Source organism: Dickeya oryzae (assembly GCF_009372235.1).
Classification (GTDB): Bacteria; Pseudomonadota; Gammaproteobacteria; order Enterobacterales; family Enterobacteriaceae; genus Dickeya; species Dickeya oryzae.
In genome coordinates this window covers 509983-567653 of record NZ_ML762920.1, presented here as the reverse complement: position 1 = coordinate 567653, position 57671 = coordinate 509983, and the positions used below count along the sequence as shown (strand labels likewise).

The window sequence follows — 57671 nt, the reverse complement described above, 5'->3', positions numbered from 1 at the left end:
ACTGGGTGGTAATAAGGCGGTTGGTAATCACCAAATTACTCGCTCTGTTGCATTTGGCAATGTAAGTAAAGGGTTTGATCAGAACAATAATGCTGGTGGTGTGACGGTAATAAATAATACGTCATATAAAAACGGCATTAACTATGGATTTGGTAACAATCTACAGTCAGGGCAGAAGCACTATTTTCGTAACAATATTTCAGTGGCTGGTTCGGTAACGGTAAGCAATGCGGATGCAAAATCCAACTCGTGGGATACAGGGCCAGCAGCCTCCGAGTCTGATTTCGTTAGCCTGGATACCTCGCTGGCTACGGTAACACGTGATACCGATGGAACATTACCGGAAACATCATTGTTTCGTCTGTCGGCTAATTCAAAGTTGATCAATGCCGGTACGAAGGAGAGCAATATTAGTTATTCAGGAAGTGCACCGGATCTTGGCGCGTTTGAACGTAATTAATCAAACGACATGTGCATCAGGGCTGCAATGCGCAGCCCTGTTTCTATATTTAAATCAATGCATTGTAACCGGTCTAGTTACAACTGCCCACCAACGCCCAGGATGCATCGCTGCCTGGAACGGATGTCGTATACCAGTTAGCGGTGTAGAGGCTGCCTTTATAAACAATCGACTGACCCGCTTCGTTATGATCAGCTTGGCCACCAGCCCAGTCTTTACTGACCCAGTTGGGGTAAATATTAACATTGGCACAATTAGTCGTAGCCGATGAATCAGGTGTGTTAGCACTGTTGCTGTCAATGTCGGTTGAGATATCGTCGGAGGATTCAGATTCAGCCATCGCTCTGGCTGCATTACTGGTTTTATAAGGCCAGCTTTGAATGATTGATTTTACTTTCTTACCTGATTCAGTCAGATTTTTAGAGTCAGGGTAATAGGTGGAAGCCCCTTCATTTTTATCATTCAATGCCCAGTTCGCGTTGCTGATATTGTTATCACGCATAAACGTGACCCAGGCATCTGTCTCTGAATAATTCACTCCGCCATTTCCATCTGCATTAACGCTACCCCACTCGGTAACAAAAAGCGCAATACCGTTATTTATCGCTTGTCGTGCCTTATTTCGCAATGACTCGCCATGCGTTCCCGCATAGAAATGCAGTGTATAAGCAATATTGTTGGCATTGATGGGATCTCGTGATGCTTCATCAACGTTTTGCGACCAACTAGGGGTGCCAACAATAATGAGATTATCTGGGTCAATAGCGCGGATCGCAGAAATGACGGCTTCCGCATACGGTTTTATGGTATAGCTCCATGATACCTGGAGTGGTTCGTTATAGATTTCATAAATCACATTGGGCTTATTACCATATTTCCTGGCCATCTCCTGAAAGAAACTTATAGCTTCACTACGATTATTTTCTGCTGAATGCGAGTGCCAGTCGATGATGACATACATGTCGTTGGCAATCGCTGCATTCACGACCTTTTCAACCCTGGCTTTGTTATTGGTCGGGTCCTGAAGATAACCACCGTACTCCTGTACACCCATTGCTGCGCGAACAATGCTGGATTTCCAGTCTTTCTTAAGCGAGGCAACCGTCTCTGCCGTATAGAATTTCTCCGCATTCCATCCGGTATTACTCCAGAATAAGCTATTACCGGAAAAACTTCTGACTTTTCCTCCTGCATAGATTTTACTTCCACTGACAGACAATGGTTCAACACTTGCCCATGTATTAGTGGACATGAAAATAAGACTTAAACCTAAACAGCCACAGGAAAAGAACATTTTTTGACGAAAGCTGTGTTCTTTTTTATTGATGGTGGCGTTGTTTTTCGAATCAAATAGAGGCATGAATGAATCTCCATTTCAGATGGTTATATTTTAGGTTGAGTGATAAATAGAATGCGCAATATTGACATCCTATCAATTGAAGTCTTTATCCATATCGGTGTATGAAATATGATGAAAGACACTATAATGTTATAGTTGGTTTCTCCAGTAGTTCCAGTTTTCTTGGCTGTGTGAATATTTTAATCTAAAATTATTTCTGCGATAGAATCTAAAGGCGTCGATGTCAGGAAGGCTTATCAAGGTGTTTTTTTTCGGTGTTTATTCATATCAGGAAATTAAAATAACTCACGGGTGATATAATACGATAAATTAAAATAAACGAGAATTTTTTTCTGAAAAAAACAGAAGTTCTGGTGATAGTCACCTGTAGAGATTAGCGTGATAATATTACTCTTCGATGATTGGATTAATGCTTTTATTTTAATTAAGCATCGGTGGGGTAGGGAAGGAAAATGCAGCAGTGATAATAAATCTCACTGCTGCAATAGAATCATGACGGGTTATACGCCCAGTTTTTTGTGGTACTCTGCGCGAGTTTTTTTCAGCTCATCAGTAGCCGCTTTCGCTTCCTGAAGTTTGCCTGCATCAACCAGTGCAATGGCGGCATCAATTTGTTTGAGCAGTTTGTCCAGCCCTTCATTGAAGACCTTGCTGTTTGGGCTATTGTTGAATTCCGGGTCTGCTTTAGCCTTGGTTGCATGTGCTTTCATATTCAGCAGATCGGCTTTCAGTGTGGCGGCATCCGCGGCACTTGAGGCCCCTTTGTAGCTCTTTGCCATCGCACCCATTTCATCTTTGACGGCAGCCTGACTGGCGAACGGCAGCGTGACTGCAGATGCCGCGATTGCCAGACTGATGGCCATAATAGTTTTTTTCATTGCTCACTCCTGTTAGTTAGCCTGATGGCGGGGTTTATACCCTTTATTAGTTTTCGGCAGTATTGACGACCACCTATGCATGGTCAAATGGATTTTACATCGCAGTGTCATGATAATGATGAAAGATAAAAGTCAGGGGATGACATCCTGACCAATGCATTGCATACCATGAAGATTTTTTCGTCGCTGGTGTCAGTGGAACATCACCGCCAGTAGTTTTTTTACTGATTGTTCCTGTTTGGGATGGTGTAGCGCCATAGCCATTTTCCACTAACCATACGGTGATAAAACAGCACGCCTCGGACAATCCAGTCAAAAAACATACCCATCCAGACGCCGACCACACCAAAACCCAACATGATGCCCAGAATATAACCTGCGATCACCCGACACCCCCACATACCAGCCAGTGCTACCCACATGGTATAACTGGCATCTTTGGCTCCCTTTAACCCGGCTGGCAGTACCCAGGATGCCGCCCATACTGGCATAAATAGCGCGTTCAACCAGAGCAGGTGTTTAACAACCTGAATCACCTCAGGTTCATTGGTATACATTGCAGCCAACAATCCGGCGGTGGGGACTGACAGCAGTGCTAACGCACACAGGCCAATATTCGAAAGCCAAAAGATATATTTCAGCTGTCGCTCCGGTTGCATGCGTTGCCCTTTGCCCAGTCTTGAACCGACAACAATGGTCGATGTTGAGCCCAGGGCATTACCCGGCAGGTTGATCAAGGCAACAATCGAAAAAGCGATAAAATTGCCGGCGATCACCTCCGTCCCCATGCCGGCGACAAAACGCTGGGTGATCAATTTACCGACATTAAACATCACCGACTCAATGCTGGCCGGGATGCCAATGCTGAGTACTTCGTAGAGGATGACTGTGGTAAACGGAGCGAAATAACTCTGAAAGGGGATACGCAGTGCACCATTGAAACCTTTTGTCAGTGCGAACACTACACAAAACGCCCCCAGGTAACGGGAGAGTGTGATCCCTAATCCCGCCCCGATAAATCCTAGCCCTTGCCATGAAGAGACACCATAGATCAACACGCCGCTAAACAGAATGTTCAGGATATTCATCCAGATATTGATAACCATCGGTAAGCGGGTATTGCCAGCGCCCCGTAATGCCCCACACCCTACCAGCGTGATCGCTAGTGCAGGGTAACCCCAGACAGTTAGGCGCAGGAATGTCAGCGCCAACGATTTGACCGCGGGTTCGGCACTACCGGCAATCAGATCGATGATGGACTGTCCCGCGATTTCAACCAGCACTACCAGTAGCAAGGAAATTAGCACCAGCAATGAGATTGATTGGCGTGCGGCTTGTCGTGCCTGTTTACGGTTACGCTGGCCGAGACTAAATGCGACAACAACCGCCGTCCCAAGCGCGACAGCGGTGAAAAAGGCAATGATCAGCATGTTGAAGCTATCCGCCAGTCCCACGGCGGCCATGGCTTCTTTACCAAGCCAGCTCACCAGAAAAGTACTGAAGATCCCCATCAGTACCACACACAATCCTTCGATGAAAATGGGGATGGCCAACGGCGTGATTTCGCGCCAGAGCAGGACTCGGTTGGAGTGACGCTTTTTGTACCAGGTGGTGTTTTTTAGTGTGTTTAACAGCTGTTTGGCTGCGTTTAAGATCATATAGCCTATCTTTTTGTCTTACTGGTGGACACGTGGTGAATGCCTCAAGTCTCTTCATCCAGTGGATTGTGACCGAATTACATGTCCGGATAACAATTCACTGATGCGATTATAAAAGCATGCTGCACAAGGTGGGGATGCTAATATCAGAAAAATAATAATTTAGATGAAACGGTGTTTTAAGCAGATGTGGCGATATATTCAACTGTCTGTAGCAATAACCCCGTGGCGATGTACCAAAACATATAGTAGTAAATAAAAGTGGGAATGTGTCTTATTCGTTTAATTCGACCATTGTACTTATGATGATCAATGGCGTGGTTGACTGGTACAACAACCGGGATATGGAATAACAGAAGGAAAAAAGATGTTCAGTCACATTATTCTTGGTGCCCGAGATATCGACATGATGATTCGGTTTTATTCGGTGATCCTGACCGAATTAGGCTTCGTTCCGGTTCAGGAGGAACCAGGTGGTCCAGCCGGGCAAGGGTGGCATATCCCCGGGCGACGTTGGCCCCAGTTTTATGTCCAGATTCCGGTCAATGGCTTGCCCGCGACCTGGGGAAATGGGACGCAAGTGAGCTTTGCAGTCAGTTCGCCACAGGCCGTGCGCCACGTGTGGGAAACGGCATTATCGTTGGGCGCTTATGAAGAGGGGGCACCGGGTCTTCGTCCATACTATGCGGCTGATTATTATGGGGCCTATTGTCGTGATCCTGAGGGGAACAAGTTGTGTTTTGTTTATACGCCTGAGTTTGACAATACTGTCGGCGGATTGGTATGAACGGCTGTACAGGCCGCAGCCTCAAGGTGAATGACGGATAAGGTGGACGTGTGAACGTAAATGATGTGGTAACCGTAAAAACGGATGGTGAAACCCGCAGAAAAGGGAGGATTATGGCGGTAGAGCCTTTCCAGGAGGGGACGATGTATCTCATCGCCCTGGAGGATTATCCCGACGGGATTTGGTTTTTCAATGAACGGGATAATCCGGAAGGGATCTTTGTCGAACCACATCAGTAAGCCGATGAATAAACAGGCCGATACGGTTATCTGTATCGGCCGGAAGAACTTAGAAGGTTTCCCAATTATTGCTGCCGGATTTAGCTCCGGAAGAGGTGCCTAACGCCGCCGTCGCTGTTGTCAGTAAAGGCTTCGATGTAAATGTCGCTCGAGTAGGGGCTGTGCTATTGATAGCGTTGGCAAGTTTGAACGCTGATACGGCACGGGTCAGTATCATTGCCTGCTCTTCGAGTGAGGCAGCGGCGGCAGAGGCCTGTTGCACCAACGCCGCATTCTGCTGTGTCACGCTATCCATCTCTGAAATTGCCTGGCCGACTTGGGTGATGCCGCGACTTTGCTCATCTGATGCAGAAGCGATTTCATTCATAATGTCAGTCACATTGGTGACGGCCTGAACAATTTCGTGCATAGTCTGGCCTGCTTTGTCCACCAGCTCCGAACCGCTGTGAACCAGTGAAACGGATTCAGAGATCAATCCTTCAATTTCCTTGGCTGCCTGGGCACTGCGCTGAGCCAGACTACGTACTTCACCGGCCACTACCGCAAACCCTCGACCTTGCTCACCCGCACGCGCCGCTTCTACCGCGGCGTTCAGCGCCAGAATGTTCGTTTGGAAAGCAATACTGTTGATCACATTCGTGATTTCAGAAATTTTCCGTGAACTGCCGGAAATACTGTTCATGGTATTAACGACATTTTCGACAATCTCACCCCCTTGCTTCGCCTTGCCAGAAGCATTAGAAGCCAGTTGGCTGGCATGGTGCGCGTTATCGGAGTTCTGTTTGACGGTGGCGGTCAACTGTTCCATGCTGGCGGCAGTTTGCTCGATTGCTGCTGCCTGCTGCTCAGTACGTGAAGACAAATCGGTATTGCCGGCGGTTATCTCAGTGGTTCCCTGATAAATGGAATCTGCGCTGTCACGGACGGTGGAAACGGTATGCACCAGCGATACCTGCATTTGCTGGATATTGTAACCCAGTATGCCGATTTCGTTCTTACCATAGACTTCGTCCGGTTGGGTCAGGTCACCTTGAGCAATACGTTGAATACGTTGCACCAGGCGATTCATCGGCTTAATCAGCGTACCACGCAAGAAGAAGAAGGTTAGCATGGTCATGACAATCGCGATGGCGAAGCTGACAGCCATCAAGGTGTAACCCATTTTGGCCTCGTACTGTGCATTACTATTGAGTGCTTTGGCTCGTTCAGTACGAAAGGCAATGGCTTTCAGTAATGGCTTGTTATAGGCATCATCGAGAAGACGAACCTCTTCTGATTCGTGTGTCAGGATTTCTTCGAAATAGCCGTCTTTAGCTGCCTTGAGCATCGGCATGATGCCTTTTTCAAGGTAGTCGTTATAGGCTTTATTCAGTTCGGGATCGATTGCCAGATCCGTATCGGTTTTGACACTTCGGTTTTGATAAGCTTTGAATGCCTCCTTCGAGGCGGCAATGCGCTGTTCTGCCTGTTTCAGGTTGTTGTTGAATACATCAGTGTCCCCAACGCGCACCGCAGCGCCAGCCTGAATAATCAACAGGCGGGCGGTTCTGAGATGGTTAGAGCTGTTTGACAGCCCAAGACGGACGTCAATTTCCTGAGTGACATAATCCAGACTTTGATTAGCTCGCACCAGAAAATAACTGGATGTACCGATAGCCAGGGCAAACAACAGCATAATGCCGCCCAGAATGATGACAAATAACGGCACCAGTCCAAGATTACCCAGTATGCCGGTTTTACCCTGTTGTTCAGACTTTGACATCATTTTCATATCCATTCGCTCATTTTCAGGAAAAATATATGTACATCAACCGTACTACTTGCAGGTGTAGTTTGGGTGCTTTTGTTTCTGGAAACAGCTGTGTGGCGATCCGTTTTCAAAATACCAACATAATCTAACATCGTCATATAATGTGGAACATTCATGAATTTCAATGCGATGTCGATCACGAATCTGCTGGCAGAAGGATATCAGGTACTGTCTCTTTTTTATTCAGCTAATCGGTAGCTATTCAACATAACGGATACCTAAAAATAGGAAAATAGCCCTCCTGGAAACACAGGTGAGCATTGTCTATCAGTTTAGCAGGAACCTGGCTAATCGCTCTGATGTAAACCCGGTGGACTGTAGCTCAATCTTTCTTCTGTTGTGCTCGCTTGAGAAGGCTGATAGAGGTAGGTGAATGGGGCTTTAATTGAACAAAATATCACCTCTTCCGAACGGCATTAGTACTTTCTTCTATTGAGTTTAGCTATGATCGTCAGTACTTTTCCGCTTTGTGTGGTGGTAACGAAGGCGCTTTTTCAGTCAGATACTGAGAGCATCAGGAATGGATGTACCTATGTACGGTCAGTCTCCATGGTGTACTGGCAACCAGATGTACCGGAACATATAGGGAACTTATAAAATAATAACCCAGGTTATAAAATTAGAAATGTTAATGTAAATCAAGATGGTCGCAGAAGTAGGACAAAAATTGTCAGTCATCGGATTTGTTTTTTTATTTTAAATATCAAATGATTATGATTTCTTGTCAAAAGGGTGGGGTGTTGTGGGGGGTTTTTTTCTTCTATTATGCGTATATTGTGTTCAGGAAAATTTCACAGCGGAGCAAAAATCAGTGAAATATTATGTTTCGCCCCTTTCATTTTTGTGATCATAGTCACATAATTATCAAAATGCCAACAGGCTTGCGTTGTATGAATCAGGCTGAAGGCGGTACAGTGGCGTAGGATTAGGATTAATCCTACGCTCTATGTTGGACGCAATACAGGGAAAGGATGAGTCTGAAGTTATGAAGAGATGGGATCTCAAATTTATTAACATTGATGCTGTATTTTTCGTCATATTAGAAGATTATAAAGTAATAAAATTGTCTGGCACCGATAGTTTTCATGCCACCTATGGAGAGTGATTGTTTAGCGGGTGAGCTGTCTATCACCTAACTTATGTTTGAAACATAGTCTGTCGGGATGGGAATATGGGTACCTCTGAACTGCTAAAACACATTTATGACATCAATTTGTCTTATTTGTTACTGGCTCAGCGATTAATAAACGACGAAAAAGCATCAGCTATGTTCCGGTTGGGTATCAATGAGGAAATGGCTGATGCATTGATGCAATTGACCTTACCGCAAATGGTCAAACTAGCCGAAACCAATCAGCTGATATGCCACTTCCGCTTCAGTGATCACAATACGATTAAGCTATTAACACAAGAATCCCGGGTCGACGATCTGCAACAGATTCATACCGGTATTTTGTTGTCGAGTCATTTATTACAAGAGCTATCTTCAAAGGAAGAAAGCTTGCCTAAGAAAAGGGCATAATGATGGCTGAGAAAAGTATTGTTCAGGAAGCTAAGGACATACAGCTGGCGATGGAGCTCATTTCGCTGGGCGCACGCCTCCAGATGCTAGAAAGCGAGACCCAATTAAGCCGTGGTCGCTTGATTAAGCTATATAAAGAATTGAGGGGCAGCCCTCCGCCTAAAGGGATGCTGCCGTTTTCCACCGACTGGTTCATGACATGGGAACAGAACATCCACTCTTCCATGTTTTATAACGCCTACCTGTTTTTGCTCAAAAATAGTCAATGCAGCGGTGTTGAAGCGGTTATCAAGGCTTATCGCCTTTACCTCGAACAATGTGCCCCTCAAAGTGATGTGCCGTTGCTAGCGTTGACCCGTGCCTGGACACTGGTACGCTTTGTCGATAGCGGGATGTTGCAGTTGTCCTCATGCAACTGCTGCAAGGGTATGTTTATCACCCATGCGCACCAGCCAAAAAACAGTTTTGTCTGCAGTTTGTGCCAGCCACCTTCCAGAGCAGTAAAAAGACGTAAACTTTCGCCGAGTGTTGCCGATATGATCCCTCAACTGCTGGATGAACAGGTTAAGCATGCAGTCTGAGCCTGATGGCGATTTTGTGGTTCTGTCATCGCGCGTTCATTGCTCGATGGCAGTATCCCCTTCAAATAAGTCGTTGGTAATACTGCATTTATAACTCTCTCAGCTACCCTTTTAATATCTATAAGGAATTCTTGTGCTGGTTATATTGGGTTATCTTGTCACTATAGGCTCCATACTTGGCGGTTATCTTATGGTTGGTGGCGAGTTGGGGGCGTTGTATCAGCCTTCAGAACTGCTGATTATCGGTGGCGCGGCAGTAGGGGCTTTTATTGTCGGTAACAATGCTAAAGCTATCAAAGCGACGATGAAGGCTTTTCCTGTGCTATTTCAGGGCTCCAAATATACCAAAGCCGTGTATATGGACCTGATGGCGGTCCTATTCCGGTTGATGGCCAAGTCTCGCCAGCAGGGTATGCTTTCTCTGGAATTTGACATTGATAACCCGAAAGAGAGTGAGATATTTTCCAATTATCCCCGGATTCTTGCTGATAACTACATTGTCGAGTTCGTCACGGATTATCTGCGTTTGATGGTTAGCGGCAATATGAATGCGTTTGAAATTGAAACGCTGATGGATGAAGAGATTGAAACCGTCGAGCATGAAGTTGAAGTACCGGCTACGAGTTTGAACCTGATGGGGGATGGTTTGCCTGCGTTTGGTATCGTCGCTGCAGTTATGGGGGTAGTGCACTCTCTGGCATTTGTTGATCGTCCTGCAGCAGAACTGGGCATGATGATTGCCCATGCGATGGTGGGGACGTTCCTGGGTATTTTGTTAGCTTACGGTTTCGTGTCGCCTTTGGCATCACTGTTGCGTCAGAAGAACTCAGAGAAGATCAAGGTGCTACAATGTATCAAGGTAACCCTATTATCCAGCCTGAATGGCTATGCGCCACAGATTGCCGTTGAGTTTGGACGTAAAACGCTTTATTCAACCGTGCGTCCTTCATTTACTGAAATGGAAGAGCATATTCGTAATGTGAAGGCTCCGGCACAGCAGGCATCGGAAAATGACGCATGAAACATCAGCATCCCATTATCCGCAAAAAACGTAAATCGGGACATGCCGCCCACCATGGTGGTTCATGGAAGATTGCTTATGCTGACTTCATGACCGCTATGATGGCACTTTTTTTGGTCATGTGGTTGATTGCCATTTCTTCGCCTTCCCAGTTGGCTCAGATTGCTGAGTATTTTCGTACACCATTAAAAATTGCCATTACATCTGGCCCTAAGATTAGTGATGCTTCCAATCCTATCCCAGGTGGCGGTTCGGATCCGACACAGCAGGAAGGGGATGTGAAGCGACAGATTGATACGATGGATGGGCGTCTTGAAGAAATTAAGCTGAATAAATTGCGCGAACGCCTCGATCAGTTGATAGAAGCGGATCCACGTCTCAGAGCATTAAGGCCGCACCTGTTGATTGAAATGGTTGATGAGGGTCTACGCATCCAGATTATCGATAGTAACAATCGCCCCATGTTTAAGACGGGTAGTGCGCAGGTAGAGCCTTACATGAGCGATATTTTGCGAGCCATCGCGCCGATTTTGAATGATATTCCCAATAAGATCAGTTTATCGGGCCATACTGATGATGCACCGTATGCGATGGGGGAGCGTGGCTATAGTAACTGGGAGCTTTCAGCTGATCGTGCCAACGCTTCCCGGCGTGAATTAATTGCGGGTGGACTTGCCGATGGCAAAGTGTTGCGCGTTGTTGGTATGGCTGACACGATGAATTTGAAGCAGGCGAAAGGCGGCAGCGATGCCATCAACCGGCGTATCAGTCTGGTTGTCCTGAATAAGCAAGCTCAGGAGAATATCGAACGTGAAAATGCTGAAAGCAGTGCAGTAAACATTGATAAAATAGAAAATTTACAAAACATGGGGATGGATAAAGCCAAGCCAGTTACCGCGCCTGCCGATAACGGTAACAGTACGGCTGCACCAAAACCCGAAACCAATGGGACGCCTGTATCTGGCTCAACTGTGGCTCCTGTTCAGGCACCCGCAACAGCGGCGCCTGCGTCGGGAGCGAGCTCATCGGCAACAAGCCGTCGGCAGCCTACGACAGCTTTGCCTGCAGCACCTGATAGTCAGGCGACACCTTCTTCAACAAGCCGCGATTCACAGCAGAGGTGACCCACGTGAGCATGGACATGAGTGCTTTTTATCAAACATTTTTTGATGAAGCAGATGAATTGTTGGCGGACATGGAGCAGCATCTATTGCAACTTGATCCGTTAGCGCCTGATACGGAACAGATGAATGCCATATTTCGTGCTGCTCACTCGATTAAAGGGGGCGCGGGAACATTTGGTTTCACTGTACTACAGGAAACTACACATATACTAGAAAACCTGTTGGATGGTGCCAGACGTGGTGAAATGCGGCTGAGCACTGACATTATCAACCTGTTTTTGGAAACCAAAGATATCATGCAGGATCAGTTGGATGCTTACAAAACCGCGCAAGAGCCCAACACAGAAAGCTTTGAGTATATCTGTCAAGCTCTGCGCCAGCTTGCTCTGGAGTCCAAAGAAAATGGCACTGCTGGAGCGGTCGCCCCTGTCAAAGCAGCAGAGGTTGAACAATCGGTTTCCCCATCCTCAGCTCCGGCGTCTGCCGGCAGCCACTCGGGATTGCGTATAGCCCTTACTAACCTGAAAGAGTCGGATATTCCTCAGTTACTTGAAGAACTGGGTAATCTCGGAACAGTGAAGGATTCCGTACAGACCAGTAATAGTGTCGAACTGACGCTCGATACATCAGCCAGCGAAGATGACATCAGTGCTGTGTTATGTTTTGTTCTGGAGCCAGATCAGATTAGCTTCAAGTCTGCTACCGGTGGCGCACCAGCCCAAGCCGAGTTTGTCGCTGCGGTTGAACCTGTCGAGCCTGCCGCTGCGGTTGCACCAGCGCAGCCTGCTGCACCGGCTGCGGCAGCGGCCCCTGTGGCCAAGCCTGCTGGTGGCAATAATGACGCCGCTAAAGGTAGACAGAAAACAGGTGATACCAGTATCCGTGTAGCGGTGGAAAAGGTTGACCAACTCATTAACTTGGTCGGTGAGTTGGTTATTACTCAGTCTATGCTGGCACAGCGTTCCAGTGCTCTTGACCCTGTTGCACATGGCGATCTGCTCAATAGCATGGGGCAACTTGAAAGAAATGCTCGTGACCTGCAAGAATCGGTGATGTCCATCCGTATGATGCCGATGGAGTATGTATTCAGCCGTTTTCCACGTCTGGTTCGCGACTTGGCGGCTAAATTGGGTAAAGAAGTTGAGCTGACCCTGCAAGGGAGCTCAACCGAACTGGATAAAAGCCTGATTGAACGCATCATTGACCCATTGACACACCTCGTGCGTAACAGCCTCGATCACGGTATTGAATCACCTGAGAAGCGTATTGAATCGGGCAAACCTGCAGTAGGGAACCTGATACTGTCCGCAGAACATCAGGGTGGCAATATTTGCATTGAAGTGATTGATGATGGTGCCGGCTTGAATCGTGAACGTATTCTGGCTAAGGCGTTGTCCCAAGGGATGGCTGTCAGTGAAAGCATGACGGATGAAGACGTCGGTATGCTGATCTTTGCTCCGGGTTTTTCTACTGCAGAGAAAGTGACCGATGTGTCAGGCCGTGGCGTTGGTATGGATGTGGTGAAACGGAATATTCAGGAAATGGGTGGGCATGTTGAAATCCATTTCGTGAAAGGTAAAGGAACGACGATTCGTATTCTGCTGCCGCTGACACTGGCCATACTTGATGGTATGTCCGTCAAGGTTAATGATGAAGTCTTTATCCTGCCGCTTAACGCCGTGATGGAATCTTTGCAGCCTCAGTCTGAGGACTTGTATCCTCTGGCGGGGGGAGAGCGAGTGTTGCAGGTTCGTGGCGAATATCTGCCACTGGTTGAGCTGTATCAGGTATTCGATGTCGCCGGAGCAAAAACGGATGCCACTCAGGGTATCGTCGTTATTCTGCAGAGCGCTGGCCGTCGTTATGCCTTGCTGGTTGACCAGTTGATTGGTCAGCATCAGGTTGTTGTGAAAAACCTGGAAAGCAACTACCGCAAGGTGCCAGGCGTTTCAGCCGCAACTATTTTGGGTGATGGTAGCGTAGCGCTGATTGTGGATGTTTCTGCGTTGCAGGCGCTTTATCGGGAAAAGCGTGTGGTTGAAACCGCAGCTTAACAGCAAATTACAGCTATAGATTAAAGGTGAGAAACATGACTGGACTTGCAAATGTCACAAAATTAGCGGGCGAGACAGTAGGTCAGGAATTTTTGATTTTCACGCTGGGTGATGAAGAATACGGCGTGGATATTTTGAAGGTTCAAGAAATTCGCGGTTACGATCAAGTTACCCGTATTGCCAATACCCCTGAGTTTATTAAAGGTGTCACCAACCTGCGTGGCGTTATCGTGCCGATTGTCGATTTGCGCATCAAATTCATGCAGCAGGAAGTCGATTATGATGACAATACCGTTGTTATCGTATTGAACCTGGGGCAGCGTGTTGTTGGCATCGTGGTCGATGGCGTTTCTGATGTTCTGTCCCTGACGGCTGAACAAATTCGCCCGGCACCGGAGTTTGCTGTCACGCTGTCAACGGAATATCTCACCGGACTGGGTTCGTTGGGGGAACGTATGCTGATTCTGGTAGATATTGAAAGGCTACTCAGCAGCGAAGAAATGGCGCTGGTTGATAGCGTCATGAAGGTTTGATAAAAAGCCATACTGGGCCACTTCGGTGGCCCATATCATTTATTACCCCCAATCTCTGGAAGTTAAAAGGTTGTAGAGATACCAAGGCATCAGGGATCGTTGCAATTAAGGTTTTAATATGCTGAATCGTATAAAAGTTGTTACTGGGCTTGTTATTATTCTTGGGTTATTTATTGCCCTACAAATCATTTCCGGCGGACTATTTTTCAATGCATTGAAGTCGGACCGAGATATCTTCACGACGACAAGAATTATTAACCAACAGAAATCAGAGCTGGAATCGACCTGGTCTTATTTATTGCAAACGCGTAACACGCTGAACCGTGCGGGAACGCGTTATGCGATGGACATATCTGGTGGGGTTTCCGGCGGGGTATCAGCAAAAGATCTGATTGAACTGGCGAAAAAGCAACTGGTTATCGCCAATACCCACTTTGCCAATTATGAAAAAATACCATATACGAATCAACAAGATCCTGCTATTGGTCAGGCGGTAAAAGATAATTATACCGCACTGAACAATGCATTAAGTGAGTTGATTGTTTTTATCTCTACCGGAAAGCTGAAGGAGTTTTTTGATCAACCTACCCAAGGTTTTCAGGATCGGTTCGAGAAAGCTTATTATTCTTACAAAGACTCCTACGATAAAGTTTATGCCAATGCGGTAGAAGAGAATAATGCTTCTTATTCGACGGCATTGTGGTTGTTGGTTTCTGTCGCGATCTTCGTTGTGCTTATGGCGTTGATCGTCTGGTTGGGTATCAACCGTTCTCTTGTTCAGCCACTGCACAACCTTATTGGGCATATTCGTCATATGGCGAAAGGTGATCTGACGACCCGGATTGATTTTCACGGCACGAATGAGATGGGCATTCTGGCTGATAGCCTGCGACATATGCAAACCGAGTTTTTTACGACGGTGAGTGCAGTTCGACAAAGTGCAGAGGCCATTTACACCGGTGCATCGGAAATCAGCGCGGGCAATACTGATCTGTCGTCAAGAACGGAACAGCAGGCTGCCGCACTTGAAGAAACCGCTGCCAGCATGGAACAACTTACTTCTACCGTGAAGCAGAATGCTGAAAACGCACGTCAGGCGAGCCAACTGGCTTTGAGCGCGTCTGAGACTGCGCAAAAAGGTGGGAAAGTGGTCGATAATGTGGTGAAAACCATGCATAACATTGCGGGAAGCTCGCAGAAGATTGCTGATATCACCAGTGTGATCGACGGTATCGCGTTCCAGACTAATATTCTGGCGCTGAACGCCGCTGTTGAAGCTGCGAGAGCAGGGGAGCAGGGACGGGGCTTTGCCGTTGTTGCTGGCGAGGTTCGTAGTCTGGCCCAGCGCAGTGCGCAGGCGGCGAAAGAAATTAAGTCTCTGATTGAAGATTCGGTAAACCGGGTTGAAGAAGGCTCAGTGCTGGTTGAAAGTGCCGGTGAAACGATGGGGGAAATAGTGGGTGCGGTGACTCGTGTGACTGACATCATGGGGGAAATCGCATCGGCTTCTGAAGAACAAAGCCGTGGTATCGATCAAGTCGGTCAGGCGGTGACAGAAATGGATCGGGTTACCCAGCAAAACTCTGCGTTGGTTGAGGAGTCTGCTTCTGCCGCTCACTCGCTCGAAGAGCAGGTTCGGGTACTGAATCAGGCGGTAGCGGTGTTCCGTTTATCAGGAAACAACGGTATGACAACCCAGTCTGCTGCGGTTGCTGCTTCAGCTCGCGTTGCCAGACCCGCCTTGCTGGCAACCTCAGTAATAACGGAGACAGAGAAAAAGGCCAGAACCAGTAAAACTGCCGATAACTGGGAAACCTTTTAATCGTTTTTAATGACTGAATCGGGTAGGTCAGGATATGGCCCACCCGATTGATACTTAGATAGTAATGGAAATTTATCCTGAGCAACGGTGTTGAGTATAAATTTTCGATTGGCTAATTTTTCGTCTTTCAGTTCTATTTCTGATGAAAGTTGCATCACAGAACAGAAAAAATAGCTGATAACATCTATATTAGTGTTGTTTACTTAAGTTTTTTTTAAGGGATTTCGTGCACTAATAGTCCCGAGGCTGTACAGAGGAACCGACGGTTTTGAGACAAATGTTGCAGTTTTAATTTTTGTTGCCGTTATGACGCCTCTTTAGTTAAAGAAAGGTTTAATACAGCCGATTTATATAACTAATGCCAATTGTATGGGCGTATTTTAGCGAGCCTTAAAGGGCGACTCTCAGTCAGCAGCGTTGGCTGGTAACGATGGTGCTACTCAGGGAGTGTGGCGACGATGAAGATTGAATTGTTTTAGTGTGAACAATCTTCATGATGAACAATGTCAAAAGCATCCATTCAAACCATTGTGTGATTACCGCTATTAATTCGTCGGAAAAAGACGGATAAAAGCAAGTTTCCCAGTGGTATGTTGATAGATAGCGTTCATCGCGTGGCGAAGCTTGAGATAAGGCATTAGACCTGTAATAGTCATAATGGGAAGTCTGATTGAAAAACAATAAAATCATCTATCCATTTTCGGGCGGTCAGATATGAATAATACACCATCGCCAAATCGTTCAGGTTCTACATCTATTTTGAGTCAGATGGTTGAACGGTTGCCGCTGTCTGATGTTCACTTTCGGAGAATCAGTCAGCTTATCTATCAACGTGCTGGTATTGTGCTGGCCGACCATAAACGCGAAATGGTCTATAACCGCCTGGTTAGACGATTGCGTTTGTTGGGAATCAATGATTTTGGTCAGTACCTTGCGCTGTTGGAGTCAGATCCTAACAGTGCTGAGTGGCAGGCATTCATCAATGCGTTAACAACGAATTTGACGGCATTTTTTCGTGAGGCTCACCATTTTCCTATCCTTGCTGAGCATGCCCGCAAACGGCAGCAGGGTGGGTACAGTATCTGGTGTACTGCAGCTTCCACCGGTGAAGAACCGTATTCTCTGGCTATGACGTTGGCGGAGGTTTATGGCGATCGTGCCAGTAACTGCCAGATAACAGCCAGTGATATTGATACACAAGTTTTAGAGAAAGCTTCTGCGGGTATTTATCGGCAGGAAGATCTCCGGTCACTTTCTCCACAGCAGATGCAGCGCTTCTTTTTGCGTGGAACCGGGCCGCACAGTGGTCTGGTTCGGGTTCGTCCGGATCTGGCGAACATGATTCATTTTCAGCAAGTGAATCTATTGGCACCAGAATGGTCTGTACCTGCGCCGTTTGATGCGATCTTTTGTCGTAATGTGATGATTTATTTCGATAAAGAGACTCAGGAACGCATTTTGCGTCGTTTTGTTCCGCTACTTAAACCAGGCGGATTATTGTTTGCCGGACACTCAGAGAACTTCAGTCAGATCAGTCGGGAATTCTACCTGCGCGGGCAGACTGTTTATGGGCTGGCTAAGGAAAGATAATGAGCAAAATAAAAGTATTATGTGTTGATGATTCTGCCCTGATGCGACAGATCATGACCGAAATTATTAATAGCCATCCCGATATGGAAGTGGTTGCTACTGCACCTGACCCATTGGTGGCACGCGATCTGATCAAGAAATTCAACCCGCAGGTGTTGACGCTTGATGTGGAAATGCCACGTATGGATGGCCTTGATTTTCTTGAGAAGTTAATGCGCCTTCGCCCAATGCCTGTGGTGATGGTGTCTTCGTTGACCGGGAAAGGTTCTGAAATTACTTTGCGGGCGCTTGAACTTGGGGCTATTGACTTTGTTACCAAGCCTCAATTGGGTATCCGCGAGGGGATGCTGGCATACAGTGAGCTGATTGCGGAAAAAATCCGCATGGCTGCCAAAGCACGCTTACCACAGCGTAGTACGGGGGTTGCACCTTCGGTATTGCTCCCCAGCATGCCGCTGCTCAGTAGTGAAAAGTTGATCGCGATTGGGGCGTCAACAGGTGGGACTGAGGCAATCCGACATGTTTTGCAGCCGCTGCCACCAACCAGCCCGGCATTACTGATTACTCAGCATATGCCGCCAGGATTTACCAAGTCTTTTGCTGAACGACTGAACAAGCTGTGTCAGATTACAGTAAAAGAAGCTGAAGATGGTGAACGTGTCCTGCCAGGGCATGCTTATATCGCACCTGGCGCTCGTCATCTTGAGCTGGCGCGTAGTGGCGCGAACTACCAGGTAAAACTGCATGATGGTCCGCCGGTCAATCGTCATCGTCCTTCTGTTGACGTACTGTTCCACTCTGTTGCACAGTACGCCGGACGAAATGCAGTAGGAGTAATCCTAACCGGCATGGGGAATGATGGCGCCGCAGGAATGCTGGAGCTTCATAAGGCGGGAGCGTATACGATCGCGCAGAATGAAGCCAGTTGTGTAGTATTCGGTATGCCTCGAGAGGCTATTGCACTCGGTGGTGTCGATGAGGTGGTGGATTTGCACCAGGTGAGTCAGCGGATGCTGGCACAAGTTTCTGCCGGACAGGCATTACGTATATAGCAGCTCCGGGGTGAGCAATAATATTAGGAGTAGGTATGGCTGATAAAGAACTCAGATTTTTAGTAGTGGATGATTTTTCGACAATGCGTCGTATTGTTCGAAATCTACTAAAAGAACTGGGCTTCAACAATGTGGAAGAAGCGGAGGATGGCGCTGATGCTTTGAACAAACTTCGTTCAGGCGGTTTCGATTTTGTCATTTCTGACTGGAACATGCCTAATATGGACGGACTGGAACTGTTACAGGCTATCCGTGCCGACGGCGCGCTTTCCAAGCTCCCAGTGTTGATGGTAACCGCTGAAGCAAAGAAAGAGAATATTATTGCTGCAGCACAGGCTGGTGCCAGCGGTTATGTTGTTAAACCGTTTACTGCCGCTACGCTTGAAGAAAAGCTGAGTAAGATTTTCGAAAAGCTTGGTATGTAAGGAGATGCCATGAATCCACATCCGATGCCCATTAACGATCATGCGTCTGCTACAGAGATTATTTCTCGTATCGGGCAATTGACACGCATGCTGCGTGACAGCCTGAAAGAGCTTGGTTTAGATCAGGCGATCACCGAAGCGGCCGAAGCGATTCCTGATGCGCGTGATCGTCTTGATTATGTTGTTCAGATGACTGCGCAAGCTGCAGAGCGTGCATTGAGTTGTGTTGAAGCAGCCCAGCCTCGTCAGAACCAACTGGAAGAAGAATCTAAAGCCCTGAAAACCCGTTGGGATCAGTGGTTTGAGAATCCGATTGAACTCTCTGAGGCACGTGAGTTGGTTACCGACACGCGTAGCTACCTTGAGTCAGTCCCGGATCATACTGCGTTTACCAATGCCCAGTTACTGGAAATCATGATGGCACAGGATTTCCAGGACTTAACCGGGCAAGTTATTAAACGTATGATGGATGTTGTTCAGGAAATTGAAAAACAACTGCTGATGGTATTGCTGGAAAATATTCCAGAGAAACCGTCTGATGCGCGTCGTGCGAATGAAGGTCTGCTTAACGGGCCTCAGGTTGATAAAACCGCCGCAGGTATTGTTTCTAATCAGGATCAGGTCGATGACCTGTTGGATAGCCTGGGTTTTTGATTTCACCCCGACACCCATTTCATCCTTCGTATGAGTGGGCATCGTGGCGTAAGGTATGTGGATTTTTACGGTCGGGCTTGCCCCGATCGTAAATTCCTGCCCCTTTCTTATGCAATAAAATAAATAGCCACTTATTTTCTCCTTTGTTCTACCCATAAGAATTTGCCGGATTTTGTCATGCTAGCGTTGTATAACTTTATGTCAGCGAGCGTTAACAGGAGCGGCTCTAGTGGCAGATGATAGCGATCTGGAGAAAACAGAAGCTCCCACCCCCCAACGAACAGAAAAAGCCCGAGAAGAAGGTCAGATCCCCCGTTCGAAGGAGCTGACGTCAGTATTCATACTGATTGCCGGCCTCGCTATTTTATGGGGGTATGGGGCCAGTATGGCTGGCAGACTGTCTGATATGATGGCTAAAGGGCTGACTTTTGACCACGGCTTCATTAATGACGAACGGTTGATAATCTCTCATGTCGGTACGTTGCTCGAGCAGGCGGTGATGGCGCTTGTGCCGATCTTGTTTGGATTAGTATTGGTCGCCTTGGGTGCCCCCATACTACTGGGTGGCCTGATTTTCAGTACTAAGGCGATAAGTTTCGATTTTGGTAAGATGAACCCGTTATCTGGGTTGAAGCGCATGTTTTCGACCCAGGTGTTGGCTGAGTTATTTAAAGCAATCCTTAAAGCCGTCATTGTCGGTCTTATTACTTTTTGGTTTCTCCGGCACAACTGGAATAGTATGTTGCACCTTGTGTCGGAGCCCATGGGGATGGCGATAAAAGATGCGCTGAATATCGCGCTCTTGTGTTGTTTTTGGGTGATCCTCGGGCTGTTCCCTATGGTTGGCTTTGACGTGGCCTGGCAGATATGGAGTCACATTAAGCGGCTACGCATGAGCAAGCAGGAGATTCGTGACGAATACAAAGAGCACGAAGGGGATCCGCATATTAAAAACCGTATCCGCCAGCAGCAGCGGGCGATGGCACAACGCCGAATGATGTCGGATGTGCCGAAGGCCGACGTTATCGTCACCAACCCGACTCACTATGCTGTTGCGCTGAAGTATGATGAAAAGAAAATGAGTGCACCCCGAGTGCTGGCCAAAGGTGCTGATCGGATAGCCCAACGCATCCGTGAACTTGGTACAGAGAACCGTATCCCGATACTTGAAGCGCCGCCGTTGGCTCGGGCCCTTTACCGTCATACTGAAATAGGGCAGCAGATCCCGACCGGATTATATGCCGCTGTTGCCGAAGTGCTTTCGTGGGTCTATCAGCTCAAACGCTGGAAACGTGAAGGCGGATTGATTCCACGTAAACCTAAAAACTTACCTGTGCCGGATGCACTGGATTTTGCTAAAGAGAAAACAACCGATGGCTAACCTGGCCTCTTTACTTCGTCTACCTGGCAATATGAAAGGTTCGCAATGGCAGATTCTGGCAGGACCTGTTCTGATATTGCTCATCCTGTCGATGATGGTTCTGCCGCTGCCACCGTTTGTTTTGGACCTGCTGTTTACGTTCAATATCGCACTGTCCATTATGGTGTTACTGGTTGCGATGTTTACCCAGCGTACGCTCGATTTTGCGGCCTTCCCGACTATCCTGTTGTTTTCTACACTGTTACGTTTGTCACTTAATGTTGCGTCCACACGTATCATTCTAATGGAAGGGCATACCGGCGCTGGTGCGGCTGGGAGAGTGGTTGAAGCCTTTGGCCACTTCCTGGTGGGGGGTAATTTTGCCATCGGTATTGTGGTGTTTATTATCCTGGTCCTGATCAACTTCATGGTAATCACCAAGGGGGCTGGGCGTATCGCGGAAGTTGGCGCGCGCTTTACCCTGGATGGGATGCCCGGAAAGCAAATGGCGATTGATGCTGATTTGAATGCCGGGTTGATTGGTGAGGATGAAGCCAAAAAACGTCGCTCTGAAGTTACTCAGGAAGCGGATTTCTATGGTTCCATGGATGGTGCGAGTAAGTTCGTGAGGGGGGATGCTATCGCTGGGTTGATGATAATGGCCATCAACATCATCGGTGGCTTACTAGTTGGGGTCGTTCAGCACAATATGGTGCTGGGGCAGGCTGTTGAAAACTATACACTCCTGACAATCGGTGACGGTCTGGTTGCACAAATTCCGGCACTGGTGATTTCAACCGCCGCCGGTGTGATTGTTACCCGGGTCAGTACCGATCAAGATGTCGGTCAACAGATGGTTACCCAACTGTTCAATAACCCACGTGTCATGATCTTAAGTGCGGGGGTATTGGGACTGATTGGTCTGGTTCCTGGTATGCCTAACTTTGTCTTCCTGCTGTTTACCGCAACGCTGTTGGGGTTAGCCTGGTGGATGAAGAAAGGAGGGGAGAATAAAGCCGCATTTGCAGCGACGGAGGCGGCGGCTGCCACTCCGACAACACCACAGGTGATAGAAGCCAGTTGGTCTGACGTTCAACTGGAAGACCCGCTTGGTATGGAAGTGGGATACCGTTTGATACCTATGGTGGATTTCCAGCAAAACGGTGAGTTACTTGGACGTATTCGCAGTATCCGTAAGAAGTTTGCCCAGGAAATGGGATTCCTCCCACCGGTAGTGCATATTCGAGATAACCTGGACTTGCAGCCGGCCAGCTATCGCATCCTGATGAAAGGTGTTGAGATCGGTAGCGGTGAGGCACATCCGGGGCGTTGGATGGCGATTAACCCCGGAAATGCAGTGGGCACACTACCGGGAGATCTAACGAAAGATCCCGCTTTTGGTTTGCCCGCGGTCTGGATAGAAAGTGCATTGAAGGAGCAGGCACAAACCCAGGGGTTTACCGTGGTTGAAGCCAGTACAGTGGTGGCGACCCACCTGAATCATTTGCTTAGTTTGCATGCCAGTGAGTTGTTTGGTCGTCAGGAAGCGCAACAACTGATGGACCGCGTATCTCAGGAAATGCCAAAGCTAACGGAGGATTTTATTCCGGGCGTAGTGACGTTAACCACGTTACACAAAGTATTGCAGAATTTGTTAAGCGAGCAGGTATCGATTCGTGATATGCGCACGGTTATCGAAACGCTGGCTGAACATGCAAGTGTGCAAACAGATCCTAATGAACTGACGACGGCTGTACGCATTGCACTTGGACGGGCCATCACGCAGCAGTGGTTCCCGGGTGATACGGAACTTCAGGTCATCGGTCTTGATGGCGCGTTGGAGCGTTTGCTATTACAAGCGCTTCAGGGAGGCGGTGGTCTGGAGCCTGGACTGAGTGACAGATTACTGGAGCAGGCTCGACAGGCATTGCAACGGCAGGAAGTATTGGGTGCGCCGCCGGTATTGTTGGTCAACCACGCACTGCGTGGGCTATTGTCGCGATTCCTGCGCCGCAGTCTGCCGCAAATTGCCGTACTGTCGAATCTTGAGATTAGCGATAGTCGTCAAATCAGAATGACATCAATGATTGGTGGTGAACTTTCCTGATGAAGAAAATCATGGTGACCGTGTTTTGGGGGATGGTGGCAGTCATCTCATCGTCCGTTGTCTATGCTCAGCAAGGCGGCTGGAATGTCAGCCTGGCAGGGCCATCATTTCAATACAAAGGGATGTTAGCATCTTCCCCTGCTTTTCTCCCGCCCTCTGGATTGGGGGTTACCGCCGCCCAATCTGTCACCGTGGTCTACTGGCTATATCAATTGAAATCGCCCGCACCGATAGATTTAGCTGTTAAGCTCTGTGCGGCTAATCGGTGCATTAATCTGGACGGTGCCAGTGGGCAAACCTACGGACTGCAAGGCATACCGGCAAATAGTGAATTTAGAATGCTCTTTTATGTACCCGGTTCCGGGCGTATGGCAACATCCGTTGATGTAGTATCTAACGAGATATCAGTAAACTATAAGTAACCCAAGCCCATCAGTGGGCCCGGCAGCACAGTTGGTGAGTAAGCAGAAAAGACGGTACAGGATTAGATACTAATCCGACGACCAGAAATTGAATTGCTCCGTGACTGACCATCAGGCCCATACAGAGACTGCGCATGACGTGGTTTTAGTACCGCCAATGCTTTTTCATTATGATCAAGGTGGTAACCAAGCAACAGCCCATTGTGCTGGTTTTTGTCACGCAGTGCTTCACTTAACGCGGTAATCTGTTGCCAGACGTGGGCCACAGCAGGATGGGGGCTATAGGGGGCTTTTACTCGCAATGCGGACTCACCCTGAAGACGAATCTTATCCAAATGCTGGATAGTGGCTAATAATGAACTTTTTCTATCAGTGATCACTTGCAGAGCGGGGCCATCAACATGACCAGCACAGAGCAACGACTGCTCGTCAGACAACACGGCTTCGAGTTCACGCATGTTGAGTAGAAGTTGCTCTAGCAGCTTTACAAGTTTTTCCATTGAGTTACTCGCCTGAAATCAAATCCTGCGCATTTTTGATTAATGCGTCAGCAATTTTACCGATGTTCATTTTTAATGAACCGTCACGGATAGCCTGTTTCAGCGTTTCAACACGCTGTACGTCGATATCCTGGGCAGATGGCTGCATCAGTTTAGACTGAGCGTCACTCAACTTAACCTGAGTACCTGTCACAGAACTTTGCTGCCCGGCTTCCTCTTTACGCTTTAACTTTGCCACATCGCCAGTATCCCGAGGCTGAACCTGGCTTACCGGTTTGACTGACTGGGTCCGATCAATGCTCATGGTAGTGTGCTCATATCATAAAAGGTATAAATGATGATAACCAGCGAGACAGATTTAACCGCCCACTCAGGTTGCTAACTTGAGCAGTGCTATCATCAACGACTATGTTCACCATATCGGCAGTATTGAGCATTACTTTAGCAAATTATTGCGAGATCAGAATAATCCCATCCCCGTTCGCGATACCAGAAACAACCTGTCCTGACGTTGTACGAGCTCTTGCCTGCTGTCCTGATGCCGCATTGTTCATTGCTTTCCCTTCGCTGCGCACACTAAAGCCATCTCCCTGCGCAAGAATCTGGACGTTTTGCCCGGCACGAATAACCCAGGGCTTCCTGATCATTACCTGGGTTATGGCCTGCCCGGGGGCAATATCTCGCAACGCGACGGCTCCCTGAGCGTCTTCTTGTGTAAACAAGGCGTGAGGCGGCAGTTGGTCTATCCTGCCGCGGACCATCCGGATATCTCCTGATGCCAGCTCGGTACCCCGGCTAATTGGGGCTGCTGCCGCCACATAATTCCCGGTAACCTGTACTTCAACCTGAACAAAACGCCTGTCCTGATCGCAGCGCACTGACACGGAAAGGTTACCCCACATCCTTGCGTTTCCTGGCAATGAAATCTGTGGGTTGTCACAGATGAGCCATTGCGCTTCGGGCGTTTTCACGACAACGTTCACCGTATTGGATGAGGCTTTAAAATTATCCGAAAAGAAACGGGATAACTGTGATGCAAGATCGGCAGCATTCACCAGTATCGGGGCAAACAGCAAACTCAAGATCGATAACTGTATGTATTTTCTGATATCCAGCATCCGTTTTATGCTCTCTCAAACCCAGTTAATTTCACGCTACCAGTGTAACGGCACTTGCTTACAGTTAAGGCAATAAATAGCACTTCATTTTATGTCTATTCTCTCGATGATTTTTGCAGGATGGGAATTATCCTACGCAGACTAAAGTTTAAATTGCGGAGGGAGCATGCTCGATAAATTGGATGCGGCGCTGCGGTTTCAGCAAGAAGCGTTGAATCTCCGTGCCCAACGTCAGGAGATTCTGGCGGCTAACATTGCTAACGCCGATACCCCTGGTTATCAGGCGCGTGACATTGATTTCGCCAGCGAACTGAACAAGGTCATGGAGCAAGGGCGTACCAGCGGTCAATCCGTTTCGCTGAGCCTGACGTCTACACGCCACATTCCTGCGCAGGCTGTAGAACCACCTTCGCTCGATCTGCTCTACCGCGTGCCGACTCAACCTGCGCTTGATGGCAATACTGTTGATATGGATCGCGAACGTACCAACTTCGCGGACAACAGTCTCAAGTATCAAAGTAGCCTGACTCTCATCAGCGGGCAGATTAAAGGGATGATGTCGGTACTGCAGTCCGGGTCATCATAACAGTTTGGTGACAGATATAAGGTTGATGTCTCATGTCGTTACTTAATATTTTCGATATTTCCGGCTCGGCGCTTTCTGCCCAGTCTCAGCGCCTTAACGTTAGCGCCAGTAACCTGGCTAACGCCGACAGCGTTACAGGGCCTGATGGTCAGCCTTATCGCGCCAAACAGGTGGTTTTTGAGGTCGATGCTGCTCCGGGGCAGGCGACCGGTGGCGTGAAAGTCGCCAAGGTGGTTGAAGATCCTTCTCCGGAAAAACTGGTCTATCAGCCGGGTAATCCACTGGCCGATGCCAAAGGCTATGTCCGCATGCCGAATGTGGATCCTGTCAATGAGATGGTAAATACCATTTCAGCATCCCGAAGTTATCAGGCAAACGTGGAAGTACTGAATACCACGAAGTCGATGATGCTAAAGACCCTCACTATTGGTCAGTAATCTGGAGAAATCATGGCTACTACCTCTTCTGTCAGTAGTGCTCAAAGTACGACATCAGCGACACCGGCTATTAGCGGAAGCAGTGCTGCTGATTTACAGAACAGCTTTCTGACTCTGCTTGTTGCTCAGTTGAAGAATCAGGATCCCACAAATCCGATGAATAACAACCAACTGGTTTCACAGTTGGCTCAGTTAAATACGGTGAGCGGTATCGAAAAACTGAATACCACCCTCGGTGCAATTTCTACGCAGATCAACAGCAATCAATCTATTCAGGCCACCTCGTTAATCGGTCGTGGAGTGCTGGTACCCGGTAACAAGGTGTTGGTCGGTAAAGAAACGACGTCACCATTTGGCGTTGAACTAGAAAGTACAGCAGAGAACGTTACCGTAAATATTACTGATAATTCTGGGAAAGTTGTTCGTACGATGGATCTGGGTGGGCTCAGTGCCGGGGTACATGCGTATTCCTGGGATGGTAAGGCTGCTGATGGCTCAACGGCACCGGATGGTTCTTATACCATTTCGGTGTCTGCGACCTCAAATGGCACCCAACAGGTTGTTCAGGCTCTGAATTATGCCTACGTGAATGGCATCGTGACCAATAGTAAAGGGGCGTTGTTGGATTTGGGGCTGAGTGGGCAGTCTACGCTGGATAATGTACGCCAGATTTTGTAGCAGTTACGGATATAACGCACGTCACTTTTTAGTGAATAACAGTTCATCAATATTCAGGAGAGCATCATGAGCTTTTCTCAGGCGGTCAGTGGCTTAAACGCTGCCTCTAACAATTTGGATGTCATTGGTAACAACATTGCCAACTCCGCTACTGTTGGTTTTAAAGCCAGCAATATCTCCTTTGCTGATATGTACGCAGGCTCCAACGTAGGCTTGGGTACCAAGGTTGCGTCTGTGCTGCAGGATTTCAGCAACGGTTCTATTACCGGTACATCGCGTGCACTTGACGTAGCCATCAACGGTAATGGTTTTTACCGTTTGCTTAATACTAACGGCAACGTGGTTTATAGCCGTAACGGCCAATTTACGTTGGACAGTAAGCGTAATATCGTTAACTCACAGGGCCTGCAATTGACGGGATATCCTGCCACTGGTACACCGCCGACCATTCAGCAAGGGGCGAACCCGGTTGGGTTGAGCATTCCTGAAACTACGATGTCGGCTAAAGCGACGTCGACAGCTTCGATTATTGGCAATCTGAACTCTTCGGATAGCACCAAGACCTGGAACGCAACCGACCCGACCAACACTTCAAACTACAAAGGTTCTATTACTACCTACGACAGTTTAGGAAATGCACATAACTTTGCGCTGTATTTCGTGAAAACAGCCGCTAACAGCTGGGATGTGTACGCACAAGATACCAGCATTAGTGGTGCCGGTTTCCAGGGACCGACGACATTGTCTTTCAGTAGTAGTGGGGCACTGACGACCACCACGCCCGCAACCATCAGCATGGCAACACTGAACGGTTCTGCCGCCAGTACCTTTACACTTGCTTTTACCGGTACCGTACAGCAGAACAGCGGTTCCAACAGTACCAAGACACCAACGCAGGATGGCTATGCGCCGGGCGAACTGACCGGTTACAGCATCAGCACCGATGGTACGGTTGTTGGCTCCTACTCCAACTCGAAAACCCAGGTACTCGGACAGATTGCACTGGCTAATTTCGCTAACCCGGAAGGGCTGTCTCCTCAGGGGGATAACGTTTGGGCGGCAACCAGCAATTCTGGTCAGGCGGTAGTGGGGCTGGCAGGTTCTGGTAATCTCGGGAAGCTGGTGGGCAAGGCAACAGAAAGCTCCAACGTTGATATGAGTAAAGAGCTGGTTAATATGATTGTTGCCCAGCGTAACTATCAGTCGAATGCTCAAACGATCAAAACGCAGGATCAGATACTCAACACGTTGGTTAACCTGCGTTAATCATCATAACGAGGATATTGCATGGATCACGCTATCTATACCGCGATGGGTGCGGCAAGTCAGACGCTGGAGCAGCAAGCTGTCACGTCGCATAACATGGCTAACGCCTCTACGCCGGGTTTCCGTGCGCAACTGGCTGCGATGCGTGCCGTGCCAATCCAGGGGGTTACGAATGAAACCCGCACACTGGTAGTGTCCTCGACACCCGGGGTGGATACCACCCCGGGTTCTATGGATTACACCGGACGTTCTATGGATGTTGCACTTTCTCAGGATGGCTGGCTGGCAGTACGAGCCTCGGACGGCAGTGAGGCCTATACCCGCAATGGTAATATGGAGATTAACTCCAACGGGCAACTGACTGTTCAAGGTAAACTGGTCATGGGCGATGGCGGGCCGATCGAGGTTCCACCGCAGACTCAACTGACTATCGGCCCCGACGGTACTATTAATGCCTTGAACCCCAGTGATGCCGCTAATACGGTCACTCAGATCGGGCGTTTGAAACTGGTCAAAGCGACCGCCAATGAAGTGGTTCGCGGTGATGACGGTTTTTTCCGCGTTTCTCCTGTTGTGCAACAGCAGCGCGGTGTGGTACTGCAGAATGACGCTACAGTCAGAGTTATGGCTGGGGTACTAGAGGGTAGTAACGTCAATACAGTCGAATCGATGGTGGAAATGATCTCCAACTCACGTCGTTTTGAGATGCAGATGAAAGTGATTAGTAGCGTTAACGATAATACACAGCGTGCTAATCAGATACTTGCGATGAATTAAGTGCCTTTGTGCACAGGAGTGACTCGATGATCCGTTCTTTATGGATTGCAAAAACCGGTCTGAACGCACAGCAAACCAATATGGATGTCATATCCAATAACCTGGCAAACGTCAGTACCAATGGTTTTAAACGTCAGCGAGCTGTATTTGAAGATCTGATGTATCAAACTGTACGCCAGCCGGGAGCACAGTCTTCTGAGCAGACTATGTTGCCGTCAGGGTTACAACTAGGGACGGGTGTACGTCCGGTAGCAACTGAACGTATTCATACGCAAGGGTCTTTTTCTGAAACAGGTAACGTCAAGGATATGGCGATCAAAGGCGCGGGCTTTTTTCAGGTGCTGATGCCGGATGGTACCACTGCATATACTCGTGATGGATCCTTCCAGCAAGACTCGAATGGTCAGTTGGTGACATCTAGTGGCTTTCAGGTTCAGCCAGCGATAACTATTCCAGCTAATTCCAGTAACTTGACAGTGGGGCGAGATGGGGTCGTGACTGTTACTCAGCAAGGGCAAACCGCACCTGTCCAAATTGGCCAACTTAATCTGGCGATGTTTATCAATGAGGCTGGGCTCGAGAATCGGGGGGAAAATCTGTATGCGGAAACAGCGAGTTCTGGTGCTCCGACCCAGAGTACGCCGGGCTTGAACGGTGCCGGTTTGATTTATCAGAAATACGTTGAAACATCGAACGTGAATGTGGCTGAAGAGTTGGTTTCCATGATTCAGACTCAGCGCGCGTATGAAATCAACAGTAAGGCTATATCGTCCACGGACCAGATGCTACAAAAACTGACCCAGCTGTAATCATTCCTGGGTATCATTCGCGTATAAGATAGGGTGGCTTTTTACTGATTTGTGCTTAGTACGCAAATGGGTGAAGTAGTCACCTTGATTCAATATATGGATAGGTTACTGAAAGTAAGGCGATATCCGTAGTGATGATGAATACGAAGTCGGTTGCTACAGTGCAGCCGTGTCGGCCGCGGTTGCTGGCATACGTGATAATATTAACACTGTCCGGTTGCGCTTATGTACCTCACGATAAGGTTGTTACTGGACCAACAACAGCGCAACCTGCACCACCGTTACAGGCTATCCCTAATGGGTCTATTTTCCAGGCCGGTCAAGCGATGAATTACGGATATCAGCCGATGTTTGAAGATCGTCGACCCCGGAACATAGGAGATACGCTGACTATTGTGTTGCAAGAAAACGTCAGTGCCAGCAAGAATTCGTCGGCGAATGCCAGCCGGGATGCATCTGGCTCCTTTGGTATGACCACGACACCACGTTTGCTGGACGGGCCTTTGGGTAACAACCGGGCGGCATTTAACGCTACCGGTAAAGACGCGTTTACCGGGAAGGGTGGCGCTAATGCGAATAATACCTTCACTGGCACGATTACCGTGACGGTCGATCAGGTGCTGACAAACGGCAATTTACATGTCGTTGGTGAGAAACAAATTGCCGTTAATCAGGGAACTGAGTTTATCCGTTTCTCTGGGGTGGTAAACCCAAGGACTATCAGCGGCAGCAACACGGTACCGTCGACGCAAGTGGCGGACGCGCGTATGGAGTATGTGGGTAATGGCTACATTAACGAAACGCAGACTATGGGCTGGTTGCAGCGGTTCTTCCTTAATGTTTCGCCGTTCTAAATTGATGAGGCACATAATGCGGATCACTTCGGCTTTTACTCTTTTCCTTGCTTTGTTGGTGATGGTAACTCAGCCAGCATCAGCTGAGCGTATCCGCGATTTGGTGACGATTCAGGGGGTGCGTGATAATGCGCTCATCGGTTATGGCCTGGTGGTCGGGCTGGATGGTACGGGCGACCAGACCACTCAGACGCCGTTTACCACTCAAAGTTTGAACAACATGTTATCCCAATTAGGGATAACCGTTCCTGCCGGCACCAATATGCAGTTGAAAAACGTAGCGGCAGTAATGGTAACGGCTAAGTTGCCGCCGTTTGCTCGCGCAGGACAAGCGGTCGATGTGGTTGTTTCCTCTATGGGTAATGCCAAGAGCCTGCGAGGTGGCACATTGCTGATGACGCCGCTGAAGGGCGTTGACAACCAGGTCTATGCTATCGCACAGGGTAACCTTTTGATCGGTGGTGCGGGTGCTTCTGCTGGCGGCAGCAGTGTTCAGGTAAACCAGCTCGCCGGTGGACGTATTAGCGGTGGTGCAATTATCGAGCGTGAGTTGCCTAATACCTTCGGTACCGGAAATACCATAATGCTGCAACTGAATCAGGATGATTTCACCATGGCGCAGAGTATTAGCGATGCGATCAATCGTTTCGGTCGAGGCGGCTCTGCAGCGCCGCTGGATTCCCGCACCGTAAGAGTTATCGTACCTGCTGGTAACAGTGCACAAGTTCGCTTTCTGGCGGATATGCAGAATATCGAAGTCAATGTTGGTACGCTGGATGCCAAAGTTATCGTCAATTCTCGTACCGGCTCAGTGGTAATGAACCGCAATGTCCAACTGGAAAATTGCGCTGTTGCACAGGGCAATCTGTCAGTGACTATCAATCAACAGAATGTTGTGAGCCAGCCAAATACACCGCTGGCAGGTGGGCAGACGGTCGTTACGCCGCAAACGGAAATTTCTATGCGTCAGGAAGGTGGGGCATTACAGCGCGTGAACTCGAGTGCTAACCTCAACAGTGTAGTTCGAGCCTTGAATTCACTTGGTGCCACACCCATGGATTTGATGTCAATTCTTCAGGCAATGGAAAGTGCAGGTTGCCTGAGAGCGAAGTTGGAAATCATCTGATGAGTGACATGAAGATGTTTAACAACCCTGCTTATGAAACACAGTCGCTTAACGCGCTCAAACGGGATGTATCGAACCATCCTCAGAACCGGGAAGGGCTCCGTGCTGTGGCCAAGCAGTTGGAAGGCGTCTTTGTGCAAATGATGATGAAGAGCATGCGTGATACGCTACCGAAGGATGGTATGTTCAGTAGCGATCAGACGCGCATGATCACTTCAATGTATGACCAGCAACTGGCCCAGCAGATGTCGTCTGGCAAAGGAGTAGGGCTGGCCGCTGTTATTGAAAAACAGATGATGGGGCAGGGGATTGTCGGGATTGAGCAACCTGCACCATCGACGCCATTTAAGCCTGATGGTCAATTGGCTCGCAATATGCCTTCATTTGCAGTGGAGCAGATGGTGCGTAAAGCGATGCCTAAGCTATCGGAAAAGTCATCGCCATTGCCCATGAGCAGTGCTGATTTTATTTCGCGCTTGTCCACACCCGCCATGCTGGTTAGTCAGCAAAGTGGTATTCCACATCATCTCATTATGGCTCAGGCCGCCCTGGAATCGGGTTGGGGACAGCATGAAATCCCTACCACCGATGGGCGTCGTAGCCACAATATTTTCGGTATTAAAGCTGGCAGTAACTGGGATGGGCCGGTTACGGAAATTACTACGACGGAATACGAACAAGGTGTTGCCAAAAAAGTCACTGCGGCCTTCCGCGTGTACGGTTCTTATCTGGAAGCGTTGAATGATTATGCCAAACTGTTAACTCAAAACCCCCGTTATGCTGGCGTGTCTGCGGCGGCAACGGCGGAACAGGCCGCGGTTGCATTACAGCAGGCGGGATATGCCACAGACCCAGCTTATGCGAAGAAGTTGGTCAGCATGATCCAGCAGATGAAAAATACAGGCGAAAAGGCAGTTCAGGCTTATACACATGATCTGAGCGGGATTTTCTAATTTCTCTCAAGTTTTTAACCCGCCTGCCGATAGTTATACAAGTTAATTTATGACGGCGATATCTTTTTGTGCCTGGCAATAGGTAGTGCCTCTCTGCGCATTAGTAAGAGTAAAAGGAACCCAGCATGTCCAATTTGATTAACACCGGAATGAGTGGTTTGAGTGCAGCACAAGCGGCACTGAGCGCTGTCAGTAACAACATCAGTAATCAGGCTGTTACCGGATATAGCCGTCAAAACGCGCTGTTGGCACAGAATAATGGTACAACAACCTCTGCTGGTTATATTGGTAACGGTGTTACGGTTGTCAGCATTAACCGCGATTACAACGATTTTATTGCCAAGCAGTTACGTGCGGCGCAGTCAACCAGTAGCTCGACTACTTCTTATTACGGGCAGGTTTCCAAAATTGACAACCTGCTGTCGAGTAGCTCATCAAGCCTGTCAACTTCTATTCAGGATTTCTTTAAGAATTTGCAGAACCTGACTAGTAGCTCCAGTGACTCTTCCGTTCGCCAGACCGTGCTAGGTAAAGCGAATGCGTTGGTAAACCAGTTCAAAATCACTGATCAGTATTTGCGCGACATGGACAGCAACATCAATGGTGAGCTCTCCGTCACGGTGACGCAGATCAATACCTATGCCCAGCAAATCGCCGATATCAACGATCAGATTGTACGTCTGAAAGGTGCGAATAGTGGTGCAGCGCCAAATGATTTGCTGGACCAGCGAGACTCACTGGTTGATCAACTGAATAAGTTGGTTGGTGTCGATGTCGCGGTTCAGGACGGCAATATGTACAATGTCTCGCTGAAAAACGGCCTGACATTGGTACAAGGTAAAAGCTTCAACACGCTTGTTGCGACGACATCCAGCACTGACCCTACCCGTACTACCATTGCGTATAACGATGCCATTGCCGGCGTGAGTGAAGTGAAAGAGAGCACGATTACCGGTGGTTCTCTCGGCGGTCTGCTTGATTTTCGTACCGGTACGCTCGATAGCGCCCGTAACCAATTAGGTCAGATGGCGTTGGCTTTCACTGATGCTTTCAACCAGCAGCACAAAGCGGGTTTTGACTTGAGCAATGTTCAGGGTGGCGATTTTTTTGGTGTCGGCTCGTCAGTTACATTGAAAAGCGCTAAAAATACGTCCGCTGCTGAACTAAACTCTTCCTATCTCCGTGATAACTACTCACTGCAATACAACGGGACATCCTGGAACGTTACTCGGTCCGACGGTACTACAGCCAGCTCAACATTGTCGGGTTCGGCGTTGGCGTTTGATGGTTTTACCATCAAAATTTCCGGTTCTGCCGCTTCGGGGGATACATTCAGCTTCAAAGTATCGCCAGGACAGTCCTCCATTTCGCAGACTGCTCCTGCGGCAGCCTCGGCTGTGTCGCTGACTCGTAATGACAACAACTATATCAAGGCGAGCGATTACGCCGTTAAATTCGTTGGTCCGGCAAGTAATAATTGGTCGATTACTCGTTTGTCGGATGGTGCTGACTTGTCTTCTTCTGCCACCTTTACCGCCGCCAGTGGTTCGACATCAGCCAGCCTGATTTTTGATGGTATGAAGTTGAATATCACTGGCACACCTGCAGCTAAAGACGAGTTTACTGTGAAAGGAGTACGGGATGTAGTCGTTAGTATGTCTGTTGTCATCTCGGATTCTTCCAAGATTGCTGCGGCTGGTTCCTCTTTGACTTCTGCCGGTGGTGGGGTTAGTGATAATACGAATGCTAAAGCACTATTGAATTTGCAGACAGTGAAGGTTGTTGAAAACAAGTCAACTATCAGTCAGGCATACGCCAGTCTGGTTGGGGATATCGGTAATAAGACGAGTACTGCCAAGGTGACTGATACATCTCAGAAGAATGTCGTGAAGCAGTTAACTACCGAGCAGCAGTCGGGGTCCGGTGTCAATTTGGACGAAGAGTACGGCAATCTTGTTCGTTTTCAACAGTATTACATGGCAAATGCCAAGGTAATCCAGACGGCTTCGACGATATTTGATGCCCTGCTGGGGATCCGCAGTTAAGTTTGTGACGGCAAAAAATAAGGAAATAGGTTATGCGATTGAGTACCAGTATTATTTTTCAGCAGAATATGCAAGGCGTCACAGATGGTTTGTCTACGTTCAGCAAGACAGGTCAGCAGCTTGCCAGTAATACCCGTGTACTGACTCCTTCTGATGATCCTATCGCCGCATCTAAGGCCGTTATGGTCAATCAGGCACAGGCTCAAAATGCTCAGTATTCGCTTGCACGTACCTTTGCTCAAAATGGTATGAATAGTGAGCTTTCTGTACTGACCAATGTTGTGACTGCATTGACTAGCGCCAGTACCACACTGTTAAGTGCTGATGGTACGAAGAATGATAACGATCGCCACCTTATCGCCACCTCTTTGCGTGGGTTGAAAGCTCAGTTGTTGAACCTGGGAAACAGTACCGATGGTAATGGTAATTTTATCTTTGGTGGTTATAAGACAGACGTTCAACCGTTTACTTCTAATGCTTCCGGTACCGTGAGCTATGTTGGTGGCACCCAGGCTATTTCTCAGCAGGTGGATGCTGATCGTGTCATGACTGTCGGACATATCGGGTCAGCTGTATTTAATAACGCTAGCGGCACTGCAGATATCTTTGGTGCTCTGGACAGTGCGATTAGTGCGTTGGAAATACCACTGGAAGGGGCAACTGATGCTGTGAAGAGTGCCAATACCGCGTCTATCAATGCGGCTAGCCAGAACCTCAAAAATGCACTGACGAATGTTTCCTCTGCGCAAGCCACCTTGGGCGTTCAGTTGCAGGAAGTCGATACATTGAACAGTATTGGTACTGATCGCAGCAATGCAAATAAGCAGACATTGAGCGATTTGGTTGATATCGATATGGTCGCAACCATCTCCACATACATGATGCAACAGCAATCCTTGCAAGCATCATACAAAGCATTTAGCGATATGCAGGGCCTCTCGCTGTTCCAGCTAAACAAATAATATGGAATAGCGGTCCAGTATTTGGATACGCTTAAACCGGGCGTATTCTTTTTGGCATGTCATCCTTCATAAGATGACATGCTTTTTTTTATTGTGCGCAGTGGACGAAAGGGGTCGAGGCACACCAGCGAGTAAGGGATTATCCGGCAAACTGGTTTAGCAAATCAGCCAGAAGATCATAGGTTTCGCCAAACAGTTTTTCGGCGTAAGGGGAGATAAGGAAAATCAGGAACCCTACGGTAATTATCCCGGTAAAGAGGGTGATAGGAAAACCGATAGCGAAGATGGTTAACTGTGGTGCCAGCCGACTCAATAACCCAAGCGCCATGTTAATGGTGAGCAGTAATGTAATGAGCGGGAGTGCGAGCATCAGCCCGTTAGAGAAGATCCTTCCCCCAGCTGCAGCCAGAGCCATAAATACATTACCGCTGACAGGTGCAGCCCCGATCGGAATGGTATGAAAACTGTCAACCAGCAATGAAATCAGCCATAAATGTCCATTCATCGTCAGAAAAAGCAATAATGCCAGCAGGTTCATGAACCGGGATACGACTGGCATGTTGGGCCCACCGCTGGGGTCAAAGAACGTGGCGAATGACAGCCCCATTTGCAGACCGATAATCTCTCCCGCCAGTCGGATTGCCGCAAAAGCCAGTTGCATGGTGAAACCCAACATTGTGCCGATCACGACTTGCTGAAACAGCATCCATACACCTGCTGCAGAAAAGACAGGGATCGAGGAATGTGGGATATTTGGCGCAATGACAATCGTGATGAGCACACCTATGCCAATTTTCACACGGCGGGTAATAGCCCGTTCGCTAAAAATAGGGGCAGTGCTAATCAGTGCCAGAATTCTGACCAGTGGCCAGAAAAACTGATTGAACCAGCCGATCATATCGATGCTACTGAGGGTAACCATATCTACCCTATCATGCTAGGGAACTGGCTGAACATTGTACGCATGTAGTCGAGAATGACGCTGAGCATCCATGGCCCGGCGACCACTAGGGTAAAAAACACCGTGAGAACCTTGGGGATGAAGGACAACGTCATTTCGTTGATTTGTGTAGCCGCCTGAAGCATGCTGACAATCAAACCGCTAACCAGCGCGGCGATAAGAGGAGGGCCTGCCAGCATCAGCGCTATTTTCATTGCTTCATAGCCTAAAGCCATGACGGATTCAGGAGTCATACAGGCATTCCTCTGATGTGGTGGACAGCAGCATCCGCACTAACTAAGTATAAAAACTCTGGGCCAGCGACCCCAGCAGTAATTGCCATCCGTCAACCAACACAAAAAGCATCAGTTTGAATGGCAACGAAATCGTCGCTGGAGGAACCATCATCATACCCAGTGCCATTAATACGCTGGCAACAACCAGGTCAATCAGCAGAAAAGGAATGAAAATCGTAAAACCAATCTGAAAGGCGGTTTTCAGTTCGCTGGTAACATAAGCTGGTACTAATACTCGCATCGGTACAGCTTCCGGGCCTTGTAGCGAGGGAATCTGAGCCAAACGGGTAAACAACGCTAAATCTGCTTCCCGGGTTTGCCGCAGCATAAACTCACGCAGCGGTTTTGAGCCTTTATCGATAGCGACTTCCATGCTGATTTTGTCTTCACTGAACGGGCGATAGGCCTCATCGTAAATACGGTTCAGTACGGGCGACATAACAAAAAAAGTCAGAAACAGACTGAGACCCAGCAAAACCTGGTTAGGGGGGGCCGTAGGGGTTCCTAATGCGTTACGCAGCAAGCTCAGCACGATGATGATACGCGTAAAGCAGGTCATCATCAGCAGTACGGCGGGAATAAAGCTCAGCGCAGTGATGAAGATCAGTGTCTGAACGGGTAAGGACCAGCTCTGCCCACCATTAGGTAGTGGGTGGCTGATAATACTTGGCAACTGTGCAAGTGCGTGAGGCGCAATCAGCAACAACATGAAGGCCGCAGGGTAACGAAGCAGGCGGAACCAGGGAGAAAGTGAAATCGGACGCAGGGGGGTACTCATTCGGTTTTTTCCGGACGCTTGGTCGCTTTCTTAAGGAACTGAAGAAAATCGGCTGGCGCAATACTTTCTGCCGACGGTACATCGTTGATGGGACGAGCGGGCAGGGTGTGTAAGTGGGTTATTTGTTGAGCTGTAACCCCCAATACAAGCCAGGTGTCATCAACTTCAACGATCACAATACGCTCACGCTGTCCAACTGGATAAGTAGACACCATTTTCATGACGTTGCTTTTCTTAGACTGCGGCGCGAATCCCAGTTTTCGCAGTGCCCAGGCAACCAGTAAAATCAGCAATAACACACCGCACAGGGCGGTACCCACTTGCGACAAGATCGCACCGCCAGAAATAACGGATTCAGCAGCCACAGGTGGCTGCTGAATGGTCGATGTAGTCTGTTGTGCGGTGGTGCCAGCCATTAACGGCCTAGCCTGCGCATACGTTCTGATGGTGTAATAATATCGGTGATACGCACACCATACTTGTCAGAAACGACAACCACTTCACCCTGAGCAATCAGATACCCGTTAATCATGATATCCAGTGGCTCACCAGCCAAACCGTCTAGTGCCACGACAGAGCCCTGTGACAAGCGCAGCAGCTCTTTGATCGTCATTTTGGTGCGCCCTAACTCCACGGTCAATTTAACCGGGATATCCAAAATCAGGTCGATATCCTGCATTGACCCTTGGGTATCCTGCACATCAAAGTTTTTGAAGATATTATCAGTACTACCCGACGCGCCTTTTTCTGCCGACTGCTGCTCATTAAATGCATCAGCCCACAGATCGTCCACGGAATCCGTTTCTTCGGACGGTTTCTTGATGTCACTCATTGAGCGGTTCCTCGTCATTCAGAGAATTTAAAATGGGGTTAATCAAGTGTTCAACACGCAAGGCATACTGACCATCTAACGTACCGTACTGGCATGTCAATACAGGCACGCCATCCACATGTGCCACCAGGCGTTCAGGTTTATCAATCGGCAAAATATCTCCGGGCTTGAGTTTTAATACCTTTGACAGTCGAACCGGAATGTCAACAAAGTTAGCAACCAGCTCTAACTCTGAGTGCTGCACCTGTTTTGCCAATGTTTCACGCCAATGCTGGTCTTCTTGCTGCGAGTTTTCCAGCGGCGGGTTGGCGAGCAATTCGCGTAAAGGTTCAATCATGGAGAATGGAATACAGATGCTGAATTCACCGGTCAGCGTACCAATTTCCAGATGGAAAGGGGTAGTTACCACGATATCGTTTGGCGACGTGGTGATATTGGTGAATTTTACCTGCATTTCCGAACGCACATACTCCACATCCAGCTTGTAAATCGCGTTCCAGGCGTCACTGTAGGATTCGAGGGCCAGTTTCAGCATGCGACGCACTACGCGCTGCTCGGTATGTGTAAATTCTCGGCCTTCAACCTTGGTGGGAAAACGACCATCGCCACCAAACAGGTTGTCGACGGCAATGAAAACCAGACTGGGTGAAAATACGAATAGCGCAGTGCCACGCAAGGGCTTCAGGTGTATCAGGTTGAGGTTGGTTGGAACCGGCAGGTTACGTGCAAACTCATGATACGGCTGAATCTTGATGGCACCAACGGTAATATCAGGGCTACGACGAAGCAGGTTAAACAAGCCCATACGGAATTGGCGCGCGAAACGCTCGTTGATGATCTCCAGCGCTTGCAGACGCTCACGGATAACGCGTCGCTGTGTATTGGGATCATAGGGCTTAACATCCCCATCTTTTTGGGAAGCGGCGTTGCTGGCATCAGCGCTGCTATCACCACTGTCACCGTTTAGCAGAGCATCGATCTCTGCTTGTGAAAGAATGCTGTCACCCATAGTGATTACCGCAAAATAAAAGCAGTGAACAGGACATCGCTGACGACCTGGTTAGGTTGTCCAGGGACCAGCGGTGGGCTTAATACCTGCTTGATATCTTCAACCAGCTTTTGTTTACCTTGTTCCGTTGCCAGAACAGATGAGCTCTGGCGGGAAAACAGCATAATCAAACGACTGCGAATTTCCGGCAGATAGTTCGTCAGGCGTGCACGGGTTGCTTCATCCGGCAGTCGCAGGGTAATGCCCACGTACAACACCCGATCCGGGTTGTTATCTGGGGATAACAAGTTAACGGTGAATGTATCCAACGGCATGAATACAGGTGCCGGCGGCGGAGGCGGCTCGCTGGATGCCGTCTCGGTTTTTTTATGATTCAAGAACCACCAGCCAGCACCCGCCCCTGCTGTAGCTGCCAGGGCGATAACAATCAAGATTATCAGCCAGAGGGAGCGTTTTTTACCACCTGACTGGGCTTTCTTATTAGACGTAGCCAATGATGTATCCTGTTATTTATCAGTATCTCATGGCAATGTTAGCCATGAGATAAATGCGTGATATCATGATTATCCTGCCTATTCACCGCTTCAATACAATGAATAAACAATAAAAAAAGCGTTAACTTTTTCATTAGGCAAAGATATCAACGCCATTAAGCCCCGTTACCATTGATTGTAACTGTGCTGGTACAGTCAGTGTTTCCGCTTCAGCGCCGGTACGATCAGGTTGACCAAATTGCTGTTGGTAAGACGAAGCGTTGCCGCTGCCATTCCCGTTGGCATTACTTGCCACCTGCTGCTGAGACTGCTGCCAGCTACTGGCATCTGAGCCTACGCTGCTTTGTCCCAGGTTGATACCATTCTCAGCCATCGCATTGCGCAGATGGGGGAGAGCGGATTCCAGTGCGGAACGCACCTGACTATTGCCAGAGACCAGATGAATCTGAGCCTGATTATCTTCGATTTTCAACGTAATATGCAGTGAACCGAGTTCTTCCGGATGCAACTTCAGTTCTGCTGTCTGCTGCCCGTTACGGGTAAACATGACAACTTGCTGACCCAGTGCATCATTCCACTGTTGAGTACCCAAAGGCGCATTAATCTGGCTGGTGACATGCTGTGCGGCCGGTTGGGTTGGCGTCGCATTACTGGCAAACAATGTAGATAGTGCTTGTAATGACGAGTGTGCGCCTGTATCGGCAATCGGGTTGCTGGCACGGTCTTCTTTACGCGATACCAGCAAAGCATTCTCTTTGGATTGATCGTAGCTATTGTCAGTGGCGCGTAATCCGGCATTCTGGGCAGCAGCAACGGATGCACCGGTGCCAGACAGTGTTGAGCCGGCGTTATTTGTCGCTGTTGTAGAGGCGTTCAGCGCAAAATTGCCTTGTGCTGATGTGTCAGTGTTTTTCGTTGAGCTGATTAACGAGCTCAGAACACTGTTGTCACCTTTACCATTTTTCAGTACATCCAGTGCATCAGATACAGATTGCGCTGAGCCTGTACCGTCAGTGGCTAATTTCCCCTGAGCAGAAGTCTGCGCCGGAATCATCGCAAACAACGCCTGCATCGCTAATGCATCGGTATTCGTTGTTTTTTCGTCTTTTACGCTGTCTTTTTTCTGCGCTTTTGCCAGGAGCGACTCAAGGGAATTACCCGACTGTAGATCACTTAGTGTCAGCGTTCCTTTGGCCAAGGCGGTCAGGATGGCATTTAATTCATCACTGTTCGCCTCAATACCACTCTTTGCGAGAGCATCTTTGAATTCAGCCGCTTCCTGATCACTGATGCCCGCTTTCTTGGCGGATTGCGTTGCAGAGAGTTTTTGCGATAGTAATTGCACAAAATTCTCTGGCAGTTGATCCTTGCCCAGCAGCGCAAGTAGAGAGTTCCCCTGAGGGGGAGTCGTGCTGCTTGCGTCAATCGTTGTAGTGGTTGTCATTGCTGGCAAGTTCATAATTATGTTTTCCTCATTGATGCACGTTGGGCGAACTCATCCATCCGCTTTTGTTCCAGGCGATTTTCGTGTGCCAGCATTTTGGTTTGTTCGCGTTGTTGCAGCGTACTAAATGCATTTAATCGTTGTTGCTTTTGCTGCCAGGCTTTCATCGCCTGATCCAAACGAGAAGACCAATTTAATAACTGATTCTGATGCTGCTCAATCGCTTTTTCCAGAGTCAAAATAAATTGCTGATAGTTCTGCCAGGCGGTATTGGCCATACCTTCGGTCATCGAATCGTTGAGCCGTTGGCGATAATCATCATGGTAGTCTAACAACATATTCAATTGCTGTTCAGACTGTGAATAGGCTTTTTGCACCTGGCCCAGATGCGTTGTCGCCGCATCGACTTCCTTTTGAGCCAAATCACGGAGCATGATGAAGGTGGACTGAGTACTCATTCGCCCTCCTATCTATTATACGGGAAAATGTTATTGAGTGCCTGACAGGCTTCATCAAACGAACTGCGCTCAAACATTCCCTGCTGCAAAAAATGTTGCATTTGCGGATACAGCTGTATTGCCCGATCAAGCATCGGGTCACTACCCGCGGCATAGGCACCAACGCTAATCAGGTCACGATTGCGCTGATAACTGGATAACGACTGTTTGAACTGCCTCACCGCAGAATAATGGTTCTCATCGATTAACGCCGTCATAGCACGACTAATCGATGCCTCTATATCAATAGCCGGATAATGCCCGGATTCTGCCAACTGGCGGGACAACACAATGTGGCCGTCCAGAATTGCACGGGCTGAATCAGCTATCGGATCTTGCTGATCGTCGCCCTCGGTCAACACTGTATAAAACGCAGTGATCGAGCCGCCGCCTGAAATACCGTTACCCGCACGTTCTACCAGCGCAGGCAGTTTTGCGAAAACCGAAGGCGGATAACCTTTAGTTGCCGGTGGTTCGCCAATTGCCAGCGCGATTTCACGCTGAGCCATCGCATAACGCGTCAGCGAATCCATAATTAACAATACATGATGTCCACGATCGCGGAAATCTTCTGCGATACGTGTAGCATAAGCCGCACCCTGCATACGCAGCAGGGGAGAGACGTCTGCTGGTGCTGCGATCACCACCGAGCGGGCGAGCCCTTCGGTACCGAGAATGTTTTCAATGAAGTCTTTGACTTCGCGTCCTCGCTCCCCGATCAGCCCAACAACAATAACATCAGCTTGAGTATAGCGCGCCATCATACCGAGTAGCACACTTTTACCCACGCCGGAGCCAGCGAAAAGCCCCATACGTTGACCTCGACCAACGGTCAGCAAGGCATTAATGGCCCGAACACCCACGTCCAGCACATGTTCGATGGGCGTGCGCTGGAGAGGGTTAAACGGTGCTGTTACCAACGGAGCACTATAGCCGGTATCTGGCGTCGGTAGGCCATCCAGTGGTTTGGCGCTGCCATCCAGCACTCGTCCCAGCAATGCCGGGCCTAATGGCAATTGTTTACCCTGGCTGCTACCGGTCAGGCCAACGCGTTCGTAGACACGAGCACCTGGGATGATGCCCTCGACTTCTTCAAGTGGCATCAGGAACAATTTCTGGCCATTAAATCCGACGACTTCACTTTCAACTTCGTCAACCTGATTGCCGGTTTGCCGTTCAATCAAACAGGTTGAGCCTAATGGCATATGAAGGCCAGTTGCTTCAAGCACCAATCCCGTTGCCCGCGTTAGCCGTCCGTAACGGCGTATTGAAGGCGTATTGATGATGCGTTTCTCAAATGCATCAATGGAAGAAAGCCAACGGGAGAGACGCACTGTCATCAAAGTTCTCCCGGTGCGGCCAGTCGGCAAAGTTCATGCCAGCGTGTGGCAATACTCGCGTCGAGATCACCTTCTTCAGCGCTGACTTTGCATCCACCGGGGTGTAACTGATTATCCGCCAATAACCGCCAGCCATGCAGACTGAGGGTTGGGCCGAGGTGTTGCTCCACCATTTCCAGATCTGAAGGGTGCACCCGCAACTGCGGCTTACCGCTAAACATCGGCTCTTGCTGGATAAGTTGCTGTATTTGCCCCATTAATGCGGTTCCGTCACAAACCGGCGACTGTCCAATGACCTGCCTGGCGGCGGTTAAAGCCAGTTGCATCAGCCGTGAAACGATGACGCTGTCAAGAGAATCCAATGTTTGCTGGAATTCATTGACCATTTGCTGCATCTGGGCAATAACCGGCTGCTGCTGCTGGGTAGCGTTTTGCAAGCCCTGCTGTGTACCTGCCTGGAGTCCATCCTGATAACCGGCGGCGTATCCTTGCTGCTTGCCTTCAGCAAACCCGGTTTCCCGAGCCTGTTGCAGCACTTGTTCGCGTAACGTTGCCAGGTCATCCTGTGGTTGCTGGAAATCAGACATGGCAAAAAAGCCGTTATCCTCTTCTGATGACATCGGGGCTGAAGCGGAAGAGGGCGCAGCCGGTACTGCCGCCTCTTTCACTGCGGGGGCGGCAGGAGCGGAAAGGTCATCCAACTTCCACGGTTGCCAGTCAAGATCACTGGAAGAATTAGACAAACGCGTCATCACCACCACCGATAATCATTTCTCCGCTGTCAGCCAGACGACGCACAATAAGCAGAATGGCTTTCTGTTCGTTTTCCACCTGAGACATACGTACTGGGCCACGGGTTGCCAGATCGTCGCGCAGAATTTCTGCCGCACGCTGCGACATGTTGCGCAGGAACTTCTCGCGCAATGGCTGATCGGCGCCTTTCAGGGCAATCAGCAAAGACTCGGATTCCACTTCCTGCAGCAGACGCTGGATACTGCGGTCGTCCACTTCCACGAGGTTTTCGAACAGGAACATTTCGTCGATAATTTTTTGTGCCAGTTCGCCGTCGAATTCGCGTACCGCATCGATAACGGCTTCTTCGTGCTGCGTTTTCATCAGGTTGATGATTTCCGCTGCAGTACGTACACCGCCCATCTTACTGCGTTTGAGGTTTTGACCATCCAACAGCCCATTAAGCACTTCGGTCAATTCCGCCAATGCTGATGGCTGCACCCCACCAAAGGTAGCGATACGCAACATGACATCGTTACGCATACGCTCATCGAAATGCGCCAGAATATCTGCTGCCTGTGCACGCTTGAGGTGCACCAGGATGGTCGCGATAATCTGCGGGTGTTCGTCGCGAATAAGGTCGGCCGCGCTTTGCGGTTCCATGAAGTTGAGCGTTTCCATACCAGAAGACGTTTCTTTGCTTTCAAGAATGTCTTCCAGCAGGCTAGAGGCGCGTTCTTCACCCAGTGCTTTAACCAGCACAGAGCGCAGATATTCGCCGGCGTTGACACCTAATGCGGCATACTGCTCGGCTTCAAGATCAAACTCGCGCAATACTTCCAGCAACTCGGATTGAGAGACTTGCTTCATGTTGGCCATCGCAGTACTAAGGTGCTGTACTTCACGCGTCGAAAGGTGCGTAAAAACTTCCGCTGCACGATCTTCGCCGATGGTCATTAACAAGACGGCGCTTTTTTCTGTACCTGTCAGACTCATAGTTCGTTACTCATCCAATGGCGAATTACCAGTGCGACAACGCGAGGATCATTCTCGGCTAGCTCACGAATACGCTGGCTGTGCATCTCAGCGTGAGCCCGCTGTTCGGATTTCTTCTGTATTTCCTCTTCCATTGCACTGATGGTGACGGAGACATCTGAATCCTGACCACGCAGCGCCGCAGCAGCCTCAGCGGCTTGTTGTATCTGAGCTCGTTTTTGCAACTGCGGACGCACCAGTTTGCGATACATAATCCAGCCGACAATCAGTACCAGCAACCAGCGGCCTGCTTCAATCAGCAGATCGAAGAATGCCTGTTTCTTCCAGAAGGGCAGCTCACCTGCAGAGGTATCTGTGACGGTGAACGGCGTGTTGACTACGTTGACAGAGTCACCACGGTCACTGGAAAAGCCCATCGATTCACGGACTAATGCTTCAATTTTCTTGAGCTGCTCATCGCTGAGCGCGGCTGGTTTACCATCCTCGCCTTGTGTGTAGTTAACCACAACAGCGACAGATAAACGCTGGACGCTCCCTGTGCTTTGTTTGGTATGCCGGATAGTACGGTCAACTTCATAGTTGATCGTCTGGTCGCGACGGCTATTGAATGTCTGGTTTGCCGAATTGCTTGCCGATGTTTGGGTATTGTTTCCCGCAGCATTAGCATTGTTTGCGTTATTGGTATTGTTTGCGTTATTAGCATTATTTGCTGGCGGCGTTGAAATAGGTGCTGTCGGCGCAGGAGTCGGGGTATTAGACAGCGCGCCAGGCACACCACCTACATTGGGTCCACCACGCTGGTCGCTCTGACTAGTTTGCTGGGAGCGTACTGCGGCCTGATTCGGCGTCTGGTTCGGTTGATATTGTTCATCAGTCTGCTCACGATTGGCGAAATCGATTTGAGCTGTGACCTGCGCATGTACATTACCCGCACCAACAACCGGTGTCAGGATGGCTTCAATGCGACGTTGGTAATTACTTTCTACCTCGTTGGCATATTTCAACTGTGCGGCGTTCAGATCGCGCCCTGAACCATCGTTTTGCGTCAGCAGTTTGCCAGTCTGATCAACAACGGTCACCTTGTCGGCTGGGAGTCCGGCTACACTGCTGGAAACGAGATAGGTAATCGCGTTGATTTGGCTATCATCCAGTGCACGACCTGGTTGCAGTGTGACGGTAACCGCCGCAGAGGGAGATTTCTGCTCACGTACGAACAGCGAGGGTTTAGGAATGGCCAGGTGAACGCGGGCGCTTTGGATTGGCCCCAGCGTTTCCATGGTTCTTGCCAGTTCACCTTCAAGGGCGCGCTGGTAGTTAATTTGCTCGCTGAACTGGCTGATACCGAATTTTTCTTGATCGAGCAGTTCGAAACCGACGGCACCCCCTTTCGGCAAACCTTGCTGCGCCAGTTTCAATCGGGTGTCATAAACTTTGTCTGCCGGGACCAGAATGGCTGCACCGTTTTCCGCAAAGCGGTAGGGGATATTCATTTTGCCCAGTTCGGAAATAATACTGCCACCATCGCGCTCGTTCAGATTGGTATAGAGCACACGATAATCTGGGCCACGAGCCCACAACGACAGGGCGACGACAATAGCAATCGTTGCTGCTGCCGCAATCAACAAAGGGATTTTAGGATTGGCGCGTAAACGGTTGAGTATCTCGCCAAAGCTTTTCCCACCGGTAGTGGCTCCGGATGTTAAGGCGTTCATACTCTATCTCTGCCTGGTTGCTGAACGATATGGATAACGTTGTAACGTAACAAAACAGAACTCCCTGATTGCGCAATCATAAAAACTCATCAACGACATTTACCGGCATGCCATTATTTTCCGTAACGCGAAAATTGATGGGTCGATAAGCTGGCATTTTTAATGTCATTTATACGATTTACTACCTGAACGATATGGTAGTGTAGTAAACCGGTAAAAAGATGTATGCGAAATAAACTACGCTACCAGCGTTTTTTCTGATATGTGTATGTTTGTAATTTATTGATTTTTATTATGTTCTCAATCTTTAGTTGAGGAATAAGGCATGTCTATTCAGGGTATTGATGCGGTATTGCAGCAAATGCAGGTTACCGCAACCAAAGCTGCCGGCGGACCGGATTTCACTGCGGCGTCGCAGTCTGGTTTTGCCAGTGAGCTAAAAGCTGCAATTGAGAAAATCAACGAAACACGCACGCAGGCTCAGGCACAAGGCGAAGCGTTTACATTGGGTAAACCGGGGGTTGCCCTGAACGACGTGATGATTGATAACCAGAAGGCTTCCATTGCTTTGCAAATGGGTGTTCAGGTGCGTAATAAGCTGGTATCGGCCTACCAGGAAGTGATGAATATGACGATATAATCGCAACTGGTTGCGTTATATATTACACTTTTGTATCAGGGTGAATATCCAGTGGATATTCACCCTGATTTTTAAGAAAAGCGTACAATTATAAACACTATAATCGTGAGCCCATTCTGAGTGCTCAGGGCTCGTAAGTGGAGAAGGTGGGGCGTGCGTGAGTCATGACTGGGGTTTTCCAGGGAGAATATCGTTGGAAAACTCAGCGTATGTATTATTGACCGATTTTTGGCTTTGAGACTGTTGGATCAAAACTGCCAGTTCTTGCATTCTGTTTTGTAACAATTCCTTCACTTGTGCTTCCGTATCCAGTATATCCTGAAGCAATTGCCGAAACTGTAACTGTACCGTACCAGGAATATTTGCAGGAACTGTAATCTGGCTGATTCTCTCTATTGACTGAATATAAACAATTTCCTGTTCAACAACATCATCCCATAATCCATTGAGGGCCATGGTTTTGATATTCCGGATGAGTGTGAGTAACCCCTGATACTCAGTTAGTAATGGAGAGAGATTTTCCATTAGCGCATTTCCGTCGTTGGTTGATAACCTGGCCCAATTTGTTTCCATGCATCCGCAATGTTATCAAGGAGAGCTTCCACTTCCATAATTGCCTGCAAATCATTATTAATATTGGCATGCAATAATCGACGCACCATGTAGTCGTACAGGTCAGCAAGGTTTTCTGCCAGTTCACCGCCTTTTTCCATATCTAATCCAAGCTTTAGGCCATTGGTGATAATATCAATGGCTTTGGATAGTGCATTCCCTTTGCCGACGACATCATTCTGCTCAATAAGAATTCTCGCCCGGACAAGTGCACTTTTAGTCCCGTCAAATAACATAACGATCAACTGATGGGGGCTGGCGCTCATCGCTGCACTTTCCACACTCACCTGAGCATACGCCTGACTGGCACTCTTTCTATACATGACCATGCGTTGAATAACCGATTAATAATGATAAAAAATAACACTTATCGTTATCTGGCATGCTACGAAGTGGAGCACGCCAGATACATCAAGGCTAATTAGCTGTTGCTGGTTTTATTAAATTGCTGTGTCAGGTAAGTACTGGTTGACGACAGTTTAGCTAGCAAGGTATTAAGCTGGGTAAACTGGGTCTTATAACGATTCATCGTTGAATCAATGCTGTCCTGAATACTTGCAATTTGCTTCGCTACTGTTGCCTGGCTGGTTTTAATGCCATCCTGGACTGATTTGAGCAACCCATTGGTTGAATTCAGCGTCTGGCTCAGGTAATTGCCTGCCTGGGTTGCGAATCCGGTGGTAGAGCCATTGCCTGTGAAGAATGTGTTTACGCTACCCGCACTGGCTTTCAACGTATTGGTTAACTTGGTATTATCGACAAGCAATTTACCGCTGTTGGTTGGATCCTGAGTAATTCCCAAATCTGCCATGGTGTGCAAAGCACCACTACCACTCTGTATATTAGTCATCAAATTCTGTAACTGCCGCTGGATAGTACGAATAGTACCATCACCAAGTAGTGCACCATTAGTGGTGGATTGTTGGCCACTATTCTTGTCTGCTGCTGAAGGCGGTGTGTAATTAGTCTGAGTCTTGATTGTGTCCAGTACGCTGTTATAAGCAGTGACCCAATTTTGGATCGCTTGTTGTGTACCAGTAACATCTGAGGATATAGACAGATTTTCCGCAGAGGAGCCTGTCGCTGATGCCGCTTTAAGATTCAGCGTTACGCCAGTGATAGCAGTAGTCACCGTATTGCTCTGGCTAGTGACTGACATACCATTAAGTGTAAATGATGCATTTTTGGCTGCTACCTGCTCAGTAAAGCTACCCAGTGGGCTAGACAAATTACCGCTTACAGAGATGGTCATCGCAGATTGCGTACCGGTGTCTTTTGCTGTCAGCATCAGGTAGTTACTGGTGCCGTTATTAATGATACTGGCGCTGACGCTGCCACCGGCATTGTTAATAGCGTCACGGATATTATTCAATGATGTTTTATCATCCGTCAGCGTGATTTTCAGTGGGGTCGCCTGACCAGGCTGAGAAATCGTAATAGTACTACTGGTGGCAGAAGTACCGCCGGAGACCAACGCGGTTGAGGCACTGCTAAAAGCCCCGGAGATTTGCGACTGTGCCTGGGCGAGGTTATTAACAAAAATGCTATAAGTCCCTGCAACAGCAGTGCTATCTGTGCTGGCACTGAATGCCGTGTTGGTGCTCGTTACCGCAGTGGATGTAATACTCTTCATGTTTTGCAGTGCGGTAGTCGCGCTCTGCAGATTTTTCATCGATGCTTCAACGGCACTATAAGCCTTCGCCTGTGCGCTTAGCGAGTTGCTCTTATTTTGGTAAGGGGTTAACTTCTGCGCTTCGACGGTTTGCAGTTTAGTAAGCAGAGAACTCAGGTCAAGCGCAGAACCACTAACTGAAGTCCCCAAGTTCATACCTATCGAAGAGATAATGTTTGAGTTACTGCTAACCGTCGTAGCCATAGAGATACCCTTGCATTTAAATTGTGAACTGACAACCTTATCGGCACTGTATCCGAAAAGTTTACAGATGTAATGTAAATTTCAGCGTAATCACTACGCACCCTGACTTCCATCACGCCTGCATACTCTGCATACATTGATAACTCTATCACGGTATTATGAATGTGGTGAAAAAGGCGGCGTTATGTCCCCTGAACCCGTTGACATGGGGTTATGTCCCTGAAGGTGCGTCGGTGTAAAATCGAAGCCTGTCGCAGACCCTATACTTCAGTGGGGCGTAACTATTTTGTACAATCAGAGGCATGATTTTCCGACGAAAAGTAGTTCTGTATTTGGCTCTCTACGGTTTTCCGACGGACTCGATGGGCATGGGCAGAGGCGCTCTCGCTGCTGCTTTAGTACCACAATCTATCTGATGACAGATGGCGTGGATTACCTTTAAGTTTTTGTCTGTGCGGCGGACAAGCCCACAAGAGTCGGTATACGGAAATATTGCTTAACTGGGCCGGGATTATCCTAAAAGGCGAGTATCTGAAAACGGTATTGGCGGATAAGGTGCACTTAAGCGAAAACCTTCACATTTATTTGAAAATGAAATAAATAAAGGCTGCTATTCCTTTTAAATTGAATGAAAAGGCCAGTCAAAGCAGACGTCGCTCCTTCGATTTGTTCAGAAATCTGCTGGTGCCAGAGCATTCAGCCATACTGAAGCTGGAATTTCTGATTGTGGCGGATCAGATTTGTGCCATGATCTACTGTCATGCCACTTCGATGAAGAGGTCATCCAGTCTGATTGTTTAGGTATAAGCGGAAATATCAAAAAAACTAAAGGTTGTTCTATCCAGGCCGATACACTTAACGACGGTGATGACACCGAGGGCGGCAGCCCATAATCATTAATAGCAATGAAAGGAATATAATTATGCCAGTCATTAATACTAACAGTATGTCGCTGTTGGCCCAGTCTAATCTGACTAAGTCACAATCCTCCCTGCAGACCGCGATTGAACGTCTGTCCTCTGGTCTGGCCATCAACAGTGCCAAGGACAACGCAGCAGGCTCTGGTATCGTCAACGGTATGACTGCTCAGATCCGTGGTCTGACCCAGGCTTCCAAAAACGCCAACGACGGTGTGTCTCTGGTGCAGACTGCTGAAGGTAACCTGAATACCATCAACGACAACCTGCAGCGTATCCGTGAGCTGGCCGTACAGGCAGCGAACGATACCAACGGCACTCTTGACCGTACATCCATCCAGACTGAAATTGACCGTCGTGTTGAAGAAATCGACCGTGTTGCTAAGAGCGCAAACTTTAACGGTAAAGCACTGCTGGACGGTACTGTTACCGCCACTGGTTTTAACATTCAGGTTGGTGCCGGCACTACTGCAAACGATGCTATCTCCGTTGGCAGCTCTGCACTGATCAACGCCACTTCTGGCGGTCTGGGCGTGACTTCTCTTAGCGTTTCCAGCGCAACCAGCGCCACCGCAGTTGTTGGCGCTATTGACTCTGCTCTACAGCAGATTAACACCGCTAAAGCAAACATCGGTGCGACGCTGAACCGCTTCCAGTCTACCATTGACAACCTGAGCAATACCATTAACAACCTGAGTAGTGCGCGCAGTCGTATTCAGGATGCCGACTACGCGACAGAAGTATCCAACATGAGCCGGTCGCAGATTCTGCAGCAGGCTGGTACGTCTGTACTGGCGCAGGCTAACCAGGTGCCGCAGACCGTTCTGAAACTGCTGCAGTAATCGCTGTTTGTTGGGTAAGGTATGGCCAGTTGGAGATGTTAACAACGGTGACTTACAAGTGAGTGAACGTTGCCACTGGTCAATCTGTCTTTCGCCTTACCCACATCCCTTCACTAAGGGACAAGCGAGAATTTCAAAAAAAAACTAAAGGTTGTTTTGCCGCGGTCGATATAGTTAGTGCGGTTATTATACCGAGGGCGGCAGCCCATAATCATTAATAGCAATGAAAGGAATATAATTATGCCAGTCATTAATACTAACAGTATGTCGCTGTTGGCCCAGTCTAATCTGACTAAGTCACAATCCTCCCTGCAGACCGCGATTGAACGCCTGTCCTCTGGTCTGGCCATCAACAGTGCCAAGGACAACGCAGCAGGCTCTGGTATCGTCAACGGTATGACTGCTCAGATCCGTGGTCTGACCCAGGCTTCCAAAAACGCCAACGACGGTGTGTCTCTGGTGCAGACTGCTGAAGGTAACCTGAATACCATCAACGACAACCTGCAGCGTATCCGTGAGCTGGCCGTACAGGCAGCGAACGATACCAACGGTTCTCTTGACCGTACATCCATCCAGACTGAAATCAACCGTCGTGTCGACGAAATCAACCGTGTTGCTGCTAGTGCGAACTTCAACGGTAAAGCACTGCTGGACGGTTCTGTTACTGCTACTGGCTTTAACATTCAGGTTGGTGCTGGCACTACTGCAAACGATGCTATCTCCGTTGGCAGCTCTGCACTGATCAACGCCACTACTGGCGGTCTGGGTATCGGTGCTACCAGTACCGACGTTTCCAGCGCAACCAGCGCAACGGCTGTTATTCAGGCGGTTGATACAGCTCTGCAGAAAATTAACACCGCTAAAGCAAACATCGGTGCGACGCTGAACCGTTTCCAGTCTACCATTGACAACCTGAGCAACACCATTAACAACCTGAGCAGCGCACGCAGCCGTATTCAGGATGCCGACTACGCGACAGAAGTATCCAACATGAGCCGGTCGCAGATTCTGCAGCAGGCTGGTACGTCTGTACTGGCACAGGCTAACCAGGTTCCGCAGACTGTTCTTAAACTGCTGCAGTAATCTCGGTTCACTCAGTGATGAATTCAGAAACCAACCCTTCGGGGTTGGTTTTTTTATTCTGCGACTGCATCGGAATAAATAAAATTTTTTTGAATAAAACCGGCACCTTAAGCGATGAAATAGGGAAGTTATAATTTGATGCTCAGAGGATTGGTGAAATAGGTCTTCTTATATACTGAAAGTAATTTTATCTCTGCATAAAGTATTAAAGGAAATGTCTTGTGACCATGCCAGATACACAACCTTTAGCTAATAAGACCGACTTGGATGACGATGCTGGTAAAACACCACTGAGTTCGATGTCATCTCCCATCCCCCATACTGCACCTTTCCATTTGCAAGCTATGGCGCATCTTTACGGCGTTGAGTCCGTTGCACCGGAAAGGGCGCGTGTACTTGAGATCGGGTGTAAAGATGGTGGCAATTTGTTACCTTTTGCACTGGCTAATCCACAGGCACAGGCTGTTGGGGTTGATCTGGATGCGGATAAAATTGGCAAAGGTAATGCACTGATCAAGCAACTTGAGTTGGACAACATTGCGTTATTTGCATTGGACCTTGAGTCGTTGCTGGCCTGCGATCCTGGGTCATTTGATTACATCATTATCCACGGTTTGTTTAGTCTCATTGGAGGTGAAACTCGGGATGCATTACTGAGATTCTGTCATGATCATCTAACGCCTGAAGGGATTGTTTGTTATTGCTACAATACTTATCCAGGATGGAAGAGCGGCGAAATTCTGCGAGATGCCATTCAACTCCATAGCGGACTTGCTAACGATGAGGCGACGGCGAAGGCCAGTGCTCGAGCTATGCTGACCTACATGTCTTTGGGAACTGCGCCGGATAATCCTCAGAATGCTGCACTGAAATCATTCATTGAACAAGCTGAAAAACAGTCTGATGTAGACTTCGCGTTGCACTATCTGCAAGGGCTAAATCAGCCTTGCTACTTTGTTGATTTCTATTCACAAATTACTCAGGCAGGTTTTGCCTATTTAGGTGATGTTCGTGCATACACCGAGCTGGCGGAGCATTATGGCGATCAGGTTTCGCATTTGCATGAGACTATTTGCCCCGAAAATACTGTCTATTTACGCCAGCAATATCTGGATTTCGCTGTTAACCGTTCGCAACGATTCAGTATGTTGATCCCACAAGAACGGGCTAAAGATATTTTACCAGCACCTGATCTGGATAAATTAGCGGACCTTCATTGGGCTGGGAATTTTCAGCGAATCATTGCTGATGAGGGAAGAAATACGCTGAATGCTCACACTTCCAGTACCGGCGAAACCATCAGTACTGAAAATGCAGTAGTGCTGGCGATTCTCGATGCGTTGGGAGAAGCCTGGCCAGCCAGCCTGAATTTAGAGCAATTGGTCTTTAACAGTCAGTTACCAGAAAAAGAAACAGACAATTACCGGCAAGATGTACTGGATACACTAAAAAAACTATTTTTAAAAGGAATCAGTGGTCTTTATGTTCGGATAGGTAAATGCACTTATCGTGATTGCCGTCATAAGAGTCTCAGTGGGCTACCGGGTCTTGCTACAACAGATTTAGCGTTCAATTTCTGGCATGAGACAGTTTCACTTGATAGTGACGAAAGATTGTTTCTACAACAGTTATCCTCGCCGACTATCAGCAAAAATAGCTCATATTATAGTCGACTATGGGGGTTGCGTAATAAAGGTGTCGTATGGGGAGCACCACGTGCATGGCGAGATAATTTGAAGAATGCGATTGTAAATACAGATGTCTCTCAGGTGGCTGCTTATATCCAGACTCTGGCGATGTATATCAGCGATGCGAATGCGGAAAAAGTTATTGAACCAGAAAAATCGGTAGCATATAAAAAGAAAAAGTTACAGGATAAAAACCCATTAAGCCGTAAAGTATATGAAGAGGTTGATCGCCTCACTGCGTTAGGGAATTTTGCTGAGGCAAGGGAAAAGACTGAAGAGATTATCAATACTTACCCCGATAACTTGTGGGTCTGGTACCCCTTTGTGAATACGCATGTCCGTACTGGAGATTTTGACGGCGCTTTAAATGTCATTACCCGGGCGATCGCATTAATGCCTTTTGAGTGGGATTTTTATATTGATTTGTCGATATGCTTCTGGAGAAAGAACGAATTACACCGAGGTATATCTTTGATCAGAAAGGTTCTGCGTTGCGATGAGCAAAAAGGACTGGCATGGGATACCTTGGCAGTGTTGCTGAACATTACTAATAACTTTGATTCTGCTCTTGTTTGTGTGGAAAGGGCATTACAAATCGAACCAGAAAACCCAAATTTTATTAGCCATATGGGCATGATCTGCCATCATTTGGGGCGAGAGGATGCGATTTTTTATCATCGAAAAACTCTTGAACTGATGCCAAATGCCTTTCACTTGCATAGTAATTTGCTGTTGGGTTTATCACATGATATCAGTATAACTCCGCAAGAGTTGTTTAAAGAGCACCTCATGTTCGGCCAGCGTGTGGAAGAAGCTGTGGCACGTTATCATTGTCAGTTCATCTATCCGATGAACAAAGATTTTGATCGTCCATTGCGTATAGGCTTTATTTCCGGTGATCTTGGTAACCACCCGGTGACAAATTTTATAGCGCCGATATGGAATTCGATAGATCAAGAGGCGTTTTCCATTTATGCATACTCTTGTTATCAGCGTTGTGATGAACGGTCTGAGAAATTAAAGCAGCGTACGGCCGGATGGTATGATGTTGATAAAATGGGTGATATGGAACTGGCAAAATTAATCAATGATGACAAGATTGATATATTGATTGATCTAGCAGGACATACCGCATACAACAGACTACCCGTTCTTGCTATGAAACCAGCCCCAATACAAATGAGTTGGATTGGTTATCCTGGAACTACGGGAATGTCAGCAATTGATTATTATTTAATGAATGCTAACACACCACTCCCTGACTATTTGCAGGATCAGTTTGTGGAAAAATTAATTTTCATGCCATTTCTGAGAATATTTGAACCTGCTGAGCAAAGTCCTGATGTTAATGAATTGCCAGCTTTATCAAATGGTTACATAACTTTCGGTTCATTTAATCGCCCACAAAAAATTAATGATAGCATGTTAGAACTATGGGCAGAGATTTTGTGTGCAATTCCTGATTCTAAATTATTACTTGGCTATATGCCTGGGAAAGAACTGATTGATACGATTACTCAAAAGATGGGTAACTGGGGTGTGGATGAGAGTAGGCTTATTTTCCGTCTGAAAACTGGCATGAGTGCATATCTTCATAGCCATCATGAGGTGGATCTTTTGCTCGATACGTTCCCATACACTGGTGGGACAACAACAAACCATGCGCTATGGATGGGTGTTCCGACGCTGACGATGGTAGGGGAGACATTGGTAACTTTTCAGGGAGCTGTAGCGATTGATGGCCTTGATTTAGACGACTTCGTAGCCCATTCTCGCGAGGAGTATAAGGTGAAAGCGATTAAATTTAGCCAGAATTATACACGCCTTGCTGATGTTCGTAAGAATATGCGTACTAAGATAACAAGTGCTACAGTCGGTAACGTAAAGCCATCAATATTTTTTGAAAAAATGCTGAGAAAAGTATGGGGTATTTACTGTAAAGGTGATAAACCATCCACTTTCTTTGTTGGTAAATAGAATATAGTTAGCGGATATATATCCAAAATATTCAGGTTGCAGGAAGGTGCAAGAGAGTGAATTGTAATGAGTTCACTCAGGCAAGTGATGTGGTGAGTTAACATCATCGACACACCAGCAACCTGAAAAATGACGGGTATAGTTAGATTTATGTAAAGAGCACATTGGTAGCTTTAGCCAAGGGCGGTAGCTTTGTAATAAGCAAAAAACGCCAAGAATTGTAACAAGGGGGTGTATGAAAAATAATATTTTTGTTACAAGACCGCTGCTTCCACCGCTGGCGGAGTTGATGCCCTACCTTGAGAAGATATGGGAAAATCAATATATTACAAATAGTGGACCGTTCCATGAAATGCTAGAGCAAGAATTAGCTGCCTATTTAGGCGTGAAATATCTCAGCTTATTTGGCAATGGTACGCTTGCCTTATTAACAGCTCTTCAGGCATTAAGGATATCAGGGGAGGTTATTACAACTCCTTATTCGTTTGTGGCAACATCTCATTCCCTATTATGGAATGGATTAAAGCCAGTATTTGTTGATATCGATCCTGTTAATTGTAACCTCGATCCAGGAAAAATAGAGGCTGCAATTACCCCGCTGACATCAGCTATATTACCTGTTCATTGTTATGGCGTTCCATGTAATGTTGATGCAATTCAAAAGATTGCTGATGCTTATGGGATAAAAGTTATTTATGATGCCGCACATGCGTTTGGTGTAAAAAAACAAAATACAAGTATTCTGAACTACGGTGATTTATCTATACTCAGTTTTCATGCGACAAAAGTTTTCAATACAATCGAAGGTGGAGCAATAATCTGCCACGATAAGAAAATGAAACAACGAATTGATTATTTGAAGAATTTTGGTTTTGCTGATGAAACTACGGTAGTTGCTGCAGGAATAAACTCCAAGATGAATGAAGTGCAAGCTGCATATGGCTTGCTTCAGTTGAAATATATTGATGATGCACTTGATGCCCGGATGGTAATCTATGATAAATACGTGAATGCGTTTGCTGGTATACCTCAAATCCGCATGATTAAAAATGTAGATGACATTCGCTGGAATTATGCATATTTTCCTATTTTTCTTGAAGAGTGCCCGTATAGCCTGCGTGATATCATTTATAATGAACTAAAAGAAAATAATATCTACTCCAGAAGATATTTTTTTCCTTTAATTAGTTCTTTTCCGATGTATCGAGGATTAGATAGTGCTGGTAGTGGAAACCTTCCAATAGCAACTGATATATCTAGCCGAGTATTATGCTTGCCTATTTATCCTGGCTTATCATTAGAAGAGCAGGAGCGGGTTATTCTCGCTATTAAAGAAATTATAAGAAAGCATATATGACAGGAGTGGATATGAAACTTGGAATATATGGTTCTGGTG

General features: G+C 47.9%; 57 protein-coding genes (2 of these 57 only partly in view). 34 read left to right on the top strand and 23 right to left on the bottom strand.

Features of this window, described 5'->3' with window-relative positions:
- Positions 1-460, top strand: the final stretch of a protein-coding gene (locus tag FAZ14_RS02495) for a right-handed parallel beta-helix repeat-containing protein (protein ID WP_029456293.1). Its footprint begins 818 nt before the window's first position; only the last 460 of its 1278 coding nucleotides appear in the window; its start codon lies off the left edge, out of view; it ends in the stop codon at positions 458-460.
- A 73-nt stretch (positions 461-533) separates the two neighbouring features.
- On the opposite strand, the gene FAZ14_RS02490 is transcribed toward FAZ14_RS02495, so the two are convergent.
- From FAZ14_RS02490 to FAZ14_RS02480, 3 genes are all read right to left on the bottom strand, one after another.
- A complete protein-coding gene (locus tag FAZ14_RS02490) occupies positions 534-1820 on the bottom strand; it encodes a cellulase family glycosylhydrolase (RefSeq protein WP_038925746.1) in 1287 nt (428 codons plus the stop codon).
- Between the two features lie 500 nt (positions 1821-2320).
- Positions 2321-2698: a cytochrome b562 gene (locus FAZ14_RS02485; protein WP_038925745.1), complete on the bottom strand. Its 378-nt coding sequence runs from the start codon at positions 2696-2698 to the stop codon at positions 2321-2323.
- 221 nt (positions 2699-2919) lie between these two features.
- Positions 2920-4356 (bottom strand): EmmdR/YeeO family multidrug/toxin efflux MATE transporter, encoded by a 1437-nt coding sequence (locus FAZ14_RS02480; protein WP_016940934.1) that lies wholly within the window; start codon positions 4354-4356, stop codon positions 2920-2922.
- Between the two features lie 367 nt (positions 4357-4723).
- On the opposite strand from FAZ14_RS02480, the gene FAZ14_RS02475 reads away from it, so the two are divergent.
- Together FAZ14_RS02475 and dsrB are read left to right on the top strand one after the other, a co-directional pair.
- Positions 4724-5143 carry a VOC family protein gene (locus FAZ14_RS02475; protein WP_016940933.1) on the top strand — a complete coding sequence of 140 codons (420 nt, stop codon included), beginning with the start codon at positions 4724-4726 and terminating at the stop codon, positions 5141-5143.
- Positions 5144-5193: 50 nt separating this feature from the next.
- Entirely contained in the window at positions 5194-5382 is a 189-nt protein-coding gene (gene dsrB, locus FAZ14_RS02470) for a protein DsrB (protein ID WP_029456291.1), read from the top strand.
- A gap of 49 nt (positions 5383-5431) precedes the next feature.
- Here dsrB and FAZ14_RS02465 read toward each other — a convergent pair whose 3' ends face one another.
- Positions 5432-7159, bottom strand: coding sequence for a methyl-accepting chemotaxis protein (locus FAZ14_RS02465; RefSeq protein ID WP_016940932.1), 1728 nt, complete (start codon positions 7157-7159; stop codon positions 5432-5434).
- Between the two features lie 1204 nt (positions 7160-8363).
- Here FAZ14_RS02465 and flhD point away from each other — a divergent pair.
- From flhD to FAZ14_RS02395, 14 genes are all read left to right on the top strand, one after another.
- Entirely contained in the window at positions 8364-8714 is a 351-nt protein-coding gene (flhD, locus tag FAZ14_RS02460) for a flagellar transcriptional regulator FlhD (RefSeq protein WP_016940930.1), read from the top strand.
- Positions 8715-8716: 2 nt separating this feature from the next.
- Entirely contained in the window at positions 8717-9295 is a 579-nt protein-coding gene (flhC, locus tag FAZ14_RS02455; protein ID WP_023640182.1) for a flagellar transcriptional regulator FlhC, read from the top strand.
- Between the two features lie 133 nt (positions 9296-9428).
- Entirely contained in the window at positions 9429-10316 is an 888-nt protein-coding gene (gene motA, locus FAZ14_RS02450; protein ID WP_016940929.1) for a flagellar motor stator protein MotA, read from the top strand.
- Positions 10313-11440 (top strand): flagellar motor protein MotB, encoded by a 1128-nt coding sequence (gene motB, locus FAZ14_RS02445; protein WP_016940928.1) that lies wholly within the window; start codon positions 10313-10315, stop codon positions 11438-11440. Before motA ends, motB begins: the two co-directional genes overlap by 4 nt.
- A 17-nt stretch (positions 11441-11457) precedes the next feature.
- The gene (gene cheA / locus FAZ14_RS02440; protein WP_029456290.1) at positions 11458-13494 is read left to right on the top strand and encodes a chemotaxis protein CheA; all 2037 of its coding nucleotides are present in this window, start codon (positions 11458-11460) and stop codon (positions 13492-13494) included.
- 35 nt (positions 13495-13529) lie between these two features.
- A complete protein-coding gene (gene cheW, locus FAZ14_RS02435; protein ID WP_016940926.1) occupies positions 13530-14027 on the top strand; it encodes a chemotaxis protein CheW in 498 nt (165 codons plus the stop codon).
- Positions 14028-14145: 118 nt separating this feature from the next.
- Positions 14146-15849 carry a methyl-accepting chemotaxis protein gene (locus tag FAZ14_RS02430; protein WP_038925741.1) on the top strand — a complete coding sequence of 568 codons (1704 nt, stop codon included), beginning with the start codon at positions 14146-14148 and terminating at the stop codon, positions 15847-15849.
- Between the two features lie 714 nt (positions 15850-16563).
- Complete coding sequence (cheR, locus tag FAZ14_RS02425) at positions 16564-17439, top strand: protein-glutamate O-methyltransferase CheR (protein WP_016940924.1); 876 nt, start codon at positions 16564-16566, stop codon at positions 17437-17439.
- Complete coding sequence (locus tag FAZ14_RS02420; protein ID WP_016940923.1) at positions 17439-18491, top strand: protein-glutamate methylesterase/protein-glutamine glutaminase; 1053 nt, start codon at positions 17439-17441, stop codon at positions 18489-18491. The genes cheR and FAZ14_RS02420 overlap by 1 nt, the downstream gene beginning before the upstream one ends.
- Before the next feature lie 35 nt (positions 18492-18526).
- Positions 18527-18916, top strand: coding sequence for a chemotaxis response regulator CheY (cheY, locus tag FAZ14_RS02415; RefSeq protein WP_012884205.1), 390 nt, complete (start codon positions 18527-18529; stop codon positions 18914-18916).
- A 9-nt stretch (positions 18917-18925) separates the two neighbouring features.
- A complete protein-coding gene (gene cheZ, locus FAZ14_RS02410) occupies positions 18926-19570 on the top strand; it encodes a protein phosphatase CheZ (protein WP_012884206.1) in 645 nt (214 codons plus the stop codon).
- A 229-nt stretch (positions 19571-19799) separates the two neighbouring features.
- The gene (flhB, locus tag FAZ14_RS02405; RefSeq protein WP_153507978.1) at positions 19800-20951 is read left to right on the top strand and encodes a flagellar biosynthesis protein FlhB; all 1152 of its coding nucleotides are present in this window, start codon (positions 19800-19802) and stop codon (positions 20949-20951) included.
- A complete protein-coding gene (flhA, locus tag FAZ14_RS02400; protein ID WP_153507977.1) occupies positions 20944-23037 on the top strand; it encodes a flagellar biosynthesis protein FlhA in 2094 nt (697 codons plus the stop codon). Before flhB ends, flhA begins: the two co-directional genes overlap by 8 nt.
- Positions 23037-23459, top strand: a complete 423-nt coding sequence (locus FAZ14_RS02395) for a flagellar protein FlhE (RefSeq protein ID WP_016940920.1) — start codon at positions 23037-23039, stop codon at positions 23457-23459. Before flhA ends, FAZ14_RS02395 begins: the two co-directional genes overlap by 1 nt.
- Before the next feature lie 62 nt (positions 23460-23521).
- On the opposite strand, the gene FAZ14_RS02390 is transcribed toward FAZ14_RS02395, so the two are convergent.
- The 3 genes from FAZ14_RS02390 to flgA form a co-directional block, all read right to left on the bottom strand.
- Positions 23522-23959: a flagella synthesis protein FlgN gene (locus FAZ14_RS02390; protein ID WP_153507976.1), complete on the bottom strand. Its 438-nt coding sequence runs from the start codon at positions 23957-23959 to the stop codon at positions 23522-23524.
- 4 nt (positions 23960-23963) lie between these two features.
- Entirely contained in the window at positions 23964-24263 is a 300-nt protein-coding gene (gene flgM, locus FAZ14_RS02385; protein WP_016940918.1) for a flagellar biosynthesis anti-sigma factor FlgM, read from the bottom strand.
- Between the two features lie 145 nt (positions 24264-24408).
- Positions 24409-25077, bottom strand: coding sequence for a flagellar basal body P-ring formation chaperone FlgA (flgA, locus tag FAZ14_RS02380; protein ID WP_016940917.1), 669 nt, complete (start codon positions 25075-25077; stop codon positions 24409-24411).
- A gap of 166 nt (positions 25078-25243) precedes the next feature.
- On the opposite strand from flgA, the gene flgB reads away from it, so the two are divergent.
- From flgB to flgL, 11 genes are all read left to right on the top strand, one after another.
- Positions 25244-25663 carry a flagellar basal body rod protein FlgB gene (gene flgB / locus FAZ14_RS02375; RefSeq protein WP_016940916.1) on the top strand — a complete coding sequence of 140 codons (420 nt, stop codon included), beginning with the start codon at positions 25244-25246 and terminating at the stop codon, positions 25661-25663.
- 32 nt (positions 25664-25695) lie between these two features.
- A complete protein-coding gene (flgC, locus tag FAZ14_RS02370; RefSeq protein WP_012769280.1) occupies positions 25696-26100 on the top strand; it encodes a flagellar basal body rod protein FlgC in 405 nt (134 codons plus the stop codon).
- Between the two features lie 12 nt (positions 26101-26112).
- Positions 26113-26778, top strand: a complete 666-nt coding sequence (gene flgD / locus FAZ14_RS02365; RefSeq protein ID WP_038925740.1) for a flagellar hook assembly protein FlgD — start codon at positions 26113-26115, stop codon at positions 26776-26778.
- A gap of 66 nt (positions 26779-26844) precedes the next feature.
- Positions 26845-28044, top strand: a complete 1200-nt coding sequence (gene flgE, locus FAZ14_RS02360; protein ID WP_016940914.1) for a flagellar hook protein FlgE — start codon at positions 26845-26847, stop codon at positions 28042-28044.
- Between the two features lie 21 nt (positions 28045-28065).
- Positions 28066-28821, top strand: coding sequence for a flagellar basal body rod protein FlgF (locus tag FAZ14_RS02355; RefSeq protein WP_016940913.1), 756 nt, complete (start codon positions 28066-28068; stop codon positions 28819-28821).
- Positions 28822-28847: 26 nt separating this feature from the next.
- Positions 28848-29630, top strand: coding sequence for a flagellar basal-body rod protein FlgG (gene flgG / locus FAZ14_RS02350; RefSeq protein ID WP_016940912.1), 783 nt, complete (start codon positions 28848-28850; stop codon positions 29628-29630).
- 137 nt (positions 29631-29767) lie between these two features.
- Entirely contained in the window at positions 29768-30484 is a 717-nt protein-coding gene (locus FAZ14_RS02345; protein WP_033581371.1) for a flagellar basal body L-ring protein FlgH, read from the top strand.
- 16 nt (positions 30485-30500) lie between these two features.
- Positions 30501-31610 carry a flagellar basal body P-ring protein FlgI gene (locus tag FAZ14_RS02340; protein ID WP_016940910.1) on the top strand — a complete coding sequence of 370 codons (1110 nt, stop codon included), beginning with the start codon at positions 30501-30503 and terminating at the stop codon, positions 31608-31610.
- Positions 31610-32563, top strand: a complete 954-nt coding sequence (gene flgJ, locus FAZ14_RS02335) for a flagellar assembly peptidoglycan hydrolase FlgJ (RefSeq protein ID WP_016940909.1) — start codon at positions 31610-31612, stop codon at positions 32561-32563. The genes FAZ14_RS02340 and flgJ overlap by 1 nt, the downstream gene beginning before the upstream one ends.
- A gap of 125 nt (positions 32564-32688) precedes the next feature.
- Positions 32689-34608 carry a flagellar hook-associated protein FlgK gene (gene flgK, locus FAZ14_RS02330; protein ID WP_016940908.1) on the top strand — a complete coding sequence of 640 codons (1920 nt, stop codon included), beginning with the start codon at positions 32689-32691 and terminating at the stop codon, positions 34606-34608.
- Between the two features lie 32 nt (positions 34609-34640).
- Entirely contained in the window at positions 34641-35570 is a 930-nt protein-coding gene (flgL, locus tag FAZ14_RS02325) for a flagellar hook-associated protein FlgL (protein ID WP_016940907.1), read from the top strand.
- Positions 35571-35709: 139 nt separating this feature from the next.
- Here the strand turns inward: flgL and fliR are convergent, their stop codons facing one another.
- The 13 genes from fliR to fliF form a co-directional block, all read right to left on the bottom strand.
- Positions 35710-36492 carry a flagellar biosynthetic protein FliR gene (fliR, locus tag FAZ14_RS02320; protein WP_016940906.1) on the bottom strand — a complete coding sequence of 261 codons (783 nt, stop codon included), beginning with the start codon at positions 36490-36492 and terminating at the stop codon, positions 35710-35712.
- Positions 36493-36494: 2 nt separating this feature from the next.
- A complete protein-coding gene (gene fliQ, locus FAZ14_RS02315; protein ID WP_016940905.1) occupies positions 36495-36764 on the bottom strand; it encodes a flagellar biosynthesis protein FliQ in 270 nt (89 codons plus the stop codon).
- 43 nt (positions 36765-36807) lie between these two features.
- Entirely contained in the window at positions 36808-37515 is a 708-nt protein-coding gene (gene fliP, locus FAZ14_RS02310; protein WP_192810572.1) for a flagellar type III secretion system pore protein FliP, read from the bottom strand.
- 65 nt (positions 37516-37580) lie between these two features.
- Positions 37581-38000, bottom strand: coding sequence for a flagellar biosynthetic protein FliO (gene fliO / locus FAZ14_RS02305; protein WP_016940903.1), 420 nt, complete (start codon positions 37998-38000; stop codon positions 37581-37583).
- Positions 38000-38416 carry a flagellar motor switch protein FliN gene (fliN, locus tag FAZ14_RS02300; protein ID WP_016940902.1) on the bottom strand — a complete coding sequence of 139 codons (417 nt, stop codon included), beginning with the start codon at positions 38414-38416 and terminating at the stop codon, positions 38000-38002. The genes fliO and fliN overlap by 1 nt, the downstream gene beginning before the upstream one ends.
- Positions 38409-39425, bottom strand: a complete 1017-nt coding sequence (fliM, locus tag FAZ14_RS02295; protein WP_016940901.1) for a flagellar motor switch protein FliM — start codon at positions 39423-39425, stop codon at positions 38409-38411. Before fliM ends, fliN begins: the two co-directional genes overlap by 8 nt.
- A 5-nt stretch (positions 39426-39430) precedes the next feature.
- Entirely contained in the window at positions 39431-39919 is a 489-nt protein-coding gene (gene fliL, locus FAZ14_RS02290) for a flagellar basal body-associated protein FliL (RefSeq protein ID WP_012884229.1), read from the bottom strand.
- A 133-nt stretch (positions 39920-40052) separates the two neighbouring features.
- Entirely contained in the window at positions 40053-41378 is a 1326-nt protein-coding gene (locus tag FAZ14_RS02285; RefSeq protein WP_029456287.1) for a flagellar hook-length control protein FliK, read from the bottom strand.
- A 2-nt stretch (positions 41379-41380) separates the two neighbouring features.
- Entirely contained in the window at positions 41381-41821 is a 441-nt protein-coding gene (fliJ, locus tag FAZ14_RS02280; RefSeq protein WP_016940899.1) for a flagellar export protein FliJ, read from the bottom strand.
- 8 nt (positions 41822-41829) lie between these two features.
- Positions 41830-43200: a flagellar protein export ATPase FliI gene (fliI, locus tag FAZ14_RS02275; protein ID WP_016940898.1), complete on the bottom strand. Its 1371-nt coding sequence runs from the start codon at positions 43198-43200 to the stop codon at positions 41830-41832.
- Positions 43200-43961, bottom strand: a complete 762-nt coding sequence (gene fliH, locus FAZ14_RS02270) for a flagellar assembly protein FliH (protein WP_153507975.1) — start codon at positions 43959-43961, stop codon at positions 43200-43202. Before fliH ends, fliI begins: the two co-directional genes overlap by 1 nt.
- On the bottom strand, positions 43936-44928 hold the full coding sequence (gene fliG / locus FAZ14_RS02265) for a flagellar motor switch protein FliG (protein WP_016940896.1): 993 nt from the start codon (positions 44926-44928) through the stop codon (positions 43936-43938). Before fliG ends, fliH begins: the two co-directional genes overlap by 26 nt.
- Positions 44925-46640 (bottom strand): flagellar basal-body MS-ring/collar protein FliF, encoded by a 1716-nt coding sequence (gene fliF / locus FAZ14_RS02260; protein WP_016940895.1) that lies wholly within the window; start codon positions 46638-46640, stop codon positions 44925-44927. Before fliF ends, fliG begins: the two co-directional genes overlap by 4 nt.
- A gap of 325 nt (positions 46641-46965) precedes the next feature.
- On the opposite strand from fliF, the gene fliE reads away from it, so the two are divergent.
- Positions 46966-47280, top strand: a complete 315-nt coding sequence (fliE, locus tag FAZ14_RS02255; RefSeq protein ID WP_016940894.1) for a flagellar hook-basal body complex protein FliE — start codon at positions 46966-46968, stop codon at positions 47278-47280.
- A gap of 162 nt (positions 47281-47442) precedes the next feature.
- On the opposite strand, the gene fliT is transcribed toward fliE, so the two are convergent.
- The 3 genes from fliT to fliD form a co-directional block, all read right to left on the bottom strand.
- Entirely contained in the window at positions 47443-47805 is a 363-nt protein-coding gene (gene fliT / locus FAZ14_RS02250; RefSeq protein ID WP_016940893.1) for a flagellar protein FliT, read from the bottom strand.
- A complete protein-coding gene (fliS, locus tag FAZ14_RS02245) occupies positions 47805-48215 on the bottom strand; it encodes a flagellar export chaperone FliS (RefSeq protein ID WP_016940892.1) in 411 nt (136 codons plus the stop codon). The genes fliT and fliS overlap by 1 nt, the downstream gene beginning before the upstream one ends.
- 98 nt (positions 48216-48313) lie before the next feature.
- Positions 48314-49768: a flagellar filament capping protein FliD gene (gene fliD, locus FAZ14_RS02240; RefSeq protein WP_050544588.1), complete on the bottom strand. Its 1455-nt coding sequence runs from the start codon at positions 49766-49768 to the stop codon at positions 48314-48316.
- A gap of 922 nt (positions 49769-50690) precedes the next feature.
- Here fliD and FAZ14_RS02235 point away from each other — a divergent pair.
- The 5 genes from FAZ14_RS02235 to FAZ14_RS02215 all read left to right on the top strand — a co-directional run.
- Positions 50691-51527 carry a flagellin N-terminal helical domain-containing protein gene (locus FAZ14_RS02235; protein ID WP_038925737.1) on the top strand — a complete coding sequence of 279 codons (837 nt, stop codon included), beginning with the start codon at positions 50691-50693 and terminating at the stop codon, positions 51525-51527.
- Positions 51528-51767: 240 nt separating this feature from the next.
- Entirely contained in the window at positions 51768-52610 is an 843-nt protein-coding gene (locus tag FAZ14_RS02230) for a flagellin N-terminal helical domain-containing protein (RefSeq protein ID WP_016940889.1), read from the top strand.
- A 227-nt stretch (positions 52611-52837) separates the two neighbouring features.
- Entirely contained in the window at positions 52838-56275 is a 3438-nt protein-coding gene (locus tag FAZ14_RS02225; protein WP_050567067.1) for an O-linked N-acetylglucosamine transferase family protein, read from the top strand.
- A gap of 235 nt (positions 56276-56510) precedes the next feature.
- Positions 56511-57632 carry a DegT/DnrJ/EryC1/StrS family aminotransferase gene (locus FAZ14_RS02220; protein ID WP_016940887.1) on the top strand — a complete coding sequence of 374 codons (1122 nt, stop codon included), beginning with the start codon at positions 56511-56513 and terminating at the stop codon, positions 57630-57632.
- An 11-nt stretch (positions 57633-57643) separates the two neighbouring features.
- On the top strand, positions 57644-57671 hold the beginning of the coding sequence (locus tag FAZ14_RS02215) for a NeuD/PglB/VioB family sugar acetyltransferase (protein ID WP_016940886.1). It continues 629 nt past the right edge of the window; 28 of the gene's 657 nt are visible here — the first part of the coding sequence; it begins with the start codon at positions 57644-57646; the stop codon falls past the right edge of the window.

Bases quoted from the DNA above. Each gene is read 5' to 3' on its own strand.
- FAZ14_RS02490 (WP_038925746.1), bottom strand. From the start codon at position 1,820: ATGCCTCTATTTGATTCGAAAAACAACGCCACCATCAATAAAAAAGAA.
- FAZ14_RS02485 (WP_038925745.1), bottom strand. From the start codon at position 2,698: ATGAAAAAAACTATTATGGCCATCAGTCTGGCAATCGCGGCATCTGCA.
- FAZ14_RS02480 (WP_016940934.1), bottom strand. From the start codon at position 4,356: ATGATCTTAAACGCAGCCAAACAGCTGTTAAACACACTAAAAAACACC.
- FAZ14_RS02475 (WP_016940933.1), top strand. From the start codon at position 4,724: ATGTTCAGTCACATTATTCTTGGTGCCCGAGATATCGACATGATGATT.
- FAZ14_RS02465 (WP_016940932.1), bottom strand. From the start codon at position 7,159: ATGGATATGAAAATGATGTCAAAGTCTGAACAACAGGGTAAAACCGGC.
- flhD (WP_016940930.1), top strand. From the start codon at position 8,364: ATGGGTACCTCTGAACTGCTAAAACACATTTATGACATCAATTTGTCT.
- flhC (WP_023640182.1), top strand. From the start codon at position 8,717: ATGGCTGAGAAAAGTATTGTTCAGGAAGCTAAGGACATACAGCTGGCG.
- motB (WP_016940928.1), top strand. From the start codon at position 10,313: ATGAAACATCAGCATCCCATTATCCGCAAAAAACGTAAATCGGGACAT.
- cheA (WP_029456290.1), top strand. From the start codon at position 11,458: ATGAGTGCTTTTTATCAAACATTTTTTGATGAAGCAGATGAATTGTTG.
- cheW (WP_016940926.1), top strand. From the start codon at position 13,530: ATGACTGGACTTGCAAATGTCACAAAATTAGCGGGCGAGACAGTAGGT.
- FAZ14_RS02430 (WP_038925741.1), top strand. From the start codon at position 14,146: ATGCTGAATCGTATAAAAGTTGTTACTGGGCTTGTTATTATTCTTGGG.
- cheR (WP_016940924.1), top strand. From the start codon at position 16,564: ATGAATAATACACCATCGCCAAATCGTTCAGGTTCTACATCTATTTTG.
- FAZ14_RS02420 (WP_016940923.1), top strand. From the start codon at position 17,439: ATGAGCAAAATAAAAGTATTATGTGTTGATGATTCTGCCCTGATGCGA.
- cheY (WP_012884205.1), top strand. From the start codon at position 18,527: ATGGCTGATAAAGAACTCAGATTTTTAGTAGTGGATGATTTTTCGACA.
- cheZ (WP_012884206.1), top strand. From the start codon at position 18,926: ATGAATCCACATCCGATGCCCATTAACGATCATGCGTCTGCTACAGAG.
- flhA (WP_153507977.1), top strand. From the start codon at position 20,944: ATGGCTAACCTGGCCTCTTTACTTCGTCTACCTGGCAATATGAAAGGT.
- FAZ14_RS02395 (WP_016940920.1), top strand. From the start codon at position 23,037: ATGAAGAAAATCATGGTGACCGTGTTTTGGGGGATGGTGGCAGTCATC.
- FAZ14_RS02390 (WP_153507976.1), bottom strand. From the start codon at position 23,959: ATGGAAAAACTTGTAAAGCTGCTAGAGCAACTTCTACTCAACATGCGT.
- flgM (WP_016940918.1), bottom strand. From the start codon at position 24,263: ATGAGCATTGATCGGACCCAGTCAGTCAAACCGGTAAGCCAGGTTCAG.
- flgA (WP_016940917.1), bottom strand. From the start codon at position 25,077: ATGCTGGATATCAGAAAATACATACAGTTATCGATCTTGAGTTTGCTG.
- flgB (WP_016940916.1), top strand. From the start codon at position 25,244: ATGCTCGATAAATTGGATGCGGCGCTGCGGTTTCAGCAAGAAGCGTTG.
- flgC (WP_012769280.1), top strand. From the start codon at position 25,696: ATGTCGTTACTTAATATTTTCGATATTTCCGGCTCGGCGCTTTCTGCC.
- flgD (WP_038925740.1), top strand. From the start codon at position 26,113: ATGGCTACTACCTCTTCTGTCAGTAGTGCTCAAAGTACGACATCAGCG.
- flgE (WP_016940914.1), top strand. From the start codon at position 26,845: ATGAGCTTTTCTCAGGCGGTCAGTGGCTTAAACGCTGCCTCTAACAAT.
- FAZ14_RS02355 (WP_016940913.1), top strand. From the start codon at position 28,066: ATGGATCACGCTATCTATACCGCGATGGGTGCGGCAAGTCAGACGCTG.
- flgG (WP_016940912.1), top strand. From the start codon at position 28,848: ATGATCCGTTCTTTATGGATTGCAAAAACCGGTCTGAACGCACAGCAA.
- FAZ14_RS02345 (WP_033581371.1), top strand. From the start codon at position 29,768: ATGAATACGAAGTCGGTTGCTACAGTGCAGCCGTGTCGGCCGCGGTTG.
- FAZ14_RS02340 (WP_016940910.1), top strand. From the start codon at position 30,501: ATGCGGATCACTTCGGCTTTTACTCTTTTCCTTGCTTTGTTGGTGATG.
- flgJ (WP_016940909.1), top strand. From the start codon at position 31,610: ATGAGTGACATGAAGATGTTTAACAACCCTGCTTATGAAACACAGTCG.
- flgK (WP_016940908.1), top strand. From the start codon at position 32,689: ATGTCCAATTTGATTAACACCGGAATGAGTGGTTTGAGTGCAGCACAA.
- flgL (WP_016940907.1), top strand. From the start codon at position 34,641: ATGCGATTGAGTACCAGTATTATTTTTCAGCAGAATATGCAAGGCGTC.
- fliR (WP_016940906.1), bottom strand. From the start codon at position 36,492: ATGGTTACCCTCAGTAGCATCGATATGATCGGCTGGTTCAATCAGTTT.
- fliQ (WP_016940905.1), bottom strand. From the start codon at position 36,764: ATGACTCCTGAATCCGTCATGGCTTTAGGCTATGAAGCAATGAAAATA.
- fliP (WP_192810572.1), bottom strand. From the start codon at position 37,515: ATGTTGTTGCTGATTGCGCCTCACGCACTTGCACAGTTGCCAAGTATT.
- fliO (WP_016940903.1), bottom strand. From the start codon at position 38,000: ATGGCTGGCACCACCGCACAACAGACTACATCGACCATTCAGCAGCCA.
- fliN (WP_016940902.1), bottom strand. From the start codon at position 38,416: ATGAGTGACATCAAGAAACCGTCCGAAGAAACGGATTCCGTGGACGAT.
- fliM (WP_016940901.1), bottom strand. From the start codon at position 39,425: ATGGGTGACAGCATTCTTTCACAAGCAGAGATCGATGCTCTGCTAAAC.
- FAZ14_RS02285 (WP_029456287.1), bottom strand. From the start codon at position 41,378: ATGAACTTGCCAGCAATGACAACCACTACAACGATTGACGCAAGCAGC.
- fliJ (WP_016940899.1), bottom strand. From the start codon at position 41,821: ATGAGTACTCAGTCCACCTTCATCATGCTCCGTGATTTGGCTCAAAAG.
- fliI (WP_016940898.1), bottom strand. From the start codon at position 43,200: ATGACAGTGCGTCTCTCCCGTTGGCTTTCTTCCATTGATGCATTTGAG.
- fliG (WP_016940896.1), bottom strand. From the start codon at position 44,928: ATGAGTCTGACAGGTACAGAAAAAAGCGCCGTCTTGTTAATGACCATC.
- fliF (WP_016940895.1), bottom strand. From the start codon at position 46,640: ATGAACGCCTTAACATCCGGAGCCACTACCGGTGGGAAAAGCTTTGGC.
- fliE (WP_016940894.1), top strand. From the start codon at position 46,966: ATGTCTATTCAGGGTATTGATGCGGTATTGCAGCAAATGCAGGTTACC.
- fliT (WP_016940893.1), bottom strand. From the start codon at position 47,805: ATGGAAAATCTCTCTCCATTACTAACTGAGTATCAGGGGTTACTCACA.
- fliS (WP_016940892.1), bottom strand. From the start codon at position 48,215: ATGTATAGAAAGAGTGCCAGTCAGGCGTATGCTCAGGTGAGTGTGGAA.
- fliD (WP_050544588.1), bottom strand. From the start codon at position 49,768: ATGGCTACGACGGTTAGCAGTAACTCAAACATTATCTCTTCGATAGGT.
- FAZ14_RS02235 (WP_038925737.1), top strand. From the start codon at position 50,691: ATGCCAGTCATTAATACTAACAGTATGTCGCTGTTGGCCCAGTCTAAT.
- FAZ14_RS02230 (WP_016940889.1), top strand. From the start codon at position 51,768: ATGCCAGTCATTAATACTAACAGTATGTCGCTGTTGGCCCAGTCTAAT.
- FAZ14_RS02225 (WP_050567067.1), top strand. From the start codon at position 52,838: ATGCCAGATACACAACCTTTAGCTAATAAGACCGACTTGGATGACGAT.
- FAZ14_RS02220 (WP_016940887.1), top strand. From the start codon at position 56,511: ATGAAAAATAATATTTTTGTTACAAGACCGCTGCTTCCACCGCTGGCG.